The 56074-nt window shown below is 59.5% G+C and carries 56 protein-coding genes and 1 riboswitch (2 of these 57 running past the window's edge); of the genes, 29 read left to right on the top strand and 27 right to left on the bottom strand.

The annotated features are described in order from the left end of the window. The 9 genes from argE to ACZYSM_RS15430 form a co-directional block, all read right to left on the bottom strand. Positions 1–351: the beginning of an acetylornithine deacetylase gene (gene argE, locus ACZYSM_RS15470; RefSeq protein WP_489072353.1), read on the bottom strand. The gene continues 813 nt to the left of window position 1, outside the view; only the first 351 of its 1164 coding nucleotides appear in the window; the start codon lies at positions 349–351; its stop codon lies beyond the left edge, outside the window. Continuing rightward, positions 348–1025, bottom strand: a complete 678-nt coding sequence (locus ACZYSM_RS15465; RefSeq protein WP_489072352.1) for a DUF1028 domain-containing protein — start codon at positions 1023–1025, stop codon at positions 348–350. The genes argE and ACZYSM_RS15465 overlap by 4 nt, the downstream gene beginning before the upstream one ends. Beyond that, on the bottom strand, positions 1022–1453 hold the full coding sequence (locus tag ACZYSM_RS15460; RefSeq protein WP_489072351.1) for a RidA family protein: 432 nt from the start codon (positions 1451–1453) through the stop codon (positions 1022–1024). The genes ACZYSM_RS15465 and ACZYSM_RS15460 overlap by 4 nt, the downstream gene beginning before the upstream one ends. A 69-nt stretch (positions 1454–1522) precedes the next feature. Further along, a complete protein-coding gene (locus ACZYSM_RS15455) occupies positions 1523–2851 on the bottom strand; it encodes a flavin-containing monooxygenase (protein ID WP_489072350.1) in 1329 nt (442 codons plus the stop codon). Positions 2852–3255: 404 nt separating this feature from the next. Further along, positions 3256–5994 carry a winged helix-turn-helix domain-containing protein gene (locus tag ACZYSM_RS15450; RefSeq protein ID WP_489072349.1) on the bottom strand — a complete coding sequence of 913 codons (2739 nt, stop codon included), beginning with the start codon at positions 5992–5994 and terminating at the stop codon, positions 3256–3258. A 215-nt stretch (positions 5995–6209) separates the two neighbouring features. After that, entirely contained in the window at positions 6210–7574 is a 1365-nt protein-coding gene (locus ACZYSM_RS15445; RefSeq protein ID WP_489072348.1) for a DUF1329 domain-containing protein, read from the bottom strand. Positions 7575–7602: 28 nt separating this feature from the next. Then, positions 7603–9492 carry a DUF1302 domain-containing protein gene (locus tag ACZYSM_RS15440; protein ID WP_489072347.1) on the bottom strand — a complete coding sequence of 630 codons (1890 nt, stop codon included), beginning with the start codon at positions 9490–9492 and terminating at the stop codon, positions 7603–7605. A 337-nt stretch (positions 9493–9829) separates the two neighbouring features. Continuing rightward, a complete protein-coding gene (locus ACZYSM_RS15435; protein WP_489072346.1) occupies positions 9830–11512 on the bottom strand; it encodes a fatty acid--CoA ligase in 1683 nt (560 codons plus the stop codon). Between the two features lie 134 nt (positions 11513–11646). Then, positions 11647–12276, bottom strand: a complete 630-nt coding sequence (locus ACZYSM_RS15430; protein ID WP_489072345.1) for a LysE family translocator — start codon at positions 12274–12276, stop codon at positions 11647–11649. 94 nt (positions 12277–12370) lie between these two features. On the opposite strand from ACZYSM_RS15430, the gene ACZYSM_RS15425 reads away from it, so the two are divergent. The 3 genes from ACZYSM_RS15425 (at position 12371) to ACZYSM_RS15415 (ending at position 15210) form a co-directional block, all read left to right on the top strand. Further along, positions 12371–13336 carry a 2-hydroxyacid dehydrogenase gene (locus ACZYSM_RS15425; RefSeq protein ID WP_489072344.1) on the top strand — a complete coding sequence of 322 codons (966 nt, stop codon included), beginning with the start codon at positions 12371–12373 and terminating at the stop codon, positions 13334–13336. Positions 13337–13365: 29 nt separating this feature from the next. Beyond that, positions 13366–14364: a methyltransferase gene (locus ACZYSM_RS15420; protein ID WP_489072343.1), complete on the top strand. Its 999-nt coding sequence runs from the start codon at positions 13366–13368 to the stop codon at positions 14362–14364. Positions 14365–14414: 50 nt separating this feature from the next. Beyond that, positions 14415–14537, top strand: a riboswitch (yybP-ykoY riboswitch). A gap of 88 nt (positions 14538–14625) precedes the next feature. Continuing rightward, on the top strand, positions 14626–15210 hold the full coding sequence (locus ACZYSM_RS15415) for a TMEM165/GDT1 family protein (protein WP_489072342.1): 585 nt from the start codon (positions 14626–14628) through the stop codon (positions 15208–15210). Between the two features lie 185 nt (positions 15211–15395). Here the strand turns inward: ACZYSM_RS15415 and ACZYSM_RS15410 are convergent, their stop codons facing one another. From ACZYSM_RS15410 to ACZYSM_RS15395, 4 genes are all read right to left on the bottom strand, one after another. Beyond that, positions 15396–16214: a M48 family metallopeptidase gene (locus tag ACZYSM_RS15410; RefSeq protein WP_489072341.1), complete on the bottom strand. Its 819-nt coding sequence runs from the start codon at positions 16212–16214 to the stop codon at positions 15396–15398. Positions 16215–16455: 241 nt separating this feature from the next. Continuing rightward, a complete protein-coding gene (locus ACZYSM_RS15405; protein ID WP_489072340.1) occupies positions 16456–17076 on the bottom strand; it encodes an SOS response-associated peptidase in 621 nt (206 codons plus the stop codon). A 36-nt stretch (positions 17077–17112) separates the two neighbouring features. After that, a complete protein-coding gene (locus tag ACZYSM_RS15400) occupies positions 17113–17373 on the bottom strand; it encodes a putative signal transducing protein (RefSeq protein ID WP_489072339.1) in 261 nt (86 codons plus the stop codon). A gap of 13 nt (positions 17374–17386) precedes the next feature. Further along, positions 17387–17569 carry a CPXCG motif-containing cysteine-rich protein gene (locus ACZYSM_RS15395; RefSeq protein ID WP_489072338.1) on the bottom strand — a complete coding sequence of 61 codons (183 nt, stop codon included), beginning with the start codon at positions 17567–17569 and terminating at the stop codon, positions 17387–17389. Between the two features lie 139 nt (positions 17570–17708). Between ACZYSM_RS15395 and ACZYSM_RS15390 the strand changes: the two genes are divergently transcribed. Beyond that, positions 17709–18875 (top strand): 1-acyl-sn-glycerol-3-phosphate acyltransferase, encoded by a 1167-nt coding sequence (locus ACZYSM_RS15390; protein WP_489072337.1) that lies wholly within the window; start codon positions 17709–17711, stop codon positions 18873–18875. A gap of 119 nt (positions 18876–18994) precedes the next feature. On the opposite strand, the gene ACZYSM_RS15385 is transcribed toward ACZYSM_RS15390, so the two are convergent. After that, positions 18995–19282 (bottom strand): hypothetical protein, encoded by a 288-nt coding sequence (locus tag ACZYSM_RS15385; RefSeq protein ID WP_489072336.1) that lies wholly within the window; start codon positions 19280–19282, stop codon positions 18995–18997. Between the two features lie 195 nt (positions 19283–19477). On the opposite strand from ACZYSM_RS15385, the gene ACZYSM_RS15380 reads away from it, so the two are divergent. Beyond that, positions 19478–19684 carry a hypothetical protein gene (locus ACZYSM_RS15380; RefSeq protein ID WP_489072335.1) on the top strand — a complete coding sequence of 69 codons (207 nt, stop codon included), beginning with the start codon at positions 19478–19480 and terminating at the stop codon, positions 19682–19684. A 79-nt stretch (positions 19685–19763) separates the two neighbouring features. On the opposite strand, the gene ACZYSM_RS15375 is transcribed toward ACZYSM_RS15380, so the two are convergent. Beyond that, positions 19764–20348, bottom strand: coding sequence for a YajG family lipoprotein (locus ACZYSM_RS15375; RefSeq protein WP_489072334.1), 585 nt, complete (start codon positions 20346–20348; stop codon positions 19764–19766). Between the two features lie 165 nt (positions 20349–20513). Here ACZYSM_RS15375 and ACZYSM_RS15370 point away from each other — a divergent pair, with 165 nt between their 5' ends. Continuing rightward, the gene (locus ACZYSM_RS15370) at positions 20514–20684 is read left to right on the top strand and encodes a hypothetical protein (protein ID WP_489072333.1); all 171 of its coding nucleotides are present in this window, start codon (positions 20514–20516) and stop codon (positions 20682–20684) included. A 742-nt stretch (positions 20685–21426) separates the two neighbouring features. Further along, positions 21427–22935 (top strand): malate dehydrogenase (quinone), encoded by a 1509-nt coding sequence (mqo, locus tag ACZYSM_RS15365; protein ID WP_489072332.1) that lies wholly within the window; start codon positions 21427–21429, stop codon positions 22933–22935. Positions 22936–23043: 108 nt separating this feature from the next. Here the strand turns inward: mqo and ACZYSM_RS15360 are convergent, their stop codons facing one another. Both ACZYSM_RS15360 and ACZYSM_RS15355 read right to left on the bottom strand, forming a co-directional pair. Continuing rightward, positions 23044–23331: a PA4642 family protein gene (locus ACZYSM_RS15360; protein WP_489072331.1), complete on the bottom strand. Its 288-nt coding sequence runs from the start codon at positions 23329–23331 to the stop codon at positions 23044–23046. Between the two features lie 63 nt (positions 23332–23394). Continuing rightward, entirely contained in the window at positions 23395–23889 is a 495-nt protein-coding gene (locus ACZYSM_RS15355) for a hypothetical protein (RefSeq protein WP_489072330.1), read from the bottom strand. A gap of 147 nt (positions 23890–24036) precedes the next feature. On the opposite strand from ACZYSM_RS15355, the gene dauA reads away from it, so the two are divergent. From dauA to ACZYSM_RS15285, 14 genes are all read left to right on the top strand, one after another. Next, positions 24037–25767, top strand: coding sequence for a C4-dicarboxylic acid transporter DauA (dauA, locus tag ACZYSM_RS15350; protein WP_489072329.1), 1731 nt, complete (start codon positions 24037–24039; stop codon positions 25765–25767). A 60-nt stretch (positions 25768–25827) separates the two neighbouring features. Further along, positions 25828–26508 carry a GntR family transcriptional regulator gene (locus ACZYSM_RS15345; protein WP_489072328.1) on the top strand — a complete coding sequence of 227 codons (681 nt, stop codon included), beginning with the start codon at positions 25828–25830 and terminating at the stop codon, positions 26506–26508. Between the two features lie 106 nt (positions 26509–26614). Further along, on the top strand, positions 26615–27550 hold the full coding sequence (locus ACZYSM_RS15340; RefSeq protein ID WP_489072327.1) for a 4-hydroxyproline epimerase: 936 nt from the start codon (positions 26615–26617) through the stop codon (positions 27548–27550). Further along, a complete protein-coding gene (locus tag ACZYSM_RS15335; protein WP_489072326.1) occupies positions 27547–28680 on the top strand; it encodes an NAD(P)/FAD-dependent oxidoreductase in 1134 nt (377 codons plus the stop codon). The genes ACZYSM_RS15340 and ACZYSM_RS15335 overlap by 4 nt, the downstream gene beginning before the upstream one ends. A 7-nt stretch (positions 28681–28687) precedes the next feature. Continuing rightward, on the top strand, positions 28688–28924 hold the full coding sequence (locus ACZYSM_RS15330; RefSeq protein WP_489072366.1) for a (2Fe-2S)-binding protein: 237 nt from the start codon (positions 28688–28690) through the stop codon (positions 28922–28924). Continuing rightward, positions 28921–30198 carry an FAD-dependent oxidoreductase gene (locus ACZYSM_RS15325; RefSeq protein WP_489072325.1) on the top strand — a complete coding sequence of 426 codons (1278 nt, stop codon included), beginning with the start codon at positions 28921–28923 and terminating at the stop codon, positions 30196–30198. Before ACZYSM_RS15330 ends, ACZYSM_RS15325 begins: the two co-directional genes overlap by 4 nt. 28 nt (positions 30199–30226) lie before the next feature. Next, a complete protein-coding gene (locus ACZYSM_RS15320) occupies positions 30227–30973 on the top strand; it encodes a helix-turn-helix domain-containing protein (RefSeq protein ID WP_489072324.1) in 747 nt (248 codons plus the stop codon). A gap of 282 nt (positions 30974–31255) precedes the next feature. Next, positions 31256–32074 carry an ABC transporter substrate-binding protein gene (locus ACZYSM_RS15315; RefSeq protein WP_489072323.1) on the top strand — a complete coding sequence of 273 codons (819 nt, stop codon included), beginning with the start codon at positions 31256–31258 and terminating at the stop codon, positions 32072–32074. A gap of 197 nt (positions 32075–32271) precedes the next feature. After that, positions 32272–32937, top strand: a complete 666-nt coding sequence (locus ACZYSM_RS15310) for an amino acid ABC transporter permease (protein WP_489072322.1) — start codon at positions 32272–32274, stop codon at positions 32935–32937. Between the two features lie 10 nt (positions 32938–32947). Then, positions 32948–33598 (top strand): amino acid ABC transporter permease, encoded by a 651-nt coding sequence (locus tag ACZYSM_RS15305; RefSeq protein ID WP_489072321.1) that lies wholly within the window; start codon positions 32948–32950, stop codon positions 33596–33598. Next, positions 33591–34313 (top strand): amino acid ABC transporter ATP-binding protein, encoded by a 723-nt coding sequence (locus ACZYSM_RS15300; protein ID WP_489072320.1) that lies wholly within the window; start codon positions 33591–33593, stop codon positions 34311–34313. Before ACZYSM_RS15305 ends, ACZYSM_RS15300 begins: the two co-directional genes overlap by 8 nt. A 27-nt stretch (positions 34314–34340) precedes the next feature. Further along, positions 34341–35378 (top strand): trans-3-hydroxy-L-proline dehydratase, encoded by a 1038-nt coding sequence (locus ACZYSM_RS15295; protein WP_489072319.1) that lies wholly within the window; start codon positions 34341–34343, stop codon positions 35376–35378. A 97-nt stretch (positions 35379–35475) separates the two neighbouring features. Beyond that, positions 35476–36393 carry a dihydrodipicolinate synthase family protein gene (locus ACZYSM_RS15290; protein ID WP_489072318.1) on the top strand — a complete coding sequence of 306 codons (918 nt, stop codon included), beginning with the start codon at positions 35476–35478 and terminating at the stop codon, positions 36391–36393. A gap of 300 nt (positions 36394–36693) precedes the next feature. Then, complete coding sequence (locus ACZYSM_RS15285; RefSeq protein WP_489072317.1) at positions 36694–38280, top strand: aldehyde dehydrogenase (NADP(+)); 1587 nt, start codon at positions 36694–36696, stop codon at positions 38278–38280. Between the two features lie 173 nt (positions 38281–38453). Here the strand turns inward: ACZYSM_RS15285 and ACZYSM_RS15280 are convergent, their stop codons facing one another. After that, positions 38454–38927, bottom strand: a complete 474-nt coding sequence (locus ACZYSM_RS15280; RefSeq protein ID WP_489072316.1) for a WbuC family cupin fold metalloprotein — start codon at positions 38925–38927, stop codon at positions 38454–38456. A 3-nt stretch (positions 38928–38930) separates the two neighbouring features. Beyond that, positions 38931–39488, bottom strand: coding sequence for a hypoxanthine-guanine phosphoribosyltransferase (locus ACZYSM_RS15275; RefSeq protein ID WP_489072315.1), 558 nt, complete (start codon positions 39486–39488; stop codon positions 38931–38933). A 165-nt stretch (positions 39489–39653) separates the two neighbouring features. Here ACZYSM_RS15275 and upp point away from each other — a divergent pair, with 165 nt between their 5' ends. Both upp and ACZYSM_RS15265 read left to right on the top strand, forming a co-directional pair. Beyond that, the gene (gene upp, locus ACZYSM_RS15270) at positions 39654–40292 is read left to right on the top strand and encodes a uracil phosphoribosyltransferase (RefSeq protein WP_489072314.1); all 639 of its coding nucleotides are present in this window, start codon (positions 39654–39656) and stop codon (positions 40290–40292) included. A 2-nt stretch (positions 40293–40294) separates the two neighbouring features. After that, complete coding sequence (locus ACZYSM_RS15265; RefSeq protein WP_489072365.1) at positions 40295–41569, top strand: uracil-xanthine permease family protein; 1275 nt, start codon at positions 40295–40297, stop codon at positions 41567–41569. 151 nt (positions 41570–41720) lie between these two features. Here the strand turns inward: ACZYSM_RS15265 and hemH are convergent, their stop codons facing one another. Together hemH and ACZYSM_RS15255 are read right to left on the bottom strand one after the other, a co-directional pair. After that, positions 41721–42743, bottom strand: a complete 1023-nt coding sequence (gene hemH, locus ACZYSM_RS15260) for a ferrochelatase (RefSeq protein WP_489072313.1) — start codon at positions 42741–42743, stop codon at positions 41721–41723. A gap of 13 nt (positions 42744–42756) precedes the next feature. Beyond that, complete coding sequence (locus ACZYSM_RS15255) at positions 42757–43659, bottom strand: TIGR01777 family oxidoreductase (protein WP_489072312.1); 903 nt, start codon at positions 43657–43659, stop codon at positions 42757–42759. 210 nt (positions 43660–43869) lie between these two features. On the opposite strand from ACZYSM_RS15255, the gene ACZYSM_RS15250 reads away from it, so the two are divergent. From ACZYSM_RS15250 to ACZYSM_RS15230, 5 genes are all read left to right on the top strand, one after another. Continuing rightward, entirely contained in the window at positions 43870–44856 is a 987-nt protein-coding gene (locus ACZYSM_RS15250) for an NAD(P)/FAD-dependent oxidoreductase (protein WP_489072311.1), read from the top strand. A gap of 181 nt (positions 44857–45037) precedes the next feature. Beyond that, on the top strand, positions 45038–46003 hold the full coding sequence (locus ACZYSM_RS15245; RefSeq protein ID WP_489072310.1) for a YbgA family protein: 966 nt from the start codon (positions 45038–45040) through the stop codon (positions 46001–46003). Positions 46004–46006: 3 nt separating this feature from the next. After that, positions 46007–46951 (top strand): MerR family transcriptional regulator, encoded by a 945-nt coding sequence (locus tag ACZYSM_RS15240; protein WP_489072309.1) that lies wholly within the window; start codon positions 46007–46009, stop codon positions 46949–46951. Positions 46952–46970: 19 nt separating this feature from the next. Then, positions 46971–48410, top strand: coding sequence for a deoxyribodipyrimidine photo-lyase (gene phrB / locus ACZYSM_RS15235; RefSeq protein ID WP_489072308.1), 1440 nt, complete (start codon positions 46971–46973; stop codon positions 48408–48410). 54 nt (positions 48411–48464) lie between these two features. Further along, on the top strand, positions 48465–48770 hold the full coding sequence (locus ACZYSM_RS15230) for a YkgJ family cysteine cluster protein (protein WP_489072307.1): 306 nt from the start codon (positions 48465–48467) through the stop codon (positions 48768–48770). 65 nt (positions 48771–48835) lie between these two features. On the opposite strand, the gene ACZYSM_RS15225 is transcribed toward ACZYSM_RS15230, so the two are convergent. From ACZYSM_RS15225 to hemA, 6 genes are all read right to left on the bottom strand, one after another. Then, a complete protein-coding gene (locus tag ACZYSM_RS15225; protein ID WP_489072306.1) occupies positions 48836–49354 on the bottom strand; it encodes an acyloxyacyl hydrolase in 519 nt (172 codons plus the stop codon). Positions 49355–49475: 121 nt separating this feature from the next. Beyond that, complete coding sequence (murI, locus tag ACZYSM_RS15220; RefSeq protein WP_489072305.1) at positions 49476–50267, bottom strand: glutamate racemase; 792 nt, start codon at positions 50265–50267, stop codon at positions 49476–49478. Next, positions 50260–51015, bottom strand: a complete 756-nt coding sequence (locus ACZYSM_RS15215) for a molybdopterin-synthase adenylyltransferase MoeB (protein WP_489072304.1) — start codon at positions 51013–51015, stop codon at positions 50260–50262. The genes murI and ACZYSM_RS15215 overlap by 8 nt, the downstream gene beginning before the upstream one ends. Next, positions 51009–51839 (bottom strand): peptide chain release factor N(5)-glutamine methyltransferase, encoded by an 831-nt coding sequence (gene prmC, locus ACZYSM_RS15210; protein ID WP_489072303.1) that lies wholly within the window; start codon positions 51837–51839, stop codon positions 51009–51011. The genes ACZYSM_RS15215 and prmC overlap by 7 nt, the downstream gene beginning before the upstream one ends. Further along, positions 51840–52922: a peptide chain release factor 1 gene (prfA, locus tag ACZYSM_RS15205; RefSeq protein WP_489072302.1), complete on the bottom strand. Its 1083-nt coding sequence runs from the start codon at positions 52920–52922 to the stop codon at positions 51840–51842. After that, a complete protein-coding gene (hemA, locus tag ACZYSM_RS15200) occupies positions 52919–54208 on the bottom strand; it encodes a glutamyl-tRNA reductase (protein WP_489072301.1) in 1290 nt (429 codons plus the stop codon). The genes prfA and hemA overlap by 4 nt, the downstream gene beginning before the upstream one ends. A 278-nt stretch (positions 54209–54486) precedes the next feature. On the opposite strand from hemA, the gene ACZYSM_RS15195 reads away from it, so the two are divergent. Next, positions 54487–56074, top strand: the 5' portion of a protein-coding gene (locus ACZYSM_RS15195; protein ID WP_489072300.1) for a tetratricopeptide repeat protein. Its footprint extends 137 nt past the window's final position; 1588 of the gene's 1725 nt are visible here — the first part of the coding sequence; its start codon is at positions 54487–54489; its stop codon lies off the right edge, out of view.

Here is a 56074-nt window from a genome sequence, read left to right as displayed (position 1 = left end):
CGCAACTGCCGCCAGCACGCAGGCCAGATAGCCTTTCATGTCCGCCGTGCCGCGACCGTACAGGCGCCCTTCCCGCTCGCTCAAGGTAAAGGGTTCGACGGTCCACGGCTGACCGTCCACTGGCACCACATCGGTATGCCCGGACAGCACGATGCCGCGTCGATCCGTGGGGCCGATGCTGGCGTAGAGGTTGGCCTTGGTTCGTTCGGCATTGAAGAACATTTCGCTGACCACGCCAAAATCCGCGAGGTAGTCGCGGATAAATTCAATCAGGGCCAGGTTGGACTCACGGCTGACGGTATTGAAGCCGATCAGCCGCTCCAGCAACGCACGACTTTTAAAGGCACTCATTCATCACCCGGCACACCGTAGCTGGGCGCGACGGTCGGGTTCAGCGCGCGGATGACGTAGTCGTCCATTTGCGGGCGATAAGCCTGCCAGAGTTGATCAAGCTGACCAATCGGGTTTTGCTCAGCCCAGTCCACCCGCAGATCGACAATCGGCCAAAGCAGATCACTGACCACCGACAACGCCGCCGAATGCGGCGGTCCAGCCTCACCGCCAGCCGCCATGGCCGCATGCATGGCCGCGAGCAAACGATCGGCCAACAACTCGCCGGCGGTGACTTCGAAGGCATCGACCATCGCCTGAATCACGCCAGGGTTCGCCAGCAGATTACCGGCAGCCACGCACTGTTCGCCCGCCACAGCGTTGTTCACGCCCAACGCCTGGCTGCCGGTAAACAGCGCCGTGGTGCCGTGATGATCGATCACCGCGACCTGGCGGTATTGGCTGAAGCCGTGACGAGTCAAGGCTTTGTCCAGCGCGGCACTGGCGCTTTCCCCGGCGTCGAGCAGGTCAAGAATTTCCGGGCCGAGGGCCGGCAAGGTGATGTTCTGGGTCGCTACCGCGCCGACGCCCGCACGCAACCACGGGCAACGCGCACCAACGGCAATGCTCGACGAGCTGATGGCAATTCCCAGTTGCCCGGTTTCAGCGCAACGACCGACGATGGAAAAGGTCATCTGCTCGCCTCCTGGTCCGGAATCACTGCAATCACGTCGATTTCCATCAGCCATTCAGGCTGCCCGAGGCCGGCCACCACCAGTCCGGTGGAGATCGGAAACACGCCCTTGAGCCATTTGCCGATTTCCCGATAGACCGGTTCGCGAAAACGCGGGTCGGTGATGTAGGTGGTGGTCTTGACGATATGGCTCAGGTCGCTGCCAGCCTCTTCCAGCAACTGCTTGAGGTTTTTCATCGCCTGCTCGGCCTGGGCCCGTGGGTCACCCAGACCGACAAGTTTGCCTTCGAAGTCGGTGCCAACCTGACCGCGTACGTACACCGTATTGCCAGCGACAACGGCCTGGCAAAGGTCATTGTCCAGGGTCTGATTGGGGTAGGTCTCTTTGGTATTGAACATGCGAATGCGGGTATGGGTTGGCTTGGACATCTGAAGCTCCTGGGGGAAGAAAGGCAAAACATGACCAGGCGGTTCAACCGCCGGTGCGGTTCTTGAGCATCAAGCGCTTACGGTTGTTTTATTGACGGCCGGGGCGGCAGGGGCGGTTTCGCAGTCTTCTGCCTGACGTTGCGCGGCATCCCGGTAGGCGAGGTACTTACTCTGCGTGGCGATATGGTCAGCCACATACTTGGCGTCGTGCCAAACGCCCCAGATGAACGAGGAGCCACGACGCGACTGCCACGGCAGGCCCAGGAAATACACGCCAGGCTCGCTCGAAACGCCCCGCTGATGCTGCGGCTTACCGTTGGCGTCGAAGGCGTCGACCTTCAGCCAACTGTAATCAACGGCAAAACCGGTTGCCCAGATGATCGATGTCACGCCGGCCTCGGCCAGGTCGAGCTCAAGAATGGGCTTGGTCACACACTCCGGATCCGCGAAGGTATGGCGGGCTTCAGGTTCTTCCGGCAGGTCCAGACCATTGCGCTCAATGTAAGCGTCAGCCGCATTGAGCAGCGCCAGGTAGTTCTCATCGCCGCGAGCCAGGTTGTCGGCAAGATTCGCCTGGAAGGTCGCCACGGTGCCATTGAACGATTGCGTCAGGCCAACCAGCGTCATCCCGCGATGGGCCAGACCGCGGAAGTCCACCGTACGGCCGCCATGGGCACCGCTGACGGCAATGGTGACGTGTTCCCTGCCTGGCTTCATGGCCGCCGCATCCCATTCACCGAGAACGCCCAGCCACCAGCAAAAGTCACGATTGCGATAGGCGCGGGGCGGGCGATCGTGTGCGCCAACCGAGAGGTAAACCTTCTTGCCGGCACGCTGCAACTCATCGGCAATTTGCACTCCCGACGACCCGGCACCCACGACCAATACAGCCCCTTCGGGAAGCTGCGCTGGATTGCGGTATTCGGCCGAGTGGATCTGTGTGAATTGCTCATCTTTCGGAGCGATCGGCGGGATAACCGGACGCTGGAAAGGTCCGGTGGCGGCCACCACGCGATTGGCCTCGATCACGCCCTCGGAGGTTTCAATGGTGAAGCCCGGCCGGCCAACATTGCGTTCCACCTTCTTCACTTCCACGCCGGTGCGGATGGGTGCATTGAACTTCCTGGCATAGGCTTCGAAATAATCCGCAACCCGCTCTTTCGGGGCAAAGCCGTCGGGACTGAGATCGTCGAACTCAAGACCCGGAAAACGATCGTGCCAGGCCGGACCGTTGGCAACCAGCGAATCCCAGCGTCCGGTGCGCCAGCGTTCGGCGATACGATTACGCTCCAGCACGAGGTGGGACACGCCGAGTTTGCTCAGGTGTTCACTCATGGCCACTCCAGCCTGACCGGCGCCAACAACAAGCGTATCTATTTTTATTTTATCAATGGTCATCTCTACACCCTTCTAAAAAGCAGTTGGATTCAGGTCGGACATGGCTTGTCATCTCTTGGGGCAAGACTAGGGATCACCCCTGTATTGGTAAAATATTATTAAGCTGGTAATTGAAGATAAATAACTGATGCAGAGCTTTGCGGGTTACAGGCGTTGGAGGGGGTTTAGCAATGCCGGTCTGGCGAGCACTTGTGGTGAGGGCGCTTGCCCGCATGCCCGTAGCAGCTGCCGCCAGGCTGCGTTCGGCCGCGCAGCGGTCGTAAAATCAGGCACCGCGTTTTTTCAGGTTAACCGTGGCGGCAGGATTTACGACCGCTGCGCGGCCGAACGCAGGCTTCGCCAGCTGCTACAGGAATTTGGGCAAGCCCCCTCCTCGCCACAGGGTTCGTGCCCAACATTCTGGATCACCCCAACACCCCCAATTCCTTCGCCCGCGCCACGGCCTGAGTCCGGCGCTCGACGCCGAGTTTGCTGTTGATATGGCTGGCGTGGGTTTTTACGGTGTGCAGAGAGATGAACAACTGATCGCTGATCTCTTGGTTAGAGCACCCTTGAGCAATCAATTGCAGGACCGCCAGTTCCCGGGCACTGAGGTTTTCGGTGTGATGCTGCGGCTCGACCGGCTCACGGACCACGGCCGCCGGTAACCGCTCAAGCAGGCTCTGGCGCAACAGCGTCTGCGGGCAGTGCTGAAGTTGTTCTCGCAGCCAGTCGGGATGGTTGCCCAGCAACCATTCGAAAGGTTGCAGTCCCCCCCCCGCCGCCACTTCGAACGCCTGGGCCAAGGCTTGCCGCGCCTCAGGTTCGCGCCCGCTACCGAGCAGCAACGCGACCTTCTGACTCAACGCCATCACGCTGAGCATCTGCCGACCGGTTTGCTGCCCATGCTCGACCAGTGTATTCAACCGCTGCTCGGCAACTGCGGGCCGCCCCTGGATCACGTCCAGCAAGGCCTGTTGCAGTTCGATGTGCAGCGGCAGTTGCGGATGGAACTCCGGAGGCGCTGCCGCCTGCTCTCCGTTATAGGTCTGCCCCAGCCGCGCCAACCAGGCTTCGGCCAAATCGATGCGGCCCTGAGCCAGCCACAGCTCGCATTTGACCAGGGTGATCATTGCCAGGTAGTAGATCGGCGGCACGTCCCAGATATGCATCAGCCGCTCAGCCTCGGCAAGTTCAGCAAACGCTTTGGCGAACTGACCGCCGTGCCCTTCGAGCTTGGCGATCACGCAATGACCGATCAGCACACTGATATCCCGACAGGCCCGCGCTTCACCCAATCCCGCCTGCAATCGAGCAAGCCCGGCTTCGGGTTGCATGCGCAGGGTCAGCAGAAATCCTTCATACAGGGTCAAGCGAGCGCGAATCGCATACAGTCGCTGGGCAGACAAACCCTGCAAACGCTGCAAACCCTCGCGCACTTCATCGAGCGCACGGAGGACTTCCCCTCGTGCTTGCAGCACCCGGGCCCGATCGTAATGGGCCAGGGCTTCGAACAGCGGATTGCCGACGCGCTGCGCCAACTCCAGTGACTCACGGTTCAAGCCACGGGCGCGCCACAGGTCCGCGTCGGCAGTCGCCAGGTTGGAGAGTGTCGAAAGACACATCAAACGCTGCCCGTAACGCTTGTGCGGCAGGCTCTCCAGCGCTTCAGTGCAATAAAGCAGGGTCAACTCGCGGTTACCGCGACCACGGGCGATGATCCCGCTCAGCGCCAGCCATTGCGCCAACATGGATTTCTGCGCAGTCGCCGAAGGTGCTGGCAGGAATCGACTCAAATGGCTCGCCAGCTCCTCGGCGGCGTCCAGCTGACAGGCCAGCCCCAGCGCCCAGCTGTAGAGCACGATCAGCCGTGGCGTGCTGATCAGCAGGCTGTCGGGCAGGTCCATCTTCCAACGCAGCAGCATGCCGACGTTTTGCTCGGCCAGCAGTTGCTCCTCGGACAGGTTCTGCACCAGATTCGCCGCAACATCCAGGTGCCCGGCACGCAACGCCTGCTCCACCGCTTCATCGAGCAAGCCTTGGGCGTTGAACCAGCGGCAGGCCCGCAGGTGCAGACTGGCGGCCGGCAATACCGCATTGGCCGTGGGCCGGGTGCGCAGCAGATCGGAAAACAAATGGTGGTAACGATACCAATGGCCCTGTTCATCCAGGGGCACGAGAAAAACCTGATGTGCCTGCAAATACCGGAGAATTTCAGCGCTGTCGTGGGCCTCGCGTACGGCGTCGCACAACTCGCTGCAAAAGCGCTCCTGCGGCGCGGTGTCATACAGGAATGACTGCACCTCGGCCGGCAGGCAATCGATGACTTCTTCGAGCAGGTAATCGCGGATCAACCCTTCGCCGCCGTGCAACGCTTGAGGCAGTGCACCGTCATTGCCCGCTTCGGAGGCCGCCAACAGCCAGAAGCGCAGCCCCGCGACCCAGCCCTCACTGCGCTGAATCAGGCTTTCCAGGGCTTCACCGCGCAACGAACTGCTGTGCCGGTCGAGCAACGTCAGCGATTCGTCGTGGGTCAGGCGCAGGTCCTGCTCATGCAATTCGAGCAATTGCCGGGACAGCCGCAAACGCGCCAGATGCCAGTCCGGACGCTGACGGCTAGTGACCAGCACCAGCAAGCCATCGGGTAGATGATTGAGGAAAAACTGCAGACAGCGATCGAGCACCGGCCCTTGAGCCAGATGATAGTCATCCAGCACCAGCAGCAACGGTGTGTTTGGCGAGAGGTGCTCGGCCAGTTCATCGAGCAGACCGTCCAGCCATTCTTCGAAGGCGAACGGCTGATGCCGCTGGCGCATTTTCAACAGGCCCAGGGCCTGACTGCCCAGTTGCGGGAAATATTGTTGAAGACCATCGAGCAGGCGCTCGAGGAATCGGCCGGGGTCATTGTCGCGTGGACTCAAGCCCAACCAGAGACTGTGCCAGTGAGCCGGCAGACTCTGACAGAACTCCACCGCCAGGGAGCTTTTACCAAAACCGGCCGGAGCGCTGACCAACAGCAAGCGCCCGCTCAAGCCAGCACTCAGGCGCTCGCACAAGCGAGGCCGCAGCACATAGCCGTCGGGCAAGGGTGGTCGGTAAAAGCGCCCTTCCAGCGCTGGAATCGCAACACTGGAAGGCCCATGTAAACGGGACAGGTCAGTCATAGCCAACTCTTATTAAAGTGCTGTTGTCGGCATTGCAGATGTCCGCAGACTAGCGGTAAAAGGCGTCGTGTTGAAGGCATTGCTACAAATTGATAGAAAAAGAATACAACCAGAATTATCAGCCTACGTTTGCGGTTCCTTGCCTTTCGCTGCCTAAAAAAACGCCCCGAACCAGTCAGGGCGTTCAGAGGATGCGGCCTCTGTTTTACAACGTATTAGCGAACACCTTCCTGACGCAGTGCAGCCGGGGTGAAATCACTGGTGGTCGCGGTGAAGCCGAAGTCATACGCCTGTTTCTCTTCGTTCTTCATGCCCAGTGCCAGGTAGCGGCCGGACTGCAGGTCGTAGAGGGCTTCCAGGGCATACCACGGTACTTGCTTGTCGTAGTAGGTCTCGGCATGGGCCTCACCCACGCGCCAGAGTTGACCACGACCGTCGTAGTGATCGATCACTGCGGCCTGCCAGGTGTCTTCATCGATGTAGAAGTCACGCTTGGCGTAAATGTGACGCTGACCTTCCTTCAAGGTAGCGACCACATGCCAGACCCGACGCAGCTCGTAACGCGCCAGGTCCTGGTTGATGTGACCGGCCTTGATGATGTCGGTGTACTTGAGCTGCGGCGAGTCGAGCTTGTAGCTGTCGGAGGCAATGTACATCTCTTTTTTGCCTTCGAGCTTCCAGTCGTAACGATCCGGCGCACCGTTGTACATGTCGAGGTTGTCGGAGGTGCGCAGACCATCAGCGGCAGTACCCGGCCCGTCATAGGACACTTGCGGAGCCCGACGCACACGACGCTGACCGGCGTTGTAGACCCACGCCGAACGCGGTTCTTTCACCTGGTCGAGGGTTTCGTGCACCAGCAGCACACCACCGGCCAGACGCGCCGGCGCAGTCACTTTCTGCTTGAAGTAGAACAGGATGTTGCCCGGGTTTTTCGGATCGTAATCCTTCATCTTGTCGCGAAACACGAACTGGTCCTGGAAGTACACTAGGCTGAACGAGCCGTTCGGCTGCGGCGTAGCCTGGGTCACCAGACGGGTTACGCTGCCACCGCGATAGCGGGTGATGTGGTTCCAGATGACTTCAACACCGTTTTTTGGAATCGGGAACGGCACGGCCGTTTCGAAGTTTTCCAGGCCGTTGCCGCCAGAAACCAGATTGGTGTTGGTGGCGTTTTTCTTGATGGCAGCGAACACGTCATCCGGCACGGTCGCGCCGCGATGGGACGGGTAGACCGGCATTTTGTAGGTTTCGGGGTAACGCTTGAACATCGCATATTGGCCCGGCGCCAGTTTGTCTTTGTACTTGTCGACGTTTTGCGCGGTGATGGTGAACAGCGGTTGCTCACTGGCAAATGGGTTGGACAGGAAGCCTTTGCTGTCAACAGTACCGGCGTTTTTCGCCATTGGTTTCCAGGCCGGGATCGAGCCATCGGCATTGCCAGCCATTTCCGCGCCCATCGGTGTCAGGCTCTTGCCCAACTTGTCCGCTTCGGCAGCAGGAACCGCTGCCATGACCGCGGTCGCCAGCAGCGAAAGCCCAAGGACACCCGCTTGCAACAGACTTTTGGTTATTTTCATATTCTTGTTCGTCCTGAAGATGCAGTGCTTAGAAGTTCACGCCGACGCTGAGCGCAACGAAGTCGCGATCATCCACGGTGCTGTACTTACCGCCAAAGAAGTTGGTGTACGCAAGGCTCGCGGTGTAAGTGTTCTGGTATTCAGCATCGACCCCAAGGCTCACAGCCTTGCGACCTTCTTCGAAGTTACCGCCAGGGCCAGGGGAATAGCCGCTGACGTCATGGGACCAAGCCACGTTCGGCTTCAGGTTCACACCGGCGAGCACGTCGGGGTATTCCCAGATGGCGCGGCCGCGATAACCCCACGAGTTAGCCGTGGTGAAACCATCGTTGTTGCAGTTGGTGCTACGGTTATTGGCCGAAGCACCCGGACCGGCACCGTTGATGGTGGAGGTGTTAAGGATCTGCGAGCAGGTGTCCAGACCACCCGTGGCTGGCAGTTCGCCTGGACCGAAGACCGGATCGCGGCCATAGCGGACATCGGACGTGCTTTCCAGGCCACCGACGTGGGTCAAACCGATTTCACCCACCAGGGTCAGACGGTCGGCGCCCATGACCTGATCAAAGAAGTGCGTCAGGGTCGTCTGGAACTGGGTGATTTCCTTGCGGCGATAACCGTGCAGATCCTGCCCTGGCACGCCAGTGAGCAAGGACGCGTTGGTCAACGCGCCGCCCAGTGGACGAACACCGGCAAACAGGATGTCGGTGGAGTTCAACTGCACCGGCGCATTCGGACGGTAGCTGACCTCACCACTCCACGCCGTACCGGTAGGCAAGGTGGTGGAGAAGCTCAGACCGTAGAGACGAATGTCTTCCGGATACTCGACGAAGTAGCTGGAGTTACCCGCGACGATCAACGGTGCCAAAGAACGAAGCGATGCCGGCAACGCAGCCACCCGGGCATAGGTCGACGGTGAGGCGCCCGTTGCACTGAAGATCGGTGCCCGGCTGTGATAGTTCATGAAGTAGGCGCCGAACTCGGTATCCAGCGGTTCGTAGTTGTACTTGAAGGATGTGCCCCACTGACCGCCATCGCGCGCATCCCGGTCCGAGGCACGGCGAACCTTAACGCCTTCATCGTTGATGTCCACTCCGTTAGCGGCCAGTGCAGGCAATGCCGCTGCCGGGATGGTGGAACGCTTGTTCAGTACGCGCAGGTTGTCAGTGCAACCATTGGCAATGATGTCTGGCTGGGAGAAGAAGGTGCCGCAGTTATCGACAACGGTCTGGTCCCACCCGATCTGGTAGAACGCTTCGGCCGACAGGTGTTCGGTCAGACTTTGCGAGATGTAGAACATGTTGACCGGGATCAGACCTTCCTTGACCTCGGTACCAGGACGACGGAATGCGGAAACGTCGATCGGGTTGATCGAGTTGATACCGCCACCGATGAAAGTACTTTCGCCCCAGCTCACGACCTGTTTGCCCAAGCGCACGGAACCCGGCTCATCGGCAATGGAGTAGTTGTGGTAGACGAAGGCGTCGAGGATTTCCCCACCTGACGACTTGGCGCCCTCTTTGCGTCCGTCGTTGCTGACGTTCTTGAATTCCAGGTCCTGGTTTTGCAGCGCGAAGTCGTACCAGTATTTACCGCGTACAAAGACGCCGGTATCGCCGTATTTCAGTTCAAGGTCATGGATTCCCTTGAAGATCTTCGAATAGGCTTGCCCGCTCTTGAAGTTCAAGTGACCGTCATCGGAGGTCTGGGACAGACCGCGCCCACCGTTGTTGACACCAATCAGGTTCTTGTTCGGCTGCTGGGTTGACACACTCATACCCAGGGAGAGGGACGAGTCGAACTGACCTTCGATTTCACCGATGTTGAAACTGACGCCGAATGCGGGCCCGGCGAGCGTAGAGGCAAGACTGACCGCCAGAGGCAGTTTCGCCCGGCGCCAGAACTCGTTTACTGATGTCATCGACGCTACTCCATGTGCTTTATTGTTATGGCAGTGAGCACTTCTAAAAACGCTCTGAGTGACAGGGAGCCAGGTTGTCCCAAAGCCAGTCAGAGTTGCATCGCTGTGTTCTATGCGTTTGCTCCGTTCTTAAAAATCCTTGAGCGGACTATAGCCAGCAGGTGGTCCCTGCTTGATCCCTCTAAAGTGTGATTTGCAGCCCCCGACTACCCTGGAGCAGTCCTTTCGCCATACCGGCTGATGCCGGCACGGCAAGAATGGCTGAAAATTTCAATTTGACAAGCCAAGCGCTTGCTTGGTGGGCTTGCCGTGCCTTTTCGGGCACGGCAAAAGACACTTAAAGCGTCGAGAGGAAGGTGCTGTTGTTGGTCTGCCATTCGGTGATGTCGACGCGGATGCGCTTCTTGTCGAGTTTGCCAACACTGGTCTTGGGAATTTCAGTAACAAGGGCGATCTGGCTGGGAATTGCCCATTTGCTGAGGTGGCCCAGTTCGACGAATGGCTTGAGATGTTCCTTGAGCTCCTTGGCTCCGATCACATGTCCTTCACGCACCACCAACAGTGCAAACGGCCGCTCGCCCCATTGCGGATCCGGGATGCCAACCACTGCTACTTCGCGTACCGCGGGATGGCGGCTGATCAGATCTTCCAGTGCCAGCGACGAAATCCATTCGCCACCCGTCTTGATCACATCCTTGATCCGGTCACGAATATCGATCACGCCCATGCTGTCCAGGGTGGCCACGTCGCCGGTGTGCAGCCAGCCGCCGGCCCAGAGTTCGGCGCCCTTTTCCGGTTCGCGGAAATAACCCTCGGTCAGCCATGGCGCACGCAACACCAGTTCGCCCTGGGACTCGCCGTCCGCCGGCAGGAAGTTGCCATCACCGTCGACAATCGCCGCTTCCACCAATGGCCCGGGCACCCCGGCCTTGATTCGATAGGTGGTGCGTTCGTCCTCAGTACCGGCCATCAGCTCATCATTGAGGTGAGCGCAGGACACCAACGGGCCGGTCTCCGACATGCCGTAAGCGGCGGTCAGTTGAATACCCTTGGCCTTGGATGCTTCGTACAGCGCGCGGTTGAGGGCGCTGCCACCGATGACTATTTTCCAGCCGCCGAAGTCTGTGTCCTTGGCCGCTTTGGCATTGAGCAGCATCTGCAGGATGGTCGGCACGCAGTGGGAGAAGGTGACCTTTTCCTTGCGCCACAACTCCACCAGATACTCCGGATCGTAACGACCGGGATAGACCTGCTTGAGCCCGAGCATGGTCGCCACATACGGCAGGCCCCAGGCATGCACATGGAACATCGGCGTGATGGGCATGTACACGTCGCTGGTACCCAACAGCCGCACGCTGTCGATGCTGCCCATGATCGTCGACACGCCCATGGTGTGCAGCACCAGTTGCCGATGAGTGAAATACACCCCTTTCGGATTGCCCGTGGTGCCGGTGGTGTAAAAAGTGGTCGCGACCGAGTTTTCGTCGAAGTCTTCAAAGTTGTATTGCGTACTGGCGGTGGCCAGCAGTTGCTCATACTCGCCAATCAGATTGGGCAGATCAGCGGTTTTTTCCGCTGCGTCGGTCAGCAGCAGGGTTTTCTCGACCGTGGTCAGCTGCCCGGCAATCGCCTGGTAGAGCCCGACGAACTCACTGTTGACCAGCACGAAGCGGTCCTCGGCGTGGTTCATGGTGTAGAGAATCTGCTCAGGCGACAGACGCACGTTGATGGTGTGGATCACCGCGCCGATCATCGGAATGGCGAACATACACTCCAGGTAGCGATGGCTGTCCCAGTCCATCACCGCCACGGTGTCACCGGCCTTGACCCCGGCTGCCGTCAGTACGTTGGCCAGCCGCGCGACACGCTCGATGAGGGTCGGGTAGCTATAGCGCAGTTGGTCGCGGTAGACGATCTCGCGGGTTTTCTCATAACGGCTGCCGGACATCAGCAGCCGCTTGATCAACAGTGGATATTGATAAGCGCCTTCGGCTGGCGGAATAACGCGAGTCTGCAACATAAGAGTCCCTTTTCTGACTGCACAGTCTTGGCTGTAAAGATATGCACTCTAGAGCCCATTGATGACAGCTAAATCAGCCAAAGGAATGATTTGCAGAGCCGTACAAATGCCAGCATTTGGTTCCGATAGCTCAATCAATGCATTTCAGTGAACGCCAGCTTCACGCCAATGGCGATCAGCACCGCGCCCATGGTCCGGTCGAACCAGTGGCCCATACGGGCGAAACTGGTGCGTACCCGCTGCTGGCTAAACAGCATGGCCACCAGGCAGAACCAGAAACCGGTCGCCACGGCCAGATAAACCCCGTAACCCGCCTGAATCGCCAGAGGTGTATGCGGGTTGATCACCACAGTGAACAACGACAGGAAGAACAACGTCGCCTTGGGGTTCAGGCCATTGGTCACGAAACCGGAAGTGAAAGCGCCGCGGGCCGTGCGTTCGCCGACTTCTTTGTGCAGGTCTTCAGTGGCTGGCTTGGCCGGCTGGGCGCGCAACGCCTTGAAGCCGATGTATAGCAGATAGGCAGCCGCCAGCCATTTCAGGGCGTTGAACAGGACAATCGACTGCGACACGATCAGGCCGATACCCAGCAACGAATAGCCCACGTGCAGGAAGATCGCCGTACCGACACCAAGAGCCGTCCAGGTACCCGCACGGCGACCGTGGGTCACGCTTTCGCGCACCACCACAGCAAAGTCCGGGCCGGGGCTTGCAACAGCGAGCAGGTGAATAAGGGCAACGGTCAAGAACTCTGTCCAGTACATGGGGGCTCCTTTTTTGGGCTGGGAGTAACGAATTGTTTCATCTGTTAGGCTCGCCACATTACGCCTTCAGTTAACCGCACAAAAGGTACAGTTGATGAGTAACAATCGCCGCGCCGTGTTCCTTGACCACACTTCCCTGGACCTGGGTGACCTTGACCTCAGTGCGCTGCGAAACAGCTTCAGCGATTTGCAGCTCTGCGCACAAACCACACCGGATCAGGTCATCGAACGCCTGCAAGGCGCAAGCATCGCCATCAGCAACAAGATCATGCTCAATGCCGAAACCCTGGCGGCCTGCCCTGAGCTGAAGCTGATCCTGATTGCTGCCACCGGCACCAATAACGTCGACCTCGCTGCCGCCCGCGCCCACGGCATCACCGTCAGCAACTGCCAGGGTTATGGCACACCTTCAGTGGCCCAACACACGATCATGCTGTTGCTCGCCCTGGCCACGCGCCTGAACGACTATCAAAAAGCGGTCGGTGAAGGCCGCTGGCAGCAGGCCACGCAGTTCTGCCTGCTGGATTTCCCTATTGTTGAACTGGAAGGCAAAACCCTCGGCCTGTTGGGTCATGGCGAACTGGGCGGCGCCGTCGCGCGGTTGGCCGAAGCATTCGGCATGCGCGTACTGCTCGGCCAACTGCCGGGGCGCCCTGCACGCGCCGATCGTTTACCGCTGGATGAGCTGTTGCCGCAAATCGACGCGCTGACCCTGCACTGCCCGCTCAACGAACACACTCGCCACTTCATCAGCACCCGTGAATTGGCGCTGCTCAAACCCGGCGCCTTTATAGTCAACACCGCCCGTGGCGGTTTAATCGACGAACAGGCTCTGGCCGACGCCCTGCGCAGCGGTCACCTCGGCGGCGCGGCCACCGATGTGCTGAGCGTCGAGCCGCCAACCACCGGCAATCCTCTGTTGGCCGGCGACATCCCACGGCTGATCGTCACCCCGCACAACGCTTGGGGCAGTCGCGAGGCGCGGCAGCGGATCATCGGTCAGCTGACGGAAAACGCCCAGGCGTTTTTCAGCGGTACAGCGCTGCGGGTCGTCAGTTGATAAACTGCGCTACTTTTCAGGAGCAGACTATGGATCCGCGCAGTGAAGTACTGCTTCGTCAGGCTGAGTTATTCCAGGGCTCGTTGCTGCTAGCCGGTTTGCCCGCCGATGATTTGCTGGGCAAATTGCCCAACGCCCATGGCTGGTGCTGGCATGCCGGTGATCAAGCCGCGCTGGATGCACGCTTTGCCGAGCGCAGCCATTTTGGCGTGAATGCACCGGCTCAAGGCTTCGAAACCGCGGTGCTGTTCCTGCCCAAATCCAAGGACCTGACCGATTACATGCTGAACGCCCTGGCCTCGCGCCTGGCCGGCCGCGAGTTGTACCTGGTGGGTGAGAAACGCAGTGGTATCGAAGGCGCGGCCAAGCAGCTGAACCCCTTCGGTAAACCGCGCAAACTCGACAGCGCACGGCACTGCCAGCTCTGGCAGGTCACCGTGGCCAATGCGCCGCAAGCCGTAACGCTGGAAAGCCTGGCGCAGGAATACGAACTGCCGCTGGCCGAAGGTCCGCTGAAAGTCATCAGCTTGCCCGGAGTGTTCAGCCACGGTCGCCTGGATCGCGGCAGCGCTTTGCTGCTTGAGCATCTGGACAAACTGCCCAGCGGTCACCTGCTGGACTTCGGTTGCGGTGCGGGCGTGTTAGGTGCGGTGGTCAAACGTCGTTACCCACACAACACTGTCACGCTGCTGGACGTCGATGCGTTTGCGGCTGCCAGCAGTCGCCTGACCTTGGCCGCCAACGGTCTGGAAGCCGAGGTTCTGACGGGGGATGGAATCGACGCGGCCCCTATGGGTTTGAGCGCAATTCTGAGCAACCCGCCGTTCCATGTCGGGGTGCATACCGATTACCACGCGACGGAAAACTTGCTGCGAAAAGCTGCTAAACATCTGAAAAACGGTGGTGAACTGCGCTTAGTGGCCAACAGTTTCCTGAAATATCAACCATTGATCGAAGAGCATCTCGGGGTGTGTGCGATCAAAGCCGAGGGACAGGGCTTTCGCATCTATCGGGCCAAGCGCGGCTGAAACTCTTTTAGAAAAGAAGGCTTGCCGAATGGATTTTGCCTAGGCAGAATCCGCTCCGTCCTAGGGGAGTAGTCTCCCACGAGCGCCATGCTCGTCCGGCATACGTCAACATACTTGGTCCTCAGACCATGGCGTATGCGACCCAGAGTCCGCACAGACGGACCGCAGGGTTTGACAAGACCTATGACACGAACACCTTACCCGGGGCGGGAAGGCTGTACGTGTCATAGCCGTGTCGACCCGCCCCTTAGGAAATACCTGATGCTGGATTCTCTACTCGTTCCTACCGCAATCGTTGCCTTGGCCGAAATCGGCGACAAGACGCAACTGCTCGCGCTCATTCTCGCCGCTCGCTTTCGCAAACCCTGGCCAATTATCGCGGGTATCGTCGCCGCGACCCTGGCCAACCACGCAGCAGCCGGTGCGGTAGGTGCCTGGTTTGGCAGTTTCTTCTCGGATGCGATGCTGCACTGGATCCTCGCCGCGAGCTTCACCGCGACCGCGCTGTGGACCCTGGTGCCGGACAAAATGGATGACGACGAAGCCAGCACTGGTCGCAAGTTCGGGCCGTTCCTGACCACGTTGATCGCATTCTTCCTCGCCGAGATGGGCGACAAGACCCAAGTCGCTACAGTGATGCTCGCCGCGCAATACCCTGAACTGTGGCTGGTGATCATCGGCACCACTCTCGGCATGCTGATTGCCAACGTGCCGGTGGTGCTGGCGGGTAACTTTGCTGCGGACAAACTGCCCCTGACCCTGATCCGTCGCCTGGCAGCGTCGGCGTTCTTCATCCTTGCCGTCGTTGCGGTGTACAAGGCGATGCAGAGCAGCGGGTGGGTGTGAGTACTGGCGAATGAGATGTTTCAGTCAGGTGAGTAACTGTGGCGAGGGGGCTTGCCAATCAGTTAAGGCAATGAGGTCTCTGTAGGAGCGAGCTTGCTCGCGATGGACGTTAACGATAACGCGTGTTTTCTGAATAAACGCGTCGCCCTTGAGTCCATCGCGAGCAAGCTCGCTCCTACAGGGGTTCAGGGCTTTTTAGCCTTCTCGTACAGCGGCATTACCTTCGGAATCGCCGCCTGCAACGAAGCGATCCGGCTACTTGAGGCCGGGTGGGTACTCATGAATTCAGGCGGCGAACCTTCCGACGCCTTGCTCATTTTGTTCCACAGGGTGAGCGCTGCATTCGGGTCGTAACCGGCGCGGGCGGCCAGTTCCAGACCGATCAGATCTGCTTCGTTTTCATTGCTGCGGCTGTTGGGCAAGGTCATGCCGTAATTGGCCACGGTGTCAGCCAGTGCCAGGCTGTCCTGCCCTAAACCGAACAAGGCCCCGGCGCCCTGCTTCGCCATTTCAATGCCATAGGCCTTGGACATCGCTTCACGGCCATGCTCGCGCAATGCGTGGGCAATTTCATGCCCCATGATCGCGGCGATTTCATCGTCGGTGAGCTTCAGGCTGTCGATCAGCCCGGTATAGAAAATGATCTTGCCGCCAGGACCGCAGTTGGCATTGAGCTCGTCACTCTTGATCAAGTTGACTTCCCACTGCCACTGGGCTGAATCCGGGCGGAAATTCGGCGCCTGAGCGATCAGTCGATCGGCAATCGCCTGGACTCGCTTGGCCTCGGTACTGGTCTTGTCCAGCACACCCTTCGTGGACGCCTCCCCCACGGTCTTCTGGTAGGACTGCGCATACATCTGATTGACCTCATCGGTCGACAGCATGCTGAACATGTACTGCTTGCGCTCCACACCTACCGCACCGCCGCTGGTGGTGTTGACGGACTGACAACCGCTGAGCAGCAAACCTGCGCTCAGTGCACACAAAACCAATGACTTACTCATGAATACGCTCCCTGAAAACATGGCGCGTATCCTAGGCGGTGAAATGTATCGGCGCCAGATACAATGGACGTGTAACACGTACATTTCAGCTTCACCCCTGCGTCAGGCCGAAATCGCCTGAAGGTCCTGCGGACCTTTTCGCGGGCAAGCCGCGCTCCCACAGAAACAGCGCAGTACCTGTGAGAGCGTGGCTTGCCCGCGAAGGCGTCAGCAAAAGCACAGCAGAACTCATTGATTCAACTCAACCCGGCGTCAAACACTCCGGCGCATTGAGCTTCGGATCATTCACCAGATTGGCCAGCACTCGCTCGCGCAAAGGCGTTGGCTCGCTGGCTAATAAAGCCTGCAAGGTGTGCAGTGGCGTTTCGGGGTTCAACCAGGCTTCCTGGCCGGCGGCATCGAGAATCAGCGGCCGACGCTGGCTCGAAGCGGCTTGAGTAACCACCGCGGTGCTCAACCAGACCTGCTCCTGCACCGGGTAAGCTTCCCAAATAGCGGCGAAGAACAGTGCCGAGCCCTCCCCCGGCGTCAGCCAGTACGGGCGCTTGCGGGTGGTCCCGCGCCACTCGTAGAAACCATTGGCCGGCAACAGGCAGCGGCGCAAACGAAAAGCTTCGCGAAACATGGGTTGCTCGGCCAGGGTTTCGGCTCGAGCATGCGCCGGAGTACGCGACATATCGGTCAACCACGGCGGCGTCAAACCCCAGCGGGCGCGGGCCAGATCACGCTGACCGTCAGTCGCGCGCAGGATCAGCACCGAATCGTTGGGCGAAATATTCCACTGCGCCTGCTGATCCGCGGGGAATCCTGGCAAGGCTGCGAAAGCGGGGTTCCAACGAAACAGGGCATAACGTCCACACATGGGGCAATACGACTCTAGAACAAAACAAACGCCAGCCTAACAGACCAGAACGCCAGGAAAGCTTTCCGGCTCATCGCCCGACAGCGGCAGCGCGGCATTGTACGCGGCGATCAGCTCCCGTGCGTATTGCGCCTGATCGTTATCCACCGACAGGCCAAGCAGACCAAACACCGGCAATTCACCAACACCGCCCAGCAGATCACGCCCCACCAGATGTGCTTCCACGCCTTCGCTGGCCAGCATGCCCTGCAACAACTCGCCTTCCATCAGGTTTTCCGGTTCGTAGACTCGCTGCATACAGGCTCACCCTTCACTCGTTCTCAGTGTGAACGTCGAGCATCCATTCCTGACCGTCGGTTTGCAGCGTGAAAACAATCGGCCGGCAGCACACCGGACAATCCTCAATGTACTGCTGATCGCCCCCGGAAAGATCGAGAACCGCCTCAACCGTTTCACCGCAATAAGGGCAGTCGTAGTGCGCAGTTTCCAGCATCGCGGTCTCCAAGTGACTTGTGCGTATAATCGCCGGTCTATTGGCAGGGATATTTTTGTTTGAGCTTACTTTCCAGACCGTGCCCAGCCGTTTTTTGATCCAATCCTTTACTTACCCTAGCCGTTTCTAACAAGAGAGCATGATGGGCGAATTCGATACCATCCGACCTTACGACGACAGTGAAGTCCCAGCGGTGCTGGCACGACTGCTCGGCGACAAGGCGTTTCTAGATATCCTCACCCACTTTCGCTTTCCGCGCTTCGCCGGCGCCCTCGGCTGGTTGCTCAAACCACTTATAGCTCATCGGCTGCGCCGAGAGTTCGCCGGGATCACTTCGGTGGCCACGTTGCAGGACAAGGTCGAGTTTTACGTCGACCACACGATCGAGCGCGCTACTGATGGCGTGACCTACACCGGCGTCGAGCAGTTCAAGTCCGGTAGCGCTTACCTGTTCCTGGCCAACCACCGGGACATCGTGATGGACCCGGCCTTCGTCAACTACGCCATCTACCACGCAGGCCTGCCGACACCGCGCATCGCCATTGGCGACAACCTGTTGCAAAAGCCTTTCGTCAGCGACCTGATGCGCCTGAACAAGAGCTTTATCGTGCACCGTTCCATCAGCGGTCGCCGCGAGAAGATGGCGGCCTATCAATTGCTTTCGGCCTACATCAGTCACTCGATCCTCAACGACTGCCAGTCGATCTGGATCGCCCAGGCCGAAGGCCGCGCCAAGGACGGGGATGACCGCACCGAGTCGGCGATCCTCAAGATGTTCCACATGAGCCGCAAGGACGAGCCGTTCGCCGAGGTCATTCGTTCGCTGAACCTGACCCCTGTGTCGATCAGCTACGAGTACGATCCGTGCGATCAGGCCAAGGCCCGCGAACTGTATGTCCGCGCGACCACCGGCACGTACAGCAAGGTGCCGGGCGAGGACGATGCCAGCATCGCAAAAGGAATCACCGGCTATAAAGGCCGCGTGCATGTGAATTTCGCCGCGCCGATCACCGAGCGTTTCGAAGATACCAAGCAACTGGCGATCGAAATGGACCGACAGATTCTCGGTGGCTATCGATTATTCCCGGTGCACTACCTCGCTTACGCGCAATGGAGCGACGCCGACCGGAAATTGCCGGTGCCGCCCGCCGCCGATATGTTCGCGGCCGAGGAGTTGGCCAAAGCCCAGGATGAATGGCAACGCCGCCTGGATGCCTGCCCGGCGGAGCACCGTCCGTTTCTGGTGCTGCAATACGCAATGCCGGTGCGCAATCAGTATCGGGTCAAGGCGGGGCTGTCGCTGTAAGGCTATGACTGAATACGACAACGGCGCCCTTGGGCGCCGTTTTTGTTTCTGGAGCGGGCGACCAACGTAGCAGTTGCCGAAGGCTACGTTCGGCAACTGCTACGGGGTTTAGCCGCCACTTAGACCCGGGTGCTGATCCACGATACCAGCAGCGCCAACGCCAGACAGGCGAAACCAAAGCAGTAGTAAAGCCGGTTCATGCGCATGCTCGCAACGTCCAGCAGCACCACCGGTTGGTCGAGCCTGCGGCTCTGGCTTTGCGCTTCCATACTGGCCAAAACGCGTTGCTCACGACGACGAGTCGTATGCAGTACCCATCCGCCCGGACAGGCAAGCAACAGGGCGAGGACATTGATCAGTTTGGCGGGGTGGGCATTGAACATGGACCAGATCAGTTGCAGCGACATCATGAACCTCGAGTAAAACATGCCATAGGGGTCGTCGAACAAGCACCCGCGGCGCGGATTCTACCGAAAGCCCTGACGCATGCCCCGCCCTTTTCGACCAAATAACGAGCCATCCGCCGATTAATTTACGCGGTCACGCATTCGTCATCTAAACACGCCAGTCTGTTGCCCCTAAATACCGACACGGAGCTTGTCATGCTGCACGCAGAAAACCAGGATCGTCTTTATCTGATTTCCCCCAGCGATGAGCAGCAAGCGCTGGTCGGCAGTCTGGCCTTCAACGTCCAGGACCGCCATTGGCTGGTGTATTGCGCCCTTGGCGGCCATCAACATGCTGATCTGCCGGAAACCGACTTGCTGACCGGAGTGAGCATGCTCGACTTTTATGTCGAAGCGGCCTGAATTCAAACAGACATGAAAAAGCCCGATTTCAGTGATGAAATCGGGCTTTTTCGTAGCGGGCAGATCGCCTACACGAGTCTTATTGGCTCAGGATCTGACCGACGGTCGGATCCTTGAACACTCGGGTGAGAGCATCGCTCAGGACGTCACTGACCAGTTTGGTGTTGGTTTCCTGGTTCGGTGCCATACCGAAACGCTGGTCCAGAGATGAACCATAACGGCCGCTGTAGTGACGGCTGGCGTTTGACACATCGGAGCGGAAGGTCGCGCCGATAGTCGCTTCGGTCACATACATGCCTTCTTTAGGCGACTGGTATTTCAGATCGACCAGGGTCACGGTCAACTGCGGAGCATTCATGGCATTCGGGCTTGGGGTGAACCCCAGCAGACGCACGGCGGCTTCGGCCTGGGCTTGCAGTTTGGGCACGATGTCGGCGCTGGCGACGGTGATGGCGCTGGTTTCAGGGTACAGGCCGCCGCGTGTCCCCAGGGTTGGCGACGGACGACCGTCAACCACTTTCACCACCACCGGCTGGCCCTGACCCACAGGCGCGAGCTGGGTCAAAAGTTTTGGTTGCGGGCTAAGTTGTTGCGGGCTGTTGGCGCAGCCAACCAGCGTCAAACTGGTCACAGTGATCAAACCGAACAACAGGCGTTGCAACATGCTCATCTCTCCAGAATCAGGCACAAACAGATCGCCAGTATAGCGGTGGGCAAGTGCTGCGAACTAGCGCTACGCAACACTTGCTCAAATGTCTGACCCAGACACTCAGGGCAGGTTCCTGTCACATCGTTGTCACACCCGTTACACACACGTGTCATCTCTGGCGTGCAACCTTCTACCCAGGCTTTCAAGCAGTGCAGCGTGCCGCCAATGGCTGATGGCGTGGTCGAAATCGTAGAGATCCGCCCCAACTGGCTGCATCAATCAGTGCCCGCCAGTGCCTGTATCAGCCCGCGCACTCCTCGCTCACGGCTGCAACAACTGTTGACCACCTGACCAAACGGCTAATAAAAGTCATTTAACAGGATCATTTCTCCACGTTTCTTCGCTACAATCTCCCCCCGATTATAAGGACGTCTCCTGATCGGGCCTCGCAGCATCGCTAATGCGCTTGTATTAGCTCCCCGCACCGCCCACAGAGAGCCGCCCACACAGATCGAGTGAAGCTGGCGGCGCTTGCTGTTTATCCTGCAAACCACCACTTTTCGCGAATCTGCCAGAGCTGCCATTACGCTCGGTCACTGAGATGTTTGCCCGTTTTGCCTGTCATGTACCCCATGTCGGCATTTATTCCTCGGGCCCGGTGCCAGGCTGGGTAGCCTTTTTTGAGGTTCACGTCTTCAAAAGAGCGTGAAAAAACGGGTTTTCACAACTTCACAAGAGTGTGGCGAGCAAATGAATAGTTTTGCGTCTGAAAATGCACTATTAGCGTCTACAACAGCCCAACTACACAGGACCGAGCACTCCTCAAGAACTGGAGCCTGAAGCCTGTCCACTACGGATTTGGTTGCACAAACGGACGCCTTGACCATAAGTCGAATTGCCTCCCGCGCGCTGAAATGAGTTCATATGAACCTTAGGCCCGGTTGGTAGCGTCCGTCGAAGTTGCGAAAAATTGCGAAGATTCGGACATGGCGATCCTGGCCATGGGTGACCTGGGGCTTTACTTGAAGCATGCCCCGTAACTCCTGGCAGCTATGCCGTCAATTTGGTGCTGCAGATTTTGGAGACGCGTTAAATGGCGCATAACGAAGCAGTCGACGTGGTATTGGTTGGGGCGGGCATCATGAGTGCCACCCTCGCTGTACTGCTCAAAGAACTCGACCCCGCGATCAAGCTGGAAGTCGTCGAGCTGATGGATTCGGGTGCCGCGGAGAGTTCCAACCCGTGGAACAATGCCGGTACCGGTCACGCGGGGCTGTGTGAGCTGAACTACACGCCACAGGCCGCCGACGGCACCGTCGATATCAAAAAAGCCGTGCACATCAACACCCAGTTCGAGGTGTCGAAGCAGTTTTGGTCTTATCTGACCAAAAAAAGCACGTTCGGCTCGTCAAAAACCTTCATCAGCCCGGTGCCACACCTGAGCTTCGTGCAGAGCGACAAAGGCGTTTCGTTCCTGAAAAAACGCTTTGAGCTGATGAGCAAGCATCACGCCTTCGCGGACATGGAATACACCGAAGACAAGGCGAAAATGGCTGAGTGGATGCCATTGATGATGCCAGGCCGTGCGGCTGACGAAGTCGTCGCCGCTACCCGCGTGATGAACGGTACCGACGTCAACTTCGGCAACCTGACCAATCAATTGCTCAAGCACCTGACCAGCGCACCTGATGCCCAGGTCAAGTACTGCAAGCGCGTCACCGGCCTCAAGCGTAACGGTAATGGCTGGACCGTCAGCATCAAGGACGTGAACAGCGGCAATTCCCGCGATGTAGACGCCAAATTCGTCTTCCTCGGTGCTGGCGGCGCGGCATTGCCGTTGTTGCAGGCTTCGGGCATCGAAGAAAGCAAAGGTTTTGGTGGCTTCCCGATCAGCGGCCAATGGCTGCGTTGCGACAACCCGGAAGTGGTCAAACACCACCAAGCCAAGGTGTACAGCCAGGCTGCGGTGGGTTCTCCACCGATGTCGGTACCGCACCTGGACACCCGTGTCGTCGATGGCAAGAAGTCCCTGCTGTTCGGACCTTACGCCGGCTTCACCACCAAGTTCCTCAAGCACGGCTCGTTCATGGACCTGCCGATGTCGGTTCGCGCCGGCAACATCGGCCCGATGCTGGCCGTGGCCAAAAACAACATGGACCTGACCAAGTACCTGGTCAGCGAAGTGATGCAATCGATGGAGCAACGTCTGGAATCGCTGCGTCGCTTCTACCCAGAAGCCAAGGCTGAAGACTGGCGTCTGGAAGTGGCTGGTCAGCGCGTGCAGATCATCAAGAAAGACCCGAAGAAAGGCGGCGTTCTGCAGTTCGGTACCGAACTGGTCGCAGCCCAGGACGGCTCTCTGGCCGCCCTGCTCGGCGCTTCGCCTGGTGCATCGGTCACCGTGTCGATCATGCTCGAGCTGATCGAACGTTGCTTCCCGGAAAAAACCGCGGGTGTTTGGGCGGCCAAACTCAAGGAAATCTTCCCGGCTCGGGAAAAGATCCTGGAAACTGACGCCGCGCTGTACCGCAAGATCAACACGCAGAACAACCTCAGCCTTGAACTGGTTGAGCAAAGCAGCGAGACCCAAAGCTACGCTTGAAGTCTTCGCCCATAAAAAACGCCTCGTTCTCCTTGAGAGTGGGGCGTTTTTTTTGTCACCGGCAATGCCGAAGTTTCGAGCCGCCTGCATCACGAGCAAGCTCGGTTCCTACACGCGGGCTTTTTTGATCAGTTCGATGTACTCATCCGCGTGGCGCTGATCTTCAATCAGGGCGACGAAATTTTTGCCGTGCTCGTCCTTGCCATCCAGGTCATAACCGGCTTCGATGAAGAACACCAGGAAGCGTTCGAAATCATCGATACGCAGGCCACGGTAGGCCTTGATCAGTTTGTGCAGGGACGGCGAAGTAGCGTCGAGCGGTTCGAAATCGAGGAACAATTTGATCTGCGCATCACCGATCTCATCACCAATCACCTGTTTCTTATCTTTACGCATTACCGACTCCAGCTCGCAGACTTTTCACGGGGCGGGCAGTTTACCCCCCGCCAGCCTCCTCGCTCAACGCGCGCGTACGGCCCCGGTGTGCAAGTCAGCCCAGACATGCCCGTTGGCATAGCTCAGGAACTGACAATAGACCGTGTCGTTGCGCAGTAGATCGATCACCACGCGGTATTGGGCCAGCGGGTAATACAGCGTGAGGGTCTTGGTCTTGTCATCGAACACTGGCTTTTTCAGGCTTTTGCTTTCGCCATCGAAGTTGACCAGAACCTGATTGATCGCAGCGCCCTTGTTCAGCGCTTTACCCTTCAAGCGGATCAACAACGGTGAAGTCACCGGGATCGGCTGCTGACTGGATTGGCGCTGACTACCGACCACGACCGAGTAATCGGTGATTTGCAGGAGTTGCTGAAGTTCGGGCTGTTCCTTGCGCAAAGACAGATCGTCCGGCGGTAAAAACTGCGCGTGCATCGGCGTACTCAACGCCTGGCCGGCCGCCAGAGGCAGGCCCAGAAGCAACAAGCTAGCGGCCGCGTTGCGAATCAAAAGGCTCATATAGGGTTCCGATCACGAGGCCAGACACTCTAACACGAGGCCTGATTACACCCGCTACAGACCAGGATCAATACCGCGACCTGACGATCCGGGCATACTCCAGAAGCCAACCGACTGGCTGCGAAGCTCATTTCTTACGGAGTGCCTATGTCGTTCTCTTTCCCACCGCTATTTGCAGCCTTGCGCCAAACCTGGCGCGCGGGTTACTCCTTCAAAGCCCTTCGCGGGGATATCAGCGCCGGGGTGACGGTCGGTATCATTGCCATTCCACTGGCCATGGCGCTGGCGATTGCCGTCGGCGTGGCGCCTCAGCAAGGCTTGTATACGGTGCTCGTTGCTGCGCCGTTGATTGCGCTTACCGGTGGCTCTCGCTTCAACGTTTGCGGCCCGACCGCGGCTTTCGTGGTGATTCTGCTACCCATTACCCAACAATACGGGCTTGGCGGCTTGTTGCTTTGCACGATGCTGGCCGGCGTGATTCTGATCACCCTCGGACTGATTCGCGCCGGGCGCCTGATCCAGTACATCCCTTATCCCGTCACGCTGGGCTTCACCGCCGGTATCGGCATTGTCATTGCCACGCTGCAATTGAAAGACCTGCTGGGTTTGAGTCTCAACAGCCACCCGCAACATTACGTAGAACAACTCGGTGGGCTGATTACAGCATTACCCAGCGCACACCTTGGGGACGGGTTGATTGGTCTCACCAGCCTGGCGGTGCTGATTGTCTGGCCTCGAGTTGTACCAAAAATCCCCGGGCATCTGGTCGCCTTGGCCGTCGGCGCATTGCTGGGCCTGTTGCTGGAGAAGAGCGGCCTGCCAGTGGCGACCCTTGGCGAACGTTTCAGTTATCTGGTCGATGGGGTCAGCCATGCTGGCATCCCACCGTTTCTGCCAAGTTTTGACTGGCCCTGGAACTTGCCAGGGTCTGATGGCCAACCGCTGCTGCTGTCCTATGATCTGATCCGCCAACTGATGGCCCCTGCGTTTGCCATCGCCATGCTCGGTGCCATTGAGTCGTTGCTTTGCGCTGTGGTGGCGGATGGTATGACTGGCAGTAAACACGACCCCAATGCCGAATTGCTTGGTCAGGGTCTGGGCAATTTGATCGCGCCGCTGTTCGGCGGTATCACCGCCACCGCCGCCATTGCCCGCACGGCGACCAACGTGCGTGCTGGAGCTTTTTCACCCGTAGCCGCAATCATTCACTGCGGTGTGGTGCTGGTCGCGATTCTCGTGCTCGCCCCCCTGTTCAGTTACCTGCCGATGGCGGCGTTGGCGGCGCTGTTGGTGATAGTGGCGTGGAACATGAGCGAAGCCGGGCATGTCATTCACACGCTGCGCATCGCACCACGCAGCGATGTGCTGGTTCTGCTGACCTGCCTGAGCCTGACGGTGATGTTCGATATGGTGCTGGCTGTGGCCGTCGGCCTGCTGCTGGCGGCGGGTTTGTTTATCAAGCGTATGAGCGAGCTGACCGATACCGCCGAACTACCAAGCGACTTCCATCAGGCTCTGCTCGAACTCCCCGAACAGGTTCGCTGTTATGCGATAAGCGGCCCGCTGTTCTTTGGCGCCGCCGAAAAGGCCTTTAGCGTACTGCGCAAATTCAGCCCTGAAGTCAAAGTCGTCATTGTCGAAATGAGCGCCGTCCCCATGCTGGACATGACCGCCCTGGCGGTCTTCGACACTATCCTCAAGGACTACCGCGCCGATGGCATTGGCCTGATTCTGGTGGCAACCAACCCACGCATCCGTCTCAAACTGCGCCGCGCCGGGATTCATCGGGAGCAACGCCGGCTGGTCTATGTGCAAACCCTTGAACAAGCCAGGCGTAAAAGCGAGCAATGGCTAACGTCGGATGCGCTGATTCGCTGAGCTGAGCCCTGCACTGTTCGTATACAATATCCGCTATCACGCCTGCCGGGACTCACTCAATTGCCTTTACCGAGCTTCAATGCGCCCAATCTTGGCATTGTGCCTTCCGCCTCGGAAGTCATCGCCAAACACTTACGTGAAGCGATCATCGGCGGCCATTTCGCCGAAGACGAGCCGATCCGTCAGGACGATATCGCCCGCCTGTTCAACGTCAGCAAGATCCCGGTCCGCGAGGCGCTCAAACGCCTTGAGGCGGAAGGCTTGGTGCAGTTCCAGCGCAACAAGGGCGCGGTGGTGACGAAAATTTCCGAGCCCGAGCTGGCGCAGATTTTTGAAGTCCGGGTGCTGCTGGAAGTCCAGGCTATCCGCTTGGCCGTGCCGAACATGACCGAAGCCACCTTCGCCCGCGCCGAAAGCATTTGTGCCGAGTTCATCGACGAAAACAATATCGGCCGCTGGGCCGAATTGAACTGGGCCTTGCATGCCTGCCTGTACGAACCGGCGCAGCGACCGTTTCTGATCAACTTGATCCGCTCGATTCACGACAAGGTCGAACGCTACCTGCGCATGCAGATGAGCCTCTCCGAAGGCAAGGACCGCGCTGACCACGAGCACCGCGACATCCTCGCGGCCTGTCGTGCCGGCGATGCCGACAAGGCTGCCGAACTGATCGAGCAGCACATCATCGGCGTCTGCCGCACGCTTTATGAGCATCTGCCGAATGCACCGGCCCGCACCTGAAGACTGTGCCGATTTCGTCATCGTCACCGACTAAATCCCTCAAGCCGTAAGCCGCCCTCAAAGGCCAGTCTTGCACAGACATTTCCTGTGCAAGGTGGCGCCTCTCATGAAACGCATCCATGTCCTCGACTCCCACACCGGCGGTGAACCGACTCGCCTGGTGATCGACGGCTTCCCGGAGCTTGGTAACGGCTCCATGGCCGAGCGCAAGCAACGTCTGGCCGAGCAGTATGATGACTGGCGCGCCGCCACGGTGCTGGAACCGCGCGGCAGCGACGTGCTGGTCGGCGCCCTGCTCTGCGAACCTCAGGACCCGAGCGCCTGCGCCGGGGTAATTTTTTTCAACAACAGCGGCTACCTCGGCATGTGCGGCCACGGCACCATCGGCCTGGTGGCGTCACTGGCTTATCTCAAACGCATTGAGCCCGGCGTGCACCGGATCGAAACTCCGGTCGGCACGGTCGAGGCAACCTTGCATGAGGACCGCTCGGTCAGCGTGCGCAACGTTCCGGCCTATCGCTACCGCAAAGCCGTGCAGCTGAACCTGCCGAGCTATGGCACGGTCAGCGGTGACATCGCTTGGGGCGGCAACTGGTTCTTCCTGATCGCCGAGCACGGCCAACGCATCGCCAGTGACAATCTCGACGCCCTGACCGCCTACACCTGGGCGGTCCGCGAAGCCCTGGAAAACCAGGGTATTCGCGGCGAGGATGGTGGTGAGATCGATCATATCGAGCTGTTCGCCGACGACCCGCAGGCCGATAGCCGCAACTTTGTCCTTTGCCCCGGCAAAGCCTACGACCGCTCTCCCTGCGGTACCGGCACCAGTGCCAAACTGGCTTGCCTGGCGGCAGACGGCACGTTGCAACCGGGCGAAATCTGGCGCCAGGCCAGCGTCATCGGCAGCCAGTTCGAGGCCAGTTACGAGCGCCTCGATGAACTGAGGATCATCCCGACCATTCGCGGCCGTGCTCACATGAGCGGCGAGAACCACTTGTTGCTGGAAGAGGACGACCCGTTCGCCTGGGGCATTCGCCCATGAATGCTGACGTCATCGTCATCGGCGCCGGCATTGTCGGCAGCGCCTGTGCCCATGAACTGGCACAACGCGGTCTCGACGTGTTGGTGCTCGACAGCCAGCGCGGCGGCGCCACAGCGGTCGGCATGGGCCATTTGGTGGTGATGGATGACAACCCGGCAGAGTTGGCCCTGAGCCGTTACTCCATTGACCTGTGGCGCCAATGGGCACCACAGCTGGACGCCGGTTGTGCCTACAGCAATTGCGGCACGCTGTGGCTGGCGGCCAATGAGCAGGAATTGGCCGCCGCCGAGATTAAACATCAGGCTCTCAGCGCTCAAGACATCGCCTGCCAGATGCTCGACAGCCGGGCGCTGTACAACGCCGAGCCGATATTGCGTCCAGGCTTGAGCGGCGCGTTGAAGGTCAGCGGCGACAGCATTCTCTACGCGCCGAATGCCGCGCAATGGCTGCTGACTCAAGGAGCCAATCGGATCACACGTCGCATTGCCGAAGTGGCCGAGGTCTACGGCAATCAGCTGCGCTTGACCACGGGCGAACGCCTGCACGCCGAAGCCGTGGTGCTGGCCAACGGGATTCAGGCCACCGACCTTTGTCCAGAACTGCCGATCCGCCCAAAGAAGGGCCACCTGCTGATCACCGACCGTTATCCCGGCAAGATCCATCATCAACTGGTAGAGCTGGGGTATGTCACCAGCGCCCACGCCAGTGAGGGCACCTCGGTTGCGTTCAACGCTCAACCGCGGCCCACTGGGCAGATTTTTCTTGGCTCCTCCCGACAGTTCGATACCACCGATCTGCAGGTCGAAGGCGACGTGCTGGCGCGCATGTTGCGCCGAGCCCTCGACTATCTGCCGGAGTTGGCCGGGATGAACGCCATTCGCAGCTGGACCGGCCTGCGCGCAGCGACGCCCGACGGTCTGCCCATGCTCGGCGAACACCCGCAGCAGCCTGGTCTGTGGCTGGCGGTCGGCCATGAAGGTCTGGGCGTCACCACCGCCCCCGGCAGCGCGCACCTGCTGGCGGCGCAGCTGTGCAAAAGCGCTGCGGCTATCGACCCGACCCCGTATCTGCCGGGACGGTTTTTATGCACAGGTTCTTATCCACAGCACAGGGGCTGCGCCCATGATTGAACCCTGCATCATTGAACTTAGGCTCGATGGCCTGCCGGTTTCGGTCGAAATGGGCAGCACTGTCGCTGCCGCGCTTTATCTGGGTGGCGATGGCAGCAGCCGAACCTCGGTCAGCGGCCAGCGCCGCGCGCCGTTTTGCGGAATGGGTGTGTGCCAGGAATGTCGAGTGATGATCGACGGCCAGCGCCGTCTCGCCTGCCAGACAGTGTGCCGCAACGGTATGTGCGTGGAGACCCGGGCATGAAGGTTGATCTGCTGATCATCGGCGCCGGACCGGCCGGTATGGCCGCGGCACTGGCGGCAGCCCCCAGTGGTGCACGCATCGTCATCATTGATGACAACCCGGCGCCCGGCGGGCAGATCTGGCGCGATGGGGTAAAAGCGCAGTTGCCGGCCAATGCACGACGTCATCGGCAAGCACTGGCGGCAGCGAGCAATGTGCAAGTGTTCAACTCGACACGGGTGGTGGCGATTGCCGGCCCAAAACAGCTGTTGCTGGAAGACCCTGAGCACGGCTGGCGCATTCATTACCAGAAACTGATTCTCTGCACCGGCGCCCGCGAACTGTTGCTGCCGTTTCCCGGCTGGACCTTGCCCGGCGTCACCGGCGTCGGAGGCCTGCAAGCCTTGATCAAAGGCGGGATGCCGGTGGCTGGAGAACGCCTGGTGATTGCCGGCAGCGGTCCGCTGTTACTGGCCAGCGCCGCCACCGCGAAAAAGGCCGGTGCCCGGCTGCTGCAGGTCGCCGAGCAAGCACCCTTGCGCGCCGTTGCCGGGTTCGCCCTACATCTGCCGAAGTGGCCAGGCAAACTGCTGCAAGCGGCTCAGCTGTTTGATCATCATTACCATTGCGACAGCCATGTGCTGGCCGCCCTAGGCGAGGAACGCGTTGAAGCGGTCAGGCTGAAACGTAATGGTCGGGTGCTGGAAATTGCGTGTGATCGATTGGCCTGCGGCTTCGGCTTGATCCCCAATACTCAACTTGCCCAAGCGCTGGGCTGTGACGTGAAGGGCCAGGCCATCGCCGTCGACCCAACCCAGGCCACCAGCCTGGCCGAGCACTTTGCCGCCGGCGAATGCACCGGCTTCGGCGGCAGTGAGCTGGCGTTGGTGGAAGGTGCCATCGCCGGTTTGAATGCGATCGGCGAAACCCAAAAAGCCCGCGCCCTTTGGTCTCAACGTCAACGCTGGCAGACGTTTGCCGATCGGTTGAACAACGCCTTCGCCTTGCGCGATGAACTCAAACACCTGGCTGAACCTGACACCCTGATTTGTCGTTGTGAAGATGTAGCGTTTTCCGCGCTCAAGGATTGCACAGGCTGGAACCAGGCCAAACTCCGCAGTCGGTGCGGCATGGGCGCCTGTCAGGGACGGATCTGCGGCGCGGTAACGGGCTTTCTGTTCGACTGGCCGACACCCGTGCCACGGCCGCCATTTTCTCCAACGCGGATCGACACATTGCTGCAACTCGCCGACAGCGCCGAGCTTCCCAAGCCCGATCCGCTCACCGTAGAGTAAGGCCCTCCATCACCAGGGCCGCTACTTGATGACGTTCCCCCTGTCGCTGCCCTCCCCGCGCGATCTGCCCGAGTTACTCGGCAGTCTGCAATTGATCGTGCCGCTGCTCGATGCCATGCCCGGTGTGGTGTTCTTCATCAAGGACACCGCTGCGCGCTACGTGCTGATCAATCAAACCCTGGCCCAGCGCTGCGGTGTCAGGGACGGACGCCAGTTGCTCGGCAAGACTGCCGAACAGGTATTCCCATCGCGCTTTGGCCCGCACTACACCGAACAGGATCGCCGGGTCTTGAGCGACGGTAGCCAGCTCAGTGATCAGCTTGAACTGCATCTCTACCCCGGCCGCGAGCCCGGTTGGTGCCTGACCCATAAGCTGGCGCTTCACAATGCCCAAGGCACCATCATCGGCATGGCCGGGATTTCCTACGACCTGCTGGCGCCACAGTCCAATCACCCGGCCTACCAAAAACTCGCTGCTGTCGACGGGCACATCCGCGAGCACTATGCGCAGCACATCGCGTTGAGCGATTTGACCGCCCTCACCGGGTTTTCCGTGGCGCAACTGGAACGGCACTGCAAACGCATCTTCCAGTTAACGCCCCGGCAGATGATCCACAAAGCCCGGCTGGGCGCCGCCTCACAATTGCTGTCGGGCAACCTGCCGATCACCGAGATCGCCCTGCGATGCGGTTACACCGACCACAGCGCTTTCAGCCGCCAGTTCAAGGCACTCACCGGCCTTTCTCCAACGCAGTACCGCGACAACCACCGTTGACTGTTACCCGTTACGGAGCACCCCGATCAAACCTGCTCCCTTTTGTGACATGAGTCACCGCATCGTCCTGACCGCTCACCGATTGCCTGCCCGAGCTCGGTAATCCCCTCCTTTCTCTGTCGCCGTCTGCTTCGGGCCTCGTAGCCACACCAGGGTTCGGCTTTGGATGTGCGCTGCGGTTTTGGCACATGCAGTGCATATAAAATATCGTATACGAAATTCTAAATACGTATTTGATAAGAACTGCCCACTGCTCGACACCATCCGACAACGAGGCCCCTTATGAAAAACCCTGCATCCGCCGTCATTTTCACCGCCGTTCTGAGCACTGCGTTCATTGGTCAGGCCCAGGCCGACAAACTCGATGACATCATCGAGTCCGGCAGCCTGCGTTGCGCCGTCACCCTCGACTTCCCGCCGATGGGGTTCCGCGATGAGAAGAACACTCCGGCCGGGTTCGACGTCGACTACTGCAATGACTTGGCAAAAACCCTCGGGGTTAAAGCCGAGATCGTCGAAACGCCTTTCCCTGACCGCATTCCAGCGCTGGTTTCGGGCCGCGCCGATGTGATTGTGGCGTCCACCTCCGACACCTTGGAACGGGCCAAGACCGTGGGCATGACCATTCCCTACTTTGCCTTTCAGATGGTGGTGCTGACCCGCACCGATTCAGGGATCAAAACCTACGACGACCTCAAGGGCCATTCCGTCGGCGGTCCCGCCGGTACGTTCGAAGCGATCTCGCTGGAAAACGATGTGAAAAAATGGGCCAACGGCAAAGGCGCCTTTCATGCGTATCAATCGTTGGCCGATGCCGTACTCGCCTTGAGTCAGGGACAGATCGACGCCACCACGGTGACCTCCACCGTCGCCGCATCGCTGATCAAGTCCGGCAAGTACAAGAACCTCAGCATCGCCGGTACCGCACCGTATGACATCGATTACGTGTCCCTGGGTGCCAAGCGCAACGAGTACGGTCTGCTCAACTACCTGAACCTGTTTGTGAATCATCAGGTGCGCTCCGGGCGCTACCAGGCGTTGTTCGCGCAGTGGGTCGGCGGGACCGCGCCGGAGCTGACGGCCAATGGGGTGTATCGCTAAGCATCGAATACCTGTGGGTATTGGGTTTGTCCTCGTGTAGGAGCGAGCTTGCTCGCGATGGACTCATGGGCGGCGCGTCGATTCAGAGAATACGCGTCATCGTTAACGCCCATCGCGAGCAAGCTCGCGCCTACATAGGGACCTCATTTCTTTAACTGACAACACCCAAACCAGTTGAAACCCAAGGAACTCCTTTGATGTTCGACTACACCTTCCATTGGCGCGCGGCTTTTCAGGCGTTGCCGGACATGCTCGACGGCGCCAGGGTTACCCTGGAAATCGCTGTGCTGTCGATGCTCGCCGGCACCCTGATCGCGATGTTCCTCGCCCTCGGCCAACAGTCCGACAGGCGCTTGTTCCGCACGATTGCCGCCAGCTGGGTATCGATAGCGCGCAACACCCCGGCGCTGTTCCAGGTCTACATCCTGTATTTCGGCCTTGGTGCCTTTGGCATTCATATGGGCTCATGGCTGGCGCTGTTGATCGGTATCACGTTCAACAATGCCGGCTATCTGGCGGAAACCTTTCGCGGCGGCCTCAACGCGGTACCCGACACCCAACTGCGCTCCGCTCGCTCCCTGGGCATGAGTGCGCCGCAAGCCTATCGCCTGGTGGTACTGCCGCAGCTGTTGCGCGTGGTGTTTTACCCGCTGACCAATCAAATGGTCTGGGCGCTGCTGATGACCTCGCTTGGGGTGGTGGTCGGTCTGACCAGCGACCTCACCGGGGTCACCCAGGCGCTAAACGTGAAGACGTTCCGTACGTTCGAGTTCTTCGCCATCGCCGCCGTTCTCTACTTCGTCCTGGCCAAACTGGTGGTGCTGATCGCCCGCCTGCTGGCTTGGCGTTTGTTCCGGTACTGAGGAGCCCACCATGTACACATCGAGTTTGACCTGGGGCGACTTTCAGTACCTGCTGCAAGGTGCTGGCACCACGCTTCTGCTGACGTTCTGGGCCATGTTTATCGGCACACTGTTGGGCGTTGTTTGCGGTTTGTTTCGTGCCCTGTTGCCGCGTCTGAGCCTGCCGCTGGCGTGGGTGCTGGACGTGTTTCGCAGCGTGCCGTTGCTGATCCAGTTCGTTCTGCTCAACTCGTTCAAGTCCATCATCGGCCTGAACTGGAGCGCCTTCACCGTAGCCTGCGTGATCCTCGGCACCTACGCCACTGCCTACTGCGCGGAGATCGTCCGTGGCGGTGTGCTCTCGGTGCCGTCGACCACCCGCCGCGCCGCCCGCTCGCTGGGCATGAGCCACACCCAGGACTTGCTGCATATCGTCCTGCCGATGGCGACCCGGGTGGCGTTTCCCGGCTGGATCAACCTCACCCTGGCGGTCATGAAAGACACCTCGCTGGTGCTCTGGATTGGCATCGTCGAACTGTTGCGCGCCTCGCAAACCATTGTCACCCGGCTGCAGGAGCCGCTGTTCGTGCTCGCCCTGGCCGGCCTTATCTACTACGTCATGAGCCTGGTGATCGCCCGTCTGGGTGCGCGGCTCGAACAGAGGTGGCAGGAAAATGATTGAGATCGAGAACGTCCATAAGTCCTTCGGCAATCTGGCAGTGGTCAAGGGCGTCGACCTGACCGTGAACAAAGGCGAAGTGGTGTCGATCATCGGCGGCTCGGGCTCGGGCAAGTCGACCCTGCTGATGTGCATCAATGGCCTGGAAGCTATTCAGGGCGGGCAGATTCGCGTCGACGGCACACCGGTGCATGCCACCGGGACCGACCTGAACAAATTGCGCCAGAAGATCGGCATCGTCTTCCAGCAATGGAACGCGTTCCCGCACCTGACGGTGATGGAAAACGTCATGCTCGCGCCGCGCAAAGTCCTTGGCAAAAGCCGTCAGGAAGCCGAAGAGATCGCTGTGCGCCAACTCACTCACGTCGGCCTCGGCGACAAGCTCAAGGTCTTCCCGAGCAAGCTCTCAGGCGGCCAGCAACAACGCATGGCGATTGCCCGGGCGCTGGCCATGTCGCCGGACTACATGCTCTTCGACGAAGCCACCTCGGCCCTCGACCCACAACTGGTGGGCGAGGTGCTGGACACCATGCGCCTGCTGGCCGAGGAAGGCATGACCATGGTGCTGGTGACCCACGAGATTCGCTTCGCCCGGGACGTCTCGGACCGTGTGGCGTTTTTCCGCGACGGCAAGATCCATGAGATCGGCCATCCGGATCAGGTAATCGGCCAGCCACAACGGCCGGAAACCGCCGACTTTCTCAAGTCAGTTCTGTAATCCACAGCCCATCCAGAGGAGACCAGCATGCGCTCAAGCAAGATCATTCATGTGGTGAGTTGCCACGCCGAAGGTGAAGTCGGCGACGTGATCGTCGGCGGTGTCGCACCACCGCCCGGTGCCACCCTGTGGGAGCAATCACGCTGGATTGCCCAAGACCAGACCCTGCGCAATTTCGTCCTCAACGAACCGCGCGGTGGTGTGTTCCGCCACGTCAATCTGCTGGTGCCGGCCAAAGACCCTCGGGCCGACATGGCCTGGATCATCATGGAACCGGCGGACACACCACCGATGTCCGGCTCCAACTCCCTGTGCGTGGCCACGGTGTTGCTCGACAGCGGGATCTTGCCGATGACCGAGCCCGTGACCCGGCTGGTGCTGGAGGCGCCCGGCGGGCTGATAGAAGTCACTGCCCAATGCCGTGACGGCAAGGCCGAGCGGGTCGAAGTGCGCAATGTGGTGTCATTTGCCGACAAGCTCGACGCCTGGATCGAGGTCCCGGGGCTGGGCTCAGTGCAGGTCGATACCGCGTATGGCGGCGACAGCTTCGCCATTGTCGACGCTCAGCGTCTGGGCTTCTCGCTGACCGCCGATGAAGCCGCGGATCTGGTGGCGACAGGACTGAAGATTACCCAGGCCGCTAACGAACAACTGGGCTTCGTCCATCCGCTGAATCCGGAGTGGCAGCACATCTCTTTCTGCCAGATCGCCGCACCGGTCAATCGTGCTAATGGCGTGGCCAACGCTGCCAACGCGGTAGTCATTCGTCCCGGCAAGATTGATCGCTCGCCCTGCGGCACCGGTTGTTCGGCGCGCATGGCGGTGTTGCATGCCAAAGGCCAACTGGCGGTGGGCGAAGCTTTTATCGGGCGCTCGATCATTGGCTCCGAGTTCCATTGCCGAATCGACGCCACTACCGAAATTGCCGGGCGCCCGGCGATTGTCCCTTGCCTGTCCGGGCGCGCCTGGATCACCGGCATTCACCAGCACCTGCTTGACCCAAGTGACCCTTGGCCCAGCGGTTATCGACTGTCCGATACCTGGCCGGTCGAACTGAACATCTGAAGCACGCTAATCTGAAAAAGACTTTTGAACTCCACGGCACTTTCAGTGCTCAACGAAAACGTATACGAAATACTATAATTCCATCAGCGGAGGCAACATGAGCAAGCACGTTAACTGGAGCGGTGTTTTCCCTGCGGTCACGACCCAATTCAACAGTGACTTTTCCATCGACTACGAGGGCACGCACAAGGTCATCAGCGGCCTGGTTCGCGACGGTGTTTCAGGTCTGGTGATCTGCGGTACCGTCGGAGAAAACACCTCGCTGAGTACCGAAGAAAAAATCAGCCTGGTAGAACTCGCCAAGGACGCCGCGGCCGGCCGGGTGCCGGTGATCTCCGGTGTCGCCGAGTTCACCAGCGCCAACGCCAGCAAAGTCGCCAAGGAAATCCAGCGGGTCGGTGCCGACGGCATCATGCTCATGCCGGCGCTGGTCTACTCCTCAAAACCCTTCGAGACCGCCGCGCACTTTCGCAGCGTGGCCGCCAGCATTGACCTGCCAGTGATGGTCTACAACAACCCACCGATCTATAAGAATGACGTCACGCCGGACATCCTGATTTCGCTGGCCGACTGCGACAACGTCGTCTGCTTCAAGGACTCCTCGGGCGATACCCGGCGCTTTATCGATGTGCGCAACGAGGTCGGCGACCGCTTCGTGCTGTTCGCCGGGCTCGATGACGTGGTACTCGAAAGCATCGCCGTCGGCGCGGTGGGTTGGGTTTCCGGGATGTCCAACGCGTTCCCGAAAGAAGGCGAAACGCTGTTCCGCCTGGCCCGCGACGGCCGCTTCAAGGAAGCCATGCCGATCTACGAATGGTTCATGCCACTGCTGCACCTCGATGCCCGTCCAGACCTGGTGCAGTGCATCAAGCTCTGCGAAGAGCTGATGGGCCGTGGCTCGGCGCTGACTCGTCCGCCACGCCTGGGTTTGCTCGACCACGAGCGCAGTGAAGTCGAAGCACTGATCAAGACCGCCCTCGCCAATCGCCCAACACTGCCGGACGTTGGTCTGTAAGACGCCACCTGTGGGAGCGGGCTTGCCCCAATGTAGGAGCGAGCTTGCTCGCGATGGGCGTTAACGATGACGCGTGTTTGCTGGATAAATGCGTCGCCCTCAGATCCATCGCGAGCAAGCTCGCTCCTACATAGCATTGGGGCTTGCCCGCGAAGCTGACACCGAGGTTTTTCAGGCATTGCGTGTCATCGTTTTTCGCGGGCAAGCCACGCTCCCACAGGTTCTGCGTCTTAGCTTACCGACATCCGTCCTGACTGCCGCGCTCTTCACCGGGCGCGGCCCCGCCGAGATTTTTTTCTTATGTTTATCATCACCGGCCACAACTTCATCGGCTTCGGTCGCAGCGCCCTGGGCGATCAGCACCTGCAAAGCATTGATGCCAGTAGCGGCGAGGCGCTGCCCTATTGCTTCAGCCAGGCCAACGCGGAAGAAGTCGACAACGCTGCGCAATTCGCCGCCAAAGCCTACCCGAGCTATCGCAACCTGCGGGCCACCGCTCGCGCCGGGTTTCTTGAAACCATCGCCGAGGAAATCGATGCACTGGGCGATGACTTTATCGCCATCGTCTGCCGTGAGACCGCCCTGCCCGCCGCCCGTATTCAGGGTGAGCGAGCGCGCACCAGCGGCCAGTTGCGCTTGTTTGCACAGGTTTTGCGCCGGGGTGATTTCCTCGGTGCACGCATCGACCGCGCGCTGCCTGAGCGTCAGCCGCTGCCTCGCGTCGACCTGCGCCAATGGCGCATCGGTCTCGGGCCGGTTGCGGTGTTTGGCGCCAGCAACTTTCCGCTGGCGTTTTCCACTGCCGGCGGTGATACCGCTTCGGCCCTCGCCGCCGGTTGCCCGGTGGTGTTCAAGGCCCACAGTGGGCATATGGCGACCGCCGACTCTGTCGCCTCGGCAATCATCCGCGCCGCCCGACGTTGCGGCATGCCCGAAGGCGTGTTCAACATGATCTATGGGGCTGGCGTTGGCGAGGCGCTGGTCAAGCACCCGGCGATCCAGGCGGTCGGCTTCACCGGGTCTTTGAAGGGTGGCCGCGCACTGTGCGACATGGCTGCAGCCAGACCACAGCCAATCCCGGTATTTGCCGAAATGTCGAGCATCAATCCGGTGCTGGTGCTGCCGGCGGCCCTGCACGCACGGGGTGAAACGATCGCCAGTGAGCTCAGTGCGTCGATCGTGCAGGGCTGCGGCCAGTTCTGTACCAATCCGGGGCTGATTATCGGCCTGCGTTCGGCAGCGTTCAGCACCTTCGTCGAACAGCTCACCGCGCACATGCGCGAAAAGCCGCCACAAACCATGCTCAACAGCGGCACGCTGCGCAGCTATGAGCAAGGCCTGCAACGCTTGCTGCAGCATCCACGGGTCAGCCGGCTGAGCGGTGAAAACCCGCAAGGTAACCAGGCCCGCCCACAGCTGTTCAAAGCCGATGTCAGCCTCTTGCTCGAGGGTGATGAATTGCTACAGGAGGAAGTCTTCGGACCCGCCAGTATCTTGATCGAGGTGGCCGATGAGACTGAGCTGAAACAGGCGCTTCACGCACTGCACGGACAATTGACTGCCACCCTGATCGCCGAACCGGCGGACCTGGAGTTGTGCTCAAGCCTGCTGCCGATCCTCGAACAAAAAGCCGGACGCCTGTTGCTCAATGGCTACCCGACCGGTGTTGAAGTCTGCGATGCCCTGGTTCACGGCGGCCCGTACCCGGCCACCTCGGACGCGCGCGGGACGTCGGTCGGTAGCCTGGCGATCGATCGGTTCTTGCGGCCAGTGTGCTATCAGAACTGTCCGGACGAGTTACTGCCGGATGCACTGAAAAACGCCAATCCGCTGGGAATTTTGCGCTTGGTGGATGGCGTGAATACGCGGGAAGGGTTAGGTATGTGACAGTTAATACGTCTCCAAGGCGAGCATAAAACCTGTGGCGAGGGAGCTTGCCCCAATGCCAGTCAGTTAGGGCGACGACGCGGTCCGTAGCAGCCTTCGCCAGCTGCTACGGGGAATACGCGAAGCCAGAAATGCCTTAGCTGACCGGAATCCGGCTTTGCCCCAACCCGCAGTCAATCAAACTGCGCGCGCATCCAGGCCTGATACTCGGCCACACCCGCCTCACCTTCGCGGGGCGCCCAGTCAGCGTATTCGCCGTCACCCACTGGTCGGTAAGGCCCGGCCTTGCATTCGAACATCAGCGTATCAGCCTCCAGCACCACAAAACTGTGGAACACTCCCGGCGGCAGGTCGACACCCAGGCAATCGCCGCCCGCCTGCATGACACGCTTGCTCAGCAGTTCGCCCGAGTCGCTGAACACCAGCAAACCAAGGCAGCCTTTGAGCACCAGGACGGTTTCGGCTTTATCGATACTCAGGTGCCGGTGCGGCGGGACGTAAGTACTCGGCTGCATCCCAACGGCCATGCGGTGACAGGGCTCATCCATCTGGTGGAAGTTGTGATGATGGCGGCCGCGTGGGCTGGCCACGGCTTTTTCCGCCAGTTCGGCGAACAATGACTGATCGAAAAAAACGGGCGTCGTCATGTTTTACATGCCTTTGACGGCGTAGATACCCGCAGCGTTGCGCCAGTAGCCTTTGTAGTCCATGCCGTAACCGAAGATGTAGCGGTCGATGCACGGCAGGCCGACGAAGTCTGCTTTCAGATCAGGGCGAGCCTTGCGGTCGTGATCCTTGTCTATCAGCACGGCGGTATGCACCGCGCGAGCGCCGGCGTGTTTGCAGAAGTCGATGATGGCGCCCAGGGTATGACCTTCATCGAGGATATCGTCGATGATCAGTACGTCACGGTCGATGAACGATACTTCTGGCTTGGCTTTCCAAAACAGATCGCCGCCGCTGGTTTCGTTGCGGTAGCGGGTCGCGTGCAGGTAGGACGCTTCCAGTGGGAAATTCAGATGGGTCAGCAGTTTGCCGGTAAAAATCAGACCACCGTTCATCACACAGAAAACCACTGGATTGCTCTCAGCGAGTTTTTCGTTGATTTGCGCACCGACACGGGCGATGGCCGCCTCGACTTCAGCTTCGGTGTACAGGCAGTCAGCCTCTCGCATGATTTGACGGATATGCTCGAGATCAGCGGACATGGCGCTCTCCAAGGGGTTGGCTGTTTCGGAAAAGCGGGCAAAGGTACGCATCCAGCGGAGTCAGATCAAGCGTTTCTGGACTAACGTACAGCATGTCTATAGGACAACACCCTCGGATAGATTAATCTAGGCCGCTTTTTTTGCCCGCCGCCGGAGCCTTTCCCCATGCCCACCCGTGAGATCCGCCATCCGCTGATCCGCCACAAGCTCGGCCTTATGCGCCGCGCTGACATTAGCACGAAGAACTTCCGTGAGCTCGCTCAGGAAGTCGGTGCCCTGCTCACCTACGAGGCGACCAAAGACCTGCCGCTCGAGAGTTACGAAATCGAGGGCTGGTGCGGCACCGTTCAAGTCGAAAAAATCGCCGGTAAGAAAATTACCGTGGTGCCGATCCTGCGCGCCGGTATCGGCATGCTCGAAGGTGTCCTCAGTCTGATCCCGGGCGCCAAGGTCAGCGCCGTAGGTGTGGCTCGCAACGAGGAAACCCTCGAAGCGCATACCTATCTGGAAAAACTGGTTCCGGAAATCGACGAACGCCTGGCCATGATCATCGACCCGATGCTCGCCACCGGCGGTTCGATGGTCGCGACCATCGACTTGCTGAAAAAGGCCGGCTGCAAAGATATCCGCGCCATGGTCCTGGTCGCCGCCCCCGAAGGTATTGCCGCAGTAGAGAAGGCTCACCCCGACGTGACCATCTACACCGCGTCCATCGATGAGCGTCTGAACGAGCACGGCTACATCATTCCGGGCCTGGGTGATGCCGGCGACAAGATTTTCGGTACCAAGCAGAAGGACGCTTGATGATGCAGGACGAGTTCAACGACCCGCTCTGGCGCACGATTCTATCGGGCGCACAGATGTTGTTCGTGGCGTTTGGCGCGTTGGTGTTGATGCCCCTGATTACCGGCCTCGACCCCAACGTCGCGCTGTTCACGGCGGGCCTGGGGACTCTGCTGTTTCAGGTGGTCACCAGGCGTCAGGTGCCGGTGTTCCTGGCTTCGAGCTTTGCCTTCATCACCCCGATCATTCTCGCCAAGGGCCAATTCGGCCTCGCCGCGACCATGGGCGGGGTGATGGCGGCAGGTTTCGTTTATACCTTTCTGGGCGTTGCGGTGAAGATCAAGGGCACCGGTTTTATCGACCGACTGTTGCCGCCCGTGGTGATCGGCCCGGTGATTATTTCCATCGGCTTGGCCATGGCGCCGATTGCCGCCAACATGGCGATGGGCAAGGCCGGTGACGGGACCGAGCTGATCCACTACCAGACGGCGATGATGATTTCGATGCCGGCGCTGTTGACCACGTTGATCGTGGCGGTGTTCGGCAAGGGGATCTTCCGCCTGGTGCCGATCATTTCCGGTGTACTGGTGGGGTTCGCCATGGCGTTCTACTTCGGCGTGGTCGATACCGCGAAGATTGCCGCAGCGCCGTGGTTCGCATTGCCGCACTTCACCGCACCCGAGTTCAACTGGCAGGCGATTCTGTTTATCGTTCCGGTCGCACTGGCGCCCGCCATTGAGCATATCGGTGGGGTTATCGCGGTTGGTAGTGTCACGGGCCGTGATTACCTGAAAAAGCCCGGCCTGCATCGCACCCTGTTCGGTGATGGCATCGCCACCACCGCTGCCGGGCTGCTCGGTGGCCCGCCCAACACCACCTATGCAGAGGTCACCGGCGCGGTGATGCTGACCAAGAACTACAACCCGAAAATCATGACCTGGGCTGCGATCTTCGCCATCAGCCTGGCGTTTATCGGCAAGTTCGGCGCGCTGTTGCAGAGCATTCCAGTGCCGGTGATGGGCGGGATTCTCTGCCTGTTGTTCGGCTCGATCGCCGCAGTGGGGATGAACACAATGATTCGCCACAAAATCGATCTGGGCGAAGCGCGCAATCTGGTGATTGTGTCGGTGACGCTGGTGTTCGGGATTGGCGGCGTGCTGGTCGGTACCGGGACAGGCCCCGATGACTTTGGGCTCAAAGGCATCGCCTTGTGCGCCGTGGTAGCGATTGCGCTGAACCTGATCCTGCCGGGTAACGATAGCTGGAAGCACAAGAAGGCGAATGAGCCGTTGCTTTGATGGGATGAAGACTTGAAGGTTTTTATCGCCAGTTAAATTGCCATCGCGAGCAAGCTCGCTCCTACAGTCGATCACACCATGCTGATCTGGCAAAGAACCACTGTAGGAAGAGCCGGGCGACGTTCGCTTGCTCGCGATTGGTTCTTGAATCCTACAACGCCAACGGCGCCCGTTCGCACAGCGTACTCAACGCATGCGCCCACTCAGGGTTGTCATTCAGACACGGCACCAGCACCAGCTCCTCACCGCCCGCTTCGCGGAACTGTTCTCGCCCGCGATCACCAATTTCTTCCAGCGTCTCGATGCAATCGGCGACAAACGCCGGGCACATCACCAGAATCTTCTTTACGCCTTGCTGTGCCAGCACCTCAAGACGTGCTTCGGTGTAAGGTTCGATCCATTTGGCGCGGCCCAGTCGCGACTGGAACGACACCGACCACTTACCCTCCGATAACCCCATGCGTTCTGCAAAGGCCGCCGCTGTGCGCAAGCACTGGCCGCGATAACAGGTCGCCACGACGCCCGGCGGCGCATCACGGCAACAATCACCCCCACCGTCCAAACAATGACCCGGATTGAGCTTCTTCAAGTGCCGCTCCGGTAGCCCATGAAAACTCAGCAGCAAATGATCGAAGTCCTGCTGCAAATGCGGCTTGGCACTGGCCACCAAGGCGTCGATGTATTCAGGTTGATCGTAGAACGGCTGCAAGATCGAGAACTGCACCCCCAGCTTCTTATCCCGCACCACGCGTTTGGCTTCCTCGATCACCGTGGTCACTGTGCTGTCGGCGAATTGCGGATAGAGCGGTGCGAGCGTCACTTTCTTCACGCCTTGGGCCGCCATGCGGGTCAGCACCGTTTCAATCGACGGCTCGCCGTAACGCATCGCCAACTCCACCGGCCCCTGCTTCCATTGCTCGGTCATCGCCTGTTGCAGGCGGCGACTGAGCACCACCAACGGAGAGCCCTCATCCCACCAGATCGAAGCGTAGGCATGGGCAGACTGCTCAGGGCGCTTGATCAGAATCAGCGAGACCAGCAAACGCCGCACCGGCCAGGGCAAGTCGATGACGTAAGGGTCCATCAGAAATTGATTGAGGTAGCTGCGCACATCAGCCACCGAAGTGGAAGCTGGCGAACCCAGGTTGACCAGGAGTAACGCGTGATTGGTCATGCAACGTCCTATTTCAAAGGCGGCTGGATACATCGTCCAGGGCCGCGCGCAAATCTGTGAACTGGAAAGTGAAACCCGCCGCCAACAAACGCGCCGGCGTGGCCCGCTGGCCACCCAGCAACAACAGTGACAACTCGCCCAGGCCAACTCGCAAAGCGAAGGCCGGCAGCGGCACCATCGCCGGGCGGTGCAACACGCTGCCAAGGGTCTTGGCAAACTCGCGATTGCGCACAGCCCGGGGCGCGCAGGCATTATAAGGACCGCTCGCGTCATTCTGATTCAGAAGAAAATCAATCAGGGCGATTTGATCGTTGATATGAATCCATGACATCCACTGCCGACCACCGCCGATCGGCCCGCCCAGCGCGAGTTTGAACGGCAATAACAGACGCGACAAAAAGCCACCCTCGGCAGCCAGCACCAGCCCGGTACGGATCAGCACCACGCGGATGCCCATGGCCTCGGCGCGTTGTGCGGTCTCTTCCCAGGCAATACATAACTGGCTGGCGAAGTCTTCACTGACCGGAGGCGAGTCCTCGTTCAATACCCGTTCACCGCCATCGCCGTACCAGCCCAGCGCCGAACCGGAAATCAGTACGCGGGGTTTCTGATCGAGACTTTCCAGCCAGGCGAGCAAGGTTTCGGTCAGGCTGATCCGGCTGCTCCAGAGCAACGCCTTGCGCCTGTGGGTCCAGAGCCGATCGGCAATTGGCGCACCGGCGAGGTTGATCACCGCGTCGACCGGTTCTTGACCAATATCCTCAAGCCGACTGACTCCACGTACCTGGGCACCGCAGAGTTTGGCAACCTTTTCAGGTCGACGACTCCACACAGTCAACCGATGGCCCTGGGTCAACCAGTGTCGGCAGAGTTGACGTCCTATCAAACCAGTACCGCCGGTCAGCAATATGTGCATGACATCTTCCTCGCGTGGCGTTTTTCCCGGATCACTAGTCTATTTTTATAAGTAGGGATCTTTTGAATCGAACAGGCTCTATGGTTAACAATAGGACAACCTATCTAGAACAGCTTGTAAGACCTAGACCGCAAAAAGTTATACCAAAAAACAATATTGTACAGGTTTAAACGACGACATAGTCTGTACCGGAAGGTAAGTGAGGCCCTTATGACTGTACCCATCGCAATCATCGGCACCGGCATCGCCGGACTCTCGGCTGCGCAGGCACTTCAGGATGCCGGGCATACGGTACAACTCTTCGATAAAAGCCGCGGCAGCGGCGGACGCATGTCGAGCAAGCGCAGTGACGCTGGCGCACTGGACATGGGTGCACAATATTTCACCGCCCGCGACCGCCGCTTCGTCATCGAAGTCCAGCGCTGGCAAGCCAATGGCTGGGTCGCCGTATGGTCGCCGCAACTCTATAACTTCCACGGCGGTGAACTCAGCCCCTCGCCAGACGAGCAGATCCGCTGGGTCGGTACGCCACGCATGAGCGCCATCACCCGCGCCCTGATCGGCGACATGGAAGTGCATTTCGCCTGCCGTATCACCGAGGTCTACCGCGGCGAAGAGCATTGGCATCTGCAAGATGCCGAAGGCTTCACTCATGGCCCTTTCAGTCACGTGGTGATTGCCACTCCTGCTCCTCAAGCCACCGCCCTGCTGGCTGCCGCGCCGAAACTGGCCGGGGTCGCTGCCGGGGTGAAGATGGACCCGACCTGGGCCATCGCCCTGGCATTCGAAACACCGCTGGACACCCCAATGGAAGGCTGCTTCGTACAGGACAGCCCACTCGACTGGCTGGCTCGCAACCGCAGTAAGCCGGGACGCGATAACACGCTCGATACCTGGATCCTGCACGCCTCGAGTACCTGGAGCCGGCAGCATATCGATCTGCCAAAAGAGGCCGTAATCGAACAACTGCACGGCGCTTTCGCCGAGCTGCTGCACAGCGCCATGCCCGCCCCGACCTTCAGTCTCGCCCACCGCTGGCTCTATGCCCGGCCGGCCGGCAGTCATGAATGGGGTGTGTTGGCCGACGCCGATCTGGGTCTGTATGTGTGTGGCGACTGGTGCCTTTCCGGACGTGTCGAAGGGGCCTGGCTCAGCGGCCAGGAAGCCGCCCGCCGCTTACACGAACACCTGCAGTGAACCGCATTAACCCACGCAAATTGCTGCTGTCGAAATGGACAGCAGCCCATCCGCGATCCATCCCAGTAAACCTCCAAAAAATACCTATACAAACGATTTGACTTGTACACCTTTGAATCTATGATGAATAAAAGTTGTACAGACAAAAAATTCTGTACAGTTATTGATCAGAGGCTCTTCAATGCCCAGCGACCTTGCTGCGACCAGACCGAAAATCGCTGTCAGCGCTTGCTTGATGGGCGCAGAAGTCCGTTACAACGGCGGGCATAAGCAATCGCATCTGTGCAGCCACACCCTCACTGATTATTTCGACTTCATCCAGGTTTGCCCAGAAGTCGCCATTGGCTTGGGCATTCCTCGCGAACCTATCCGATTGGTAGGTGATCCTCAGCAACCACACGCCATCGGCACGATTCATCACGACATCAATGTCACTCAACCATTGGCTGATTACGGTCAGAAAATGGCGGTCGAGTTGAATGACATCAGCGGCTACATCTTCATGCAGAAGTCACCCTCCTGCGGCCTGGAACGGGTCAAGGTCTATCAGGACAACGGTATGCCAATCAATGGCGGCGGCCGTGGCATTTACGCCCAAGCGTTTTGCGCGCTGCATCCCGATTTGCCGGTAGAAGAGGACGGTCGCCTCAATGATCCGGTATTGCGGGAGAACTTTCTGACCCGGGTTTTCGCCCATGCCGCCTGGCAGCAGTTGCTCAAGGAGGGCTTGAGCCGCCACGGATTGACCGAGTTTCACTCGCGCTACAAATACCTGGTGATGGCCCATAACCCGGTGCAATACAAGACCCTGGGTAATCTGCTCGGCAGCATGGGCAAGTGCGACCCCAATCAACTCGGCCCACGCTATTTCAGCGAGCTGATGGCGGCGCTGAAAAAGTGCGCCACCCGCCGCACCCACACCAATGTTCTGCAACACCTCAGTGGTTACCTCAAGCAAGCCATCAGCGCTGAAGACAGGCAAGAAATGCAGCATGTCATCGGCCAGTATCGCCACGGCATCGTGCCGCTGGTGGTACCGCTAACGCTGCTCAAGCATCACTTGCGCCAGCATCCCGATCCGTATGTCGCGCAGCAGGTGTATCTGCAACCGCACCCGGAAAACCTCAGCCTGCGAAATGCGATCTAGACCATGACCAAGCCCAAGCCCAACACCACAACAAACGACGATCCCGGCGCCGACTACCAACAGGCGCTGGAAGAAGGTTGGCTACCGATTCGCGAAGTCGCCCGCCAGACCGGCGTCAACGCGATCACGCTGCGGGCCTGGGAACGGCGTTACGGCTTGATCGTGCCGCAGCGCACCCCCAAAGGTCATCGGCTGTTCTCGGCCGAGCATGTACAGCGCATTCTGATGATTCTGACCTGGCTCAACCGCGGCGTTGCCGTCAGCCAGGTCAAGCAACTGCTCGACACCCCACAGGCTTTCGACCAGCCCGCTGAAAACGACTGGCACGCCCTGCGCCAGAGCCTGATGCACGCCATCAGCCAGTTGGCCGAACGCCAGGTCGACGACACCTTCAACCAGGCCATGTCGCTGTATCCGCCGCGAACCTTGTGCGAACAGCTGCTGATGCCGCTGCTGGCAGAACTTGAACAGCGCTGGCAGGGCCAGTTTGGTATGCAGATGGAGCGGGTGTTTTTCTATTCCTGGCTGCGCAGCAAGTTCGGCGCGAGGATCTACCACAACAACCGCCAATTACGCGGAGCGCCACTGCTGCTGATCAACCACTCGGACCTGCCGCTGGAGCCCCACCTGTGGCTCACCGCCTGGTTGGTGAGCAGCGCCGATTGCCCCGTGGAAGTCTTCGACTGGCCGCTGCCTGTCGGCGAACTCGCCCTGGCGGTCGATCATCTGCAAGCCCGCGGCGTACTGCTCTATTCGAGCAAAACCATAAATGTGAACCAACTGCCGAAACTACTGAGCGGCTTCAGTTGCCCAAAAATGATTGCCGGACCAACGGTATGCATCCACCACGCCGAGTTGTCCGTAAGAACGTCTGACATTGCTGACTTGTCCCTGGCCGAAGGTCCTTTATCAGCTCACCAGAGTCTGCTTCAGCGCGGGCTAATTTAACGTTCTTCCTGGATCGACCATGCATTTGATCTGGCTGCGCAGCGACCTGCGCCTACATGACAACACTGCCCTTTCGGCCGCCGCAGAGCGCGGCCCAACTGTAGCCGTGTACTTGCTGAGCCCGGAGCAATGGCAGGCCCACGACGACGCCCCCTGCAAAATCGACTTCTGGTTGCGCAATCTGTGCGAGTTGAGTAAAGCCCTTGGCGAACTGAACATCCCCTTGTTGATCCGCCACGCCGCCACTTGGGAACAGGCGCCTAAGGTATTGCTCGACTTATGCCAGCAACTGCACGTTCAGGCGCTGCATGTGAACGAGGAGTACGGCATTCATGAAACCCGTCGTGATGCCGCAGTGGCTCAGGCGGTAGAGGCCCACGGCATCACCTTTCACCGCTACCTCGATCAATTGCTGTTCAAGCCCGGCAGCGTACTGACCAAAACGGGTACTTATTTCCAGGTCTTCAGCCAGTTTCGAAAAGTCTGTTACACCCGCCTGCGCAGCGCCTTGCCACGACTGATCACAGCGCCCAACGCTCAGCTGCCGATAACCACTGCCAGCGATCCGGTTCCATCACAGATTGATGGCTTCGCAACACCCAGTGAGACGCTACGCGGGCTCTGGCCTGCGGGTGAAGCCGAAGCATGGCGCCGCCTGGAGAGCTTTACCGAGCAGCCGATCGACGACTACAAAACCGAACGGGATTTTCCGGCCAGGCCTGGTACCAGCCAATTGTCCGCCTACCTGGCTGCCGGAGTGATCTCGCCACGGCAGTGCCTGCACGCCGCGTTGCAATGTAACCAGAGTGAGTTTGAAAGCGGAAACAGCGGCGCCGTCACCTGGATCAATGAACTGCTGTGGCGCGAGTTCTACAAACATATCCTGGTGGGTTACCCACGAGTTTCCCGGCACCGCGCGTTTCGCCCGGAAACCGAAGCCCTGGCCTGGCGCGATGCCCCCGAAGAGCTGGCAGCCTGGCAACAGGCGCGGACCGGCTTGCCGATCATCGACGCTGCCATGCGCCAACTGCTGGAAACCGGATGGATGCACAACCGCCTGCGGATGGTTGTGGCGATGTTTCTGACCAAGAACCTGCTGATCGACTGGCGCGAAGGGGAGCGCTTCTTCATGCGTCACCTGATCGATGGCGATCTGGCGGCGAATAACGGCGGCTGGCAATGGAGTTCGTCCACCGGTACCGACTCGGCGCCCTACTTTCGCCTCTTCAACCCGCTGAGCCAGTCGCAAAAGTTCGACGCGCAAGGGCTGTTCATCAAGCACTGGCTGCCGGAATTGGCCGCGCTGAACAAGAAAGATATCCACAACCCGGCCGCCATGGGCGGATTGTTCGGCGTAGCCGACTACCCATTACCGATGGTGAACCTGAGTCTTTCCCGCGAACGGGCACTGGCCGCGTTCAAGAACCTCCCCGCGAGACAGGATGCGGTAGTTCACTGAGCGTCCGTCAGGCCTTTCACACAGCACAGGCGCTCTGCCTTACACTGCGTGACTATGACCAATATCCCCCTCATCGAAATCGCCGAACCGGCGGTCACCTGCTCCACATGCGCGGCCTGCTGTTGCCAACTGGAAGTCATGCTGATCACTGACACTGGCGTGCCCGAACGCTTTATCGACACTGACGATTGGGGTGGGGAGGTCATGCTGCGCCTGGATGACGGCTGGTGCGCCGCGCTGGATCGCAACAGCATGATGTGCTCCATCTACGAGAAGCGCCCGCTGATCTGTCGGGAGTTCGAGATGGGCGAAGCGGATTGCATCAACGAACGCCAAGGGATTGCTACGGCGTATCGTTGAATCTCAAGCAGGCACATGTGTGGCGATAGGGCTTACTCCCTCGCCACACTATGACTCTGCAAAGTTTAAAAGGGCATCGTGTAATGCAGCGCGTAGCTCTCTATACCGTCGTTATGCCTGTTGATGCTGGCGTTGGAATAGTGAGTCGCGCGAATGCCGACTTCATGTCCACCGGCAAAGCGCAGGCCGCAACCGATGCGGTCTTCGAACTGAAACGCCGACCCCATCTTGTTGCCTTCCACTTCGGTGTGGGCAAACAATGCCACACCAATCCCCGCCTCGAGATAAGGTTTGACGGTTTCACCGGCGAACTCATAAACCAGTACCGGTGAAAACGACAGGCTGTGGTTGCTCGGCTTTTTGTCGCCACTCCAGAACGTATAGGCGCCGCTCCAATAGCCGGTCAGACGACCGACATCACTCTGCAGCCAGCTCTTGTCCCAATCCAGTTGCATGCCCAAGCGGTAGGTCTGGGTCGAGTCGCTGGTCTGGCCAACCGCGAACTCCACACCAGTAGCCTGCGCCGAAAAACTTTGCCCCAACATTACGGCCGCAAGCGCAGCCAAACAGAACAGTCGCTTCATTTAGAAACATCCTTTTCCGAACGTTTTCGTTTGGTTTTGTACTACTCAACAGACTAGCTATAGAAGTGGGTGCTGACGCAGAAGTTCAGGCCTTTTTAATCGCTTTTTTTTCACGACTTTTTTACCCGGGGAAGCTTCGCACAACGCCAGACTCACTCCATAGCAGCGGCAGGATACTTCTCAGATGCTCAGGGCTGGCACTGGTCCAGAATTGCGCTTCGCGTGCGGGGCCTTCGGCGAGCATTTCACGCTCGGCGAGCAAGCGTTGAAGTTGCCGGGCGACGGCGGCGCCGGTATCGATCAGGCTGATGTCGTCCGCGAGCATCTGCTTGAGCAATGGCTTGAGAAAGGGATAGTGGGTGCAGCCGAGAATGATTGTGTCGCAACCTGCCGCCAGTAAGGGCTCGAGGTAACCTTGAAGCAACTGGCGAAGCGCGGGACTGTGCAGGTCACCCGCTTCAATCAACTCAACCAGCCCCGGGCAAGGTTGAGTGATGACTCGCACATCGGTGGCGAAACGATCGAGCAACGCGGCGAATTTGGCGCTCTGCAAGGTTCCGGTGGTCGCCAGCACGCCGACCACACCACTACGGGTTGCCGCCGCCGCCGGTTTGACCGCGGGCTCCATGCCGACAATGGGCCAGTCCGGGTAATCGCGACGCAAGTCCGCAACACCGGCCACCGTCGCCGTGTTGCAGGCCAGCACCAACGCCTTGGCGCCCTGCTGCGCGAAAAACTCAGCCATCACGCTGCAGCGCTGACGAATGAACTCCGGGGTTTTCTCACCATAGGGGATATTGCCGCAGTCGGCGACATAGAGCAGAGATTCGTTGGGCAACAAACGACTAATCTCTTCCAGTACCGACAGACCGCCGACACCAGAGTCGAACACGCCAATCGGCGCTTCACGCATGTTTTGGCCCACAGACACTGCAGCCAGGATCACGTTTGACGCGCAGCTCGCGAAAACGCGCGCCCAAAGCATCGATCAACAGCAAGCGGCCCACCAGCGGTTCGCCGAAGCCCACCAACAATTTCAACGCCTCAAGAGCTTGCAGACTGCCGACCAGCCCCACCAGCGGACCGAGCACACCGGCTTCACTGCAGGTCAATTCGGCTTCGCTGCCGTGCCCATATAAGCAGTGGTAACAAGGGCTCTCGGGGCGACGCGGATCAAACACCGACAATTGCCCTTCCAGACGAATCGCCGCGCCGCTGACCAAGGGTTTGCTGGCCGCCACGCAGGCAGCATTCACGGCTTGGCGAGTAGAAAAGTTATCGGAGCAATCGAGAACCAGATCGACAGCAGCCACGACGGCCGCCAGCGAGTCTTCGTCCAGCGCTGAGCGATGGGCGATCAACTGGATCTCTGGATTGATCGCTGTAAGGCGACGAATCGCCGAATCGACCTTGCTCAAGCCAACGCTGTCGGTGTCATGAATGATTTGCCGTTGCAGGTTGGTCAGGTCTACCGTGTCGAAGTCCGCCAGATGCAGCTCGCCAACCCCCGCCGCCGCCAGATACAACGCCACCGGCGCGCCGAGGCCGCCGAGACCGACGATCAATACGCGGCTGTTCTTCAGGCGCAACTGACCGTCGATGTCGACATGCTGCAACAGAATCTGCCGGCTATAGCGCAACAGCTCCTGATCATTCAGCACGGTAGACGCCCCAGGCTGATGCGTTCGTGGCCGCCCAGGTCTTTACGACTGTGGACCTCTTCAAAGCCTTGGCCCAGCAGCAAATCACGCACCGCCAGCGCCTGATCGTAGCCATGTTCAAGCATCAACCAACCGCCCGCCTCAAGGTGTTGCGGTGCCTGGGCGATGATCAGACGCAAATCGTCGAGCCCATCCACCCCCGCCACCAGCGCACTGGCAGGCTCGAAACGCACGTCGCCTGCGACCAGATGCGGATCGGCATCGGCAATGTAGGGCGGATTACTGATAATCAGCTGAAAACGATGATCTTCCAGCGCACTGAACCAATGGCTGCTCATTACTGCCGCGTTGTTCAGGTGCAGACGCTGGCGGTTGCGCTCGGCCAGAGCGACGGCTTCGAGCACTCGATCCACCGCCGTAACGTGCCAGGCCGGGCGTTCGCTGGCCAGGGCCAAGGCAATCGCGCCGCTACCGGTCCCCAGATCGAGCACCCTGGCAGGCGTTTCCGGCAACAGTTCCAGCGCAGCCTCTACCAGCAACTCAGTGTCTGGACGCGGAATCAGCGTATGCGGTGCGACTTCAAGATCCAGCTTCCAGAAACCCTGCTGACCGAGGATATAAGCCACCGGCTCGCCGGAACGGCGACGCAGCAGGTAGTCGGCAAAAATCAGCGCGGCTTCGCTGCTGACAATTCGTTCTGGCCAGGTGTGCAGAAAACTGCGGGACTTGCCCAAGGCCGCCGCCAGCAACAACTCGGCATCCAGGCGGGCCGTGGGTGAATCAGGCAGTTCGGCAGCGCGTAACAAGCTGGCAATAATCGTCATTTACTCACCTATCGATGCCAGTTGATCGGCCTGATACTCGGCCAGCAACGGCTCGATCACCGCATCGACGCCGCCCGCGAGAATTTCATCGAGGGAATACAGGGTCAGGTTGACCCGGTGATCGGTCACCCGTCCCTGGGCAAAGTTATAGGTGCGGATCCGCTCGGAGCGATCACCCGAACCCACCAGCAACTTACGCTCGCTGGCGATGGCGTTGGCCGCGGCGCTGGTCTGCTGGTCGTTCAACTTGGCCGACAGCCAGGACATGGCCCGCGCGCGGTTCTTGTGCTGAGAACGTTCCTCCTGACACTCAACCACAATCCCTGAAGGAAGGTGAGTGATGCGGATCGCCGAGTCGGTCTTGTTGACGTGCTGACCACCGGCACCGGAGGAGCGATAGGTGTCGACCCGCAAATCCGCCGGGTTGATCTCGATGGCTTCCTGTTCATCCGGTTCAGGCAATACCGCCACGGTACAGGCCGACGTGTGGATACGGCCCTGGGATTCTGTCGCCGGAACCCGTTGCACCCGATGGGCACCCGATTCGAATTTCAGCTTGCCGTAGACATTGTCACCTTCGACCCGGGCAATGACTTCTTTATAGCCGCCGTGCTCGCCTATGTTCTCTGAGAGGATTTCCACCCGCCAGCCGCGACGCTCGGCGTAGCGCGAATACATGCGGAACAGGTCGCCGGAGAAAATCGCCGCTTCGTCACCACCGGTGCCGGCACGAATCTCGAGGAACACGTTGCGCCCATCGTTAGGATCCTTGGGCAGCAGCATGCGTTGCAGATCGCCTTCGAGTTCGATCAGCCGCTCTTTGGCTTCGCGCACTTCCTCAACGGCCATTTCACGCATATCCGGGTCGCTGTCCTTGAGCAGCGCCTGGGCGCCTTCAAGGTCAGCTTGAACCTTAAGCAGTTGTGTATAGGTGGTAACAATCGGCTCAACTTCCGCGTACTCCTTGGAATAGGTGCGGAATTTGTTTTGATCAGAAATGACTTCGCCATCGCCAAGCAAGGCGGTCAATTCCTCGAAACGGTCCTGGAGGATGTCCAGCTTATTAAGCAGTGACGCTTTCATTGCGGTTTTTTATCCGAAAAGCTATCCGATGGGCCCTCACCGAGGGCAAAGAGTTCCTGAGCCATGGCCAGCGCATCGAGGCGGCCTTCGGCGGAAAGCTTTTTCAACTGCACGCTCGGGGCATGCAGCAATTTATTGGTCAGGCCGCGGGCCAGTTGCACCAGCACATCTTCGGCGTTGCTGCCATTGGCGAGCATGCGCTGGGCCTTGAGCAGCTCTTCATCGCGCAGGCGTTCGCTCTGCTGACGGTACGCCTTGAGCACGTCCACCGCCGCCAGTTCACGCAAGCGCACCATGAAGTCGTCGGCGCCGATGGACACCATTTCTTCAGCCGCTTGGGCAGCACCCTGACGGCTCTTGAGGTTTTCGGCGACCACTTCGTGGAGATCATCGACGCTATAGAGGTAAACGTCGTCCAACTCGCCGACTTCCGGCTCGATATCGCGCGGCACGGCGATGTCGACCATGAAGATCGGTTTGTGCTTACGCAACTTCAATGCACTCTCGACCGCGCCCTTGCCCAGAATCGGCAACTGGCTGGCAGTAGAGCTGATGACAATGTCGCTGCGAACCAATTCTGCCGGGATGTCCGAGAGCAGCACCGCGTGGGCTCCGAACTGCTCGGCCAGAATGCTCGCGCGCTCCAGGGTGCGGTTGGCCACCACGATACGCTTGACGCCAAGCTCATGCAGATGCCGGGCGACCAGCGTGATGGTCTCACCGGCGCCGATCAGCAAGGCCTGGCTGCGTTGCAAGTCGCTGAAAATCTGTTTCGCCAGGCTAACGGCGGCGAAGGCCACCGACACCGGGTTTTCGCCAATGGCCGTGTCGGTGCGCACCTGTTTGGCGGCATTGAACGTGGCCTGGAATAAGCGCCCGAGCAACGGGCCAATGGTGCCGGCCTCACGGGCCACGGCATAGGCGGACTTCATCTGACCGAGAATCTGCGGTTCGCCCAGCACCAGTGAATCCAGCCCCGAGGCCACACGCATCATGTGACGAACGGCCGCATCATCTTCATGCACATAAGCGCTGGCGCGCAGCTCGTCGAGGCTCAAATGGTGGTAATCGGCCAACCAGCGCAGCACGGCGTCAGACGAAAGGTGATCCTGTTCTATATAGAGTTCACTGCGATTGCAGGTGGAGAGGATCGCAGCTTCGCGGCTGTCGGTGAGGCGGCAGAGCTGCTGCAAGGCCTCAACCAACTGCTCAGGGGTAAAGGCCACGCGCTCGCGGACGTCTACTGAAGCAGTTTTGTGGTTAATACCGAGTGCAAGAAAGGCCATTCAAGGTCGCTGATGATGTCGAGAAGCCGACAATTGTCCTACTTCGCCAGATTCAGAACAACCACTGCCGCACCGAATCCCCCGGCACGAGCTGCCAAAGGCTGCGATCTTTCGGTGTTTTCGGGTACGTCGAAGGGCAAGACCAAAAAATCGCCGGCTACGCCAGCGCCTACGTGAAGCGTTCAAACGCACGTCAATATGAATTGACGGGGCGGTTATGTTTGGCCGAAGGCTTGTGTCATGATGATCTGACCGCAGGTTAGTCGTCCTCTTCCTATATGAATAGATCTTCCGCGTTGCTCCTCGCTTTTGTCTTCCTAAGCGGCTGCCAATCCTTGGCACCCGGATCATCGGACGGCACGCCGTCGGTTGAAGACAGCACTCCGGCCCCTGAAAAGCCCAAGGTTTACAGCTCGTTCAGCGAAGATACGATCTTCAGCCTGCTGAGCGCAGAACTGGCTGGCCAGCGCAATCGTTTCGACATTGCGCTGGACAACTACGTGACCCAGGCCATCAATACCCAGGATCCGGGAATCTCCGAACGGGCGTTCCGCATCGCCGAGTACCTGGGTGCCGATCAGGCAGCGCTGGATAGCGCGCTGATATGGGCGAAAAACGCCCCGAACGATCTGGAGGCACAACGTGCCGCAGCCGTTCAATTAGCCCGCGGTGGGCGTTATGACGACTCCATGGTCTACATGGAGAAAGTCCTGCAAGGCAAAGGCGACACCCATTTTGACTTTCTTGCCTTGTCTGCCGCCGATACCGACCAAGACACCCGCAACGGTTTGATGAAAAGTTTTGACCGTTTGTTGCAGAAACACCCGAACAACGGTCAGTTGATCTTCGGGAAGGCCTTGCTGCTGCAACAGAATGGTGAGACCCAGAGCGCATTGACTCTCCTGGAAAAAAATCCACCGGAAGCGGGCGAAATAGCGCCGCTGCTGCTCCGTGCACGCCTGCTGCAAAGCTTGAATCGCGGCAAGGAAGCCTTGCCACTGCTTGAAAAAAGCATCCGTAAATACCCGGACGACAAACGCCTGCGCCTGACTTACGCGCGCATGCTGGTCGAACAGAACCGCATGGACGACGCCAAAGTCGAGTTCTCCAGCCTGGCTCAGCAATACCCGGAAGATGACGAACTGCGTTACTCCCTGGCACTGGTCTGTCTGGAAGCCAAGGCTTGGGGGGAGGCCAAGGGTTACCTGGAAGACCTCATTGCTCGCGAAAGCCACGTCGATTCGGCGCACCTGAATCTGGGCCGCATCGCCGAAGAACGCAATGATCCGCAAGGTGCATTGATCGAGTACGCCCGGGTCGGCCCGGGCAATGACTACCTGCCGGCGCAACTGCGTCAGGCCGATATTCTGATGAGCAATGGTCGCACCAGCGAAGCCGAAAGCCGTTTGACCACCGCCCGCGACACTCAACCCGATTACGCTATTCAGCTGTATCTGATCGAGGTCGAGACCTTGTCTGCCAATAAACAGGGCGATCGCGCCTGGAAAGTATTGCAGCAAGCCTTGCAGCAATACCCGGACGATCTGAATCTTCTGTACACCCGCGCCATGCAAGCGGAAAAGCGCAATGACCTGGCGCAGATGGAAAAAGACCTACGACTGATCATCAAACGCGATCCGGATAATGCAATGGCGTTGAATGCCCTTGGCTACACCTTGTCGGACCGTACAACGCGTTATGCCGAAGCCAAGGTGCTGATCGAACAGGCTCACCAGCTGAATCCGGAAGACCCGGCAGTACTCGACAGCCTTGGCTGGGTGAACTTTCGCCTGGGCAACCTCGATGAAGCCGAACGCTTGTTGCGTCAGGCCCTTGAGCGCTTCCCGGATCAAGAAGTCGCTGCGC

It is taken from the genome of Pseudomonas sp. F220 (assembly GCF_057813935.1).
Note: the sequence above shows the minus strand (reverse complement) of the source record. Positions and strands in the feature narration are given on the sequence as shown.

Coding starts and splice junctions, on each gene's coding strand:
- ACZYSM_RS15325 (WP_489072325.1), top strand. CDS start 28,921: ATGAAGGTTGATCTGCTGATCATCGGCGCCGGACCGGCCGGTATGGCC.
- ACZYSM_RS15375 (WP_489072334.1), bottom strand. CDS start 20,348: ATGTTGCAACGCCTGTTGTTCGGTTTGATCACTGTGACCAGTTTGACG.
- dauA (WP_489072329.1), top strand. CDS start 24,037: ATGTCGTTCTCTTTCCCACCGCTATTTGCAGCCTTGCGCCAAACCTGG.
- ACZYSM_RS15225 (WP_489072306.1), bottom strand. CDS start 49,354: ATGAAGCGACTGTTCTGTTTGGCTGCGCTTGCGGCCGTAATGTTGGGG.
- ACZYSM_RS15240 (WP_489072309.1), top strand. CDS start 46,007: ATGACCAAGCCCAAGCCCAACACCACAACAAACGACGATCCCGGCGCC.
- ACZYSM_RS15385 (WP_489072336.1), bottom strand. CDS start 19,282: ATGTCGCTGCAACTGATCTGGTCCATGTTCAATGCCCACCCCGCCAAA.
- murI (WP_489072305.1), bottom strand. CDS start 50,267: ATGCGTGAAGCGCCGATTGGCGTGTTCGACTCTGGTGTCGGCGGTCTG.
- hemH (WP_489072313.1), bottom strand. CDS start 42,743: ATGACCAATCACGCGTTACTCCTGGTCAACCTGGGTTCGCCAGCTTCC.
- hemA (WP_489072301.1), bottom strand. CDS start 54,208: ATGGCCTTTCTTGCACTCGGTATTAACCACAAAACTGCTTCAGTAGAC.
- ACZYSM_RS15290 (WP_489072318.1), top strand. CDS start 35,476: ATGAGCAAGCACGTTAACTGGAGCGGTGTTTTCCCTGCGGTCACGACC.
- phrB (WP_489072308.1), top strand. CDS start 46,971: ATGCATTTGATCTGGCTGCGCAGCGACCTGCGCCTACATGACAACACT.
- prfA (WP_489072302.1), bottom strand. CDS start 52,922: ATGAAAGCGTCACTGCTTAATAAGCTGGACATCCTCCAGGACCGTTTC.
- ACZYSM_RS15390 (WP_489072337.1), top strand. CDS start 17,709: ATGATGGGCGAATTCGATACCATCCGACCTTACGACGACAGTGAAGTC.
- ACZYSM_RS15355 (WP_489072330.1), bottom strand. CDS start 23,889: ATGAGCCTTTTGATTCGCAACGCGGCCGCTAGCTTGTTGCTTCTGGGC.
- ACZYSM_RS15440 (WP_489072347.1), bottom strand. CDS start 9,492: ATGACATCAGTAAACGAGTTCTGGCGCCGGGCGAAACTGCCTCTGGCG.
- ACZYSM_RS15300 (WP_489072320.1), top strand. CDS start 33,591: ATGATTGAGATCGAGAACGTCCATAAGTCCTTCGGCAATCTGGCAGTG.
- upp (WP_489072314.1), top strand. CDS start 39,654: ATGCCCACCCGTGAGATCCGCCATCCGCTGATCCGCCACAAGCTCGGC.
- ACZYSM_RS15315 (WP_489072323.1), top strand. CDS start 31,256: ATGAAAAACCCTGCATCCGCCGTCATTTTCACCGCCGTTCTGAGCACT.
- ACZYSM_RS15460 (WP_489072351.1), bottom strand. CDS start 1,453: ATGTCCAAGCCAACCCATACCCGCATTCGCATGTTCAATACCAAAGAG.
- ACZYSM_RS15320 (WP_489072324.1), top strand. CDS start 30,227: ATGACGTTCCCCCTGTCGCTGCCCTCCCCGCGCGATCTGCCCGAGTTA.
- ACZYSM_RS15455 (WP_489072350.1), bottom strand. CDS start 2,851: ATGACCATTGATAAAATAAAAATAGATACGCTTGTTGTTGGCGCCGGT.
- ACZYSM_RS15230 (WP_489072307.1), top strand. CDS start 48,465: ATGACCAATATCCCCCTCATCGAAATCGCCGAACCGGCGGTCACCTGC.
- ACZYSM_RS15360 (WP_489072331.1), bottom strand. CDS start 23,331: ATGCGTAAAGATAAGAAACAGGTGATTGGTGATGAGATCGGTGATGCG.
- ACZYSM_RS15285 (WP_489072317.1), top strand. CDS start 36,694: ATGTTTATCATCACCGGCCACAACTTCATCGGCTTCGGTCGCAGCGCC.
- ACZYSM_RS15400 (WP_489072339.1), bottom strand. CDS start 17,373: ATGCAGCGAGTCTACGAACCGGAAAACCTGATGGAAGGCGAGTTGTTG.
- ACZYSM_RS15445 (WP_489072348.1), bottom strand. CDS start 7,574: ATGAAAATAACCAAAAGTCTGTTGCAAGCGGGTGTCCTTGGGCTTTCG.
- ACZYSM_RS15415 (WP_489072342.1), top strand. CDS start 14,626: ATGCTGGATTCTCTACTCGTTCCTACCGCAATCGTTGCCTTGGCCGAA.
- ACZYSM_RS15295 (WP_489072319.1), top strand. CDS start 34,341: ATGCGCTCAAGCAAGATCATTCATGTGGTGAGTTGCCACGCCGAAGGT.
- ACZYSM_RS15275 (WP_489072315.1), bottom strand. CDS start 39,488: ATGTCCGCTGATCTCGAGCATATCCGTCAAATCATGCGAGAGGCTGAC.
- mqo (WP_489072332.1), top strand. CDS start 21,427: ATGGCGCATAACGAAGCAGTCGACGTGGTATTGGTTGGGGCGGGCATC.
- ACZYSM_RS15340 (WP_489072327.1), top strand. CDS start 26,615: ATGAAACGCATCCATGTCCTCGACTCCCACACCGGCGGTGAACCGACT.
- ACZYSM_RS15465 (WP_489072352.1), bottom strand. CDS start 1,025: ATGACCTTTTCCATCGTCGGTCGTTGCGCTGAAACCGGGCAACTGGGA.
- ACZYSM_RS15430 (WP_489072345.1), bottom strand. CDS start 12,276: ATGTACTGGACAGAGTTCTTGACCGTTGCCCTTATTCACCTGCTCGCT.
- ACZYSM_RS15405 (WP_489072340.1), bottom strand. CDS start 17,076: ATGTGTGGACGTTATGCCCTGTTTCGTTGGAACCCCGCTTTCGCAGCC.
- ACZYSM_RS15410 (WP_489072341.1), bottom strand. CDS start 16,214: ATGAGTAAGTCATTGGTTTTGTGTGCACTGAGCGCAGGTTTGCTGCTC.
- ACZYSM_RS15435 (WP_489072346.1), bottom strand. CDS start 11,512: ATGTTGCAGACTCGCGTTATTCCGCCAGCCGAAGGCGCTTATCAATAT.
- ACZYSM_RS15395 (WP_489072338.1), bottom strand. CDS start 17,569: ATGCTGGAAACTGCGCACTACGACTGCCCTTATTGCGGTGAAACGGTT.
- ACZYSM_RS15255 (WP_489072312.1), bottom strand. CDS start 43,659: ATGCACATATTGCTGACCGGCGGTACTGGTTTGATAGGACGTCAACTC.
- ACZYSM_RS15265 (WP_489072365.1), top strand. CDS start 40,295: ATGCAGGACGAGTTCAACGACCCGCTCTGGCGCACGATTCTATCGGGC.
- ACZYSM_RS15250 (WP_489072311.1), top strand. CDS start 43,870: ATGACTGTACCCATCGCAATCATCGGCACCGGCATCGCCGGACTCTCG.
- ACZYSM_RS15420 (WP_489072343.1), top strand. CDS start 13,366: ATGGATCCGCGCAGTGAAGTACTGCTTCGTCAGGCTGAGTTATTCCAG.
- ACZYSM_RS15280 (WP_489072316.1), bottom strand. CDS start 38,927: ATGACGACGCCCGTTTTTTTCGATCAGTCATTGTTCGCCGAACTGGCG.
- ACZYSM_RS15335 (WP_489072326.1), top strand. CDS start 27,547: ATGAATGCTGACGTCATCGTCATCGGCGCCGGCATTGTCGGCAGCGCC.
- ACZYSM_RS15305 (WP_489072321.1), top strand. CDS start 32,948: ATGTACACATCGAGTTTGACCTGGGGCGACTTTCAGTACCTGCTGCAA.
- ACZYSM_RS15450 (WP_489072349.1), bottom strand. CDS start 5,994: ATGACTGACCTGTCCCGTTTACATGGGCCTTCCAGTGTTGCGATTCCA.
- prmC (WP_489072303.1), bottom strand. CDS start 51,839: ATGACGATTATTGCCAGCTTGTTACGCGCTGCCGAACTGCCTGATTCA.
- ACZYSM_RS15310 (WP_489072322.1), top strand. CDS start 32,272: ATGTTCGACTACACCTTCCATTGGCGCGCGGCTTTTCAGGCGTTGCCG.
- ACZYSM_RS15245 (WP_489072310.1), top strand. CDS start 45,038: ATGCCCAGCGACCTTGCTGCGACCAGACCGAAAATCGCTGTCAGCGCT.
- ACZYSM_RS15380 (WP_489072335.1), top strand. CDS start 19,478: ATGCTGCACGCAGAAAACCAGGATCGTCTTTATCTGATTTCCCCCAGC.
- ACZYSM_RS15425 (WP_489072344.1), top strand. CDS start 12,371: ATGAGTAACAATCGCCGCGCCGTGTTCCTTGACCACACTTCCCTGGAC.